Origin of the sequence: Fibrobacter sp. UWB7, assembly GCF_900142945.1 — a bacterium.
Taxonomy (GTDB): Bacteria; Fibrobacterota; Fibrobacteria; order Fibrobacterales; family Fibrobacteraceae; genus Fibrobacter.
In genome coordinates this window covers 55,420-113,090 of the sequence record NZ_FRCO01000006.1, presented here as the reverse complement: position 1 = coordinate 113,090, position 57,671 = coordinate 55,420, and the positions used below count along the sequence as shown (strand labels likewise).

Annotated in this window: 43 protein-coding genes (2 of these 43 only partly in view); 21 read left to right on the top strand and 22 right to left on the bottom strand. The window is 45.1% G+C overall.

Features of this window, described 5'->3' with window-relative positions; translation table 11 throughout:
* From BUC30_RS13925 to BUC30_RS13890, 9 genes are all read left to right on the top strand, one after another.
* A protein-coding gene (locus BUC30_RS13925; protein WP_073442793.1) for a PEGA domain-containing protein crosses the window boundary here: on the top strand, nt 1-329 show its 3' portion. The gene continues 217 nt to the left of window position 1, outside the view; the window shows 329 of its 546 coding nt (coding positions 218-546); the start codon falls outside the window, past its left edge; it ends in the stop codon at nt 327-329.
* Nucleotides 330-434: 105 nt separating this feature from the next.
* Nucleotides 435-1,043, top strand: coding sequence for a penicillin-binding protein activator LpoB (locus BUC30_RS13920; protein WP_073442791.1), 609 nt, complete (start codon nt 435-437; stop codon nt 1,041-1,043).
* 243 nt (nt 1,044-1,286) lie between these two features.
* The gene (locus tag BUC30_RS13915) at nt 1,287-2,684 is read left to right on the top strand and encodes a COG3014 family protein (protein ID WP_139260852.1); all 1,398 of its coding nucleotides are present in this window, start codon (nt 1,287-1,289) and stop codon (nt 2,682-2,684) included.
* Between the two features lie 102 nt (nt 2,685-2,786).
* Nucleotides 2,787-3,572 carry a hypothetical protein gene (locus tag BUC30_RS13910; RefSeq protein ID WP_073442787.1) on the top strand — a complete coding sequence of 262 codons (786 nt, stop codon included), beginning with the start codon at nt 2,787-2,789 and terminating at the stop codon, nt 3,570-3,572.
* 48 nt (nt 3,573-3,620) lie between these two features.
* Nucleotides 3,621-4,349, top strand: coding sequence for a response regulator transcription factor (locus tag BUC30_RS13905; RefSeq protein ID WP_014546027.1), 729 nt, complete (start codon nt 3,621-3,623; stop codon nt 4,347-4,349).
* Nucleotides 4,331-6,250, top strand: coding sequence for a sensor histidine kinase (locus BUC30_RS13900; RefSeq protein ID WP_073442785.1), 1,920 nt, complete (start codon nt 4,331-4,333; stop codon nt 6,248-6,250). The genes BUC30_RS13905 and BUC30_RS13900 overlap by 19 nt, the downstream gene beginning before the upstream one ends.
* 69 nt (nt 6,251-6,319) lie before the next feature.
* Nucleotides 6,320-7,657 (top strand): ATP-dependent 6-phosphofructokinase, encoded by a 1,338-nt coding sequence (locus BUC30_RS13895; protein ID WP_014546029.1) that lies wholly within the window; start codon nt 6,320-6,322, stop codon nt 7,655-7,657.
* A 21-nt stretch (nt 7,658-7,678) separates the two neighbouring features.
* Nucleotides 7,679-7,822, top strand: coding sequence for a hypothetical protein (locus tag BUC30_RS16165; RefSeq protein WP_015731986.1), 144 nt, complete (start codon nt 7,679-7,681; stop codon nt 7,820-7,822).
* A gap of 8 nt (nt 7,823-7,830) precedes the next feature.
* Nucleotides 7,831-8,670, top strand: coding sequence for a hypothetical protein (locus tag BUC30_RS13890; RefSeq protein WP_073442782.1), 840 nt, complete (start codon nt 7,831-7,833; stop codon nt 8,668-8,670).
* Nucleotides 8,671-8,754: 84 nt separating this feature from the next.
* Here the strand turns inward: BUC30_RS13890 and pta are convergent, their stop codons facing one another.
* Complete coding sequence (gene pta / locus BUC30_RS13885; protein ID WP_073442780.1) at nt 8,755-10,158, bottom strand: phosphate acetyltransferase; 1,404 nt, start codon at nt 10,156-10,158, stop codon at nt 8,755-8,757.
* Between the two features lie 308 nt (nt 10,159-10,466).
* On the opposite strand from pta, the gene BUC30_RS13880 reads away from it, so the two are divergent.
* Nucleotides 10,467-14,333, top strand: coding sequence for a fibro-slime domain-containing protein (locus tag BUC30_RS13880; RefSeq protein WP_244536663.1), 3,867 nt, complete (start codon nt 10,467-10,469; stop codon nt 14,331-14,333).
* 158 nt (nt 14,334-14,491) lie between these two features.
* Nucleotides 14,492-18,265: a fibro-slime domain-containing protein gene (locus BUC30_RS13875; RefSeq protein ID WP_073442776.1), complete on the top strand. Its 3,774-nt coding sequence runs from the start codon at nt 14,492-14,494 to the stop codon at nt 18,263-18,265.
* 139 nt (nt 18,266-18,404) lie between these two features.
* Here the strand turns inward: BUC30_RS13875 and BUC30_RS13870 are convergent, their stop codons facing one another.
* The 3 genes from BUC30_RS13870 to BUC30_RS13855 form a co-directional block, all read right to left on the bottom strand.
* On the bottom strand, nt 18,405-19,940 hold the full coding sequence (locus BUC30_RS13870) for an Rne/Rng family ribonuclease (RefSeq protein WP_073442774.1): 1,536 nt from the start codon (nt 19,938-19,940) through the stop codon (nt 18,405-18,407).
* A gap of 905 nt (nt 19,941-20,845) precedes the next feature.
* On the bottom strand, nt 20,846-21,664 hold the full coding sequence (locus BUC30_RS13860) for a M23 family metallopeptidase (RefSeq protein ID WP_073442770.1): 819 nt from the start codon (nt 21,662-21,664) through the stop codon (nt 20,846-20,848).
* Entirely contained in the window at nt 21,651-21,932 is a 282-nt protein-coding gene (locus BUC30_RS13855; protein WP_073442768.1) for a hypothetical protein, read from the bottom strand. Before BUC30_RS13855 ends, BUC30_RS13860 begins: the two co-directional genes overlap by 14 nt.
* Before the next feature lie 216 nt (nt 21,933-22,148).
* On the opposite strand from BUC30_RS13855, the gene dnaN reads away from it, so the two are divergent.
* The gene (gene dnaN, locus BUC30_RS13850) at nt 22,149-23,270 is read left to right on the top strand and encodes a DNA polymerase III subunit beta (RefSeq protein ID WP_014546038.1); all 1,122 of its coding nucleotides are present in this window, start codon (nt 22,149-22,151) and stop codon (nt 23,268-23,270) included.
* A gap of 146 nt (nt 23,271-23,416) precedes the next feature.
* Complete coding sequence (locus BUC30_RS13845; protein ID WP_244536659.1) at nt 23,417-24,154, top strand: tRNA 2-thiocytidine biosynthesis TtcA family protein; 738 nt, start codon at nt 23,417-23,419, stop codon at nt 24,152-24,154.
* Between the two features lie 119 nt (nt 24,155-24,273).
* Here BUC30_RS13845 and BUC30_RS13840 read toward each other — a convergent pair whose 3' ends face one another.
* The 11 genes from BUC30_RS13840 to BUC30_RS13790 form a co-directional block, all read right to left on the bottom strand.
* Nucleotides 24,274-24,882, bottom strand: a complete 609-nt coding sequence (locus tag BUC30_RS13840; RefSeq protein WP_244536658.1) for a fibrobacter succinogenes major paralogous domain-containing protein — start codon at nt 24,880-24,882, stop codon at nt 24,274-24,276.
* A 62-nt stretch (nt 24,883-24,944) separates the two neighbouring features.
* Nucleotides 24,945-26,018: a PDDEXK nuclease domain-containing protein gene (locus BUC30_RS13835; protein WP_015731992.1), complete on the bottom strand. Its 1,074-nt coding sequence runs from the start codon at nt 26,016-26,018 to the stop codon at nt 24,945-24,947.
* A 371-nt stretch (nt 26,019-26,389) separates the two neighbouring features.
* Entirely contained in the window at nt 26,390-27,811 is a 1,422-nt protein-coding gene (locus BUC30_RS13830; RefSeq protein ID WP_073442764.1) for a hypothetical protein, read from the bottom strand.
* Nucleotides 27,808-29,511: a VPA1262 family N-terminal domain-containing protein gene (locus BUC30_RS13825; protein ID WP_073442762.1), complete on the bottom strand. Its 1,704-nt coding sequence runs from the start codon at nt 29,509-29,511 to the stop codon at nt 27,808-27,810. The genes BUC30_RS13830 and BUC30_RS13825 overlap by 4 nt, the downstream gene beginning before the upstream one ends.
* 371 nt (nt 29,512-29,882) lie before the next feature.
* Complete coding sequence (locus tag BUC30_RS13820; protein ID WP_073442760.1) at nt 29,883-31,802, bottom strand: hypothetical protein; 1,920 nt, start codon at nt 31,800-31,802, stop codon at nt 29,883-29,885.
* A 67-nt stretch (nt 31,803-31,869) separates the two neighbouring features.
* Nucleotides 31,870-32,721 carry an FRG domain-containing protein gene (locus tag BUC30_RS13815; protein ID WP_073442758.1) on the bottom strand — a complete coding sequence of 284 codons (852 nt, stop codon included), beginning with the start codon at nt 32,719-32,721 and terminating at the stop codon, nt 31,870-31,872.
* Between the two features lie 60 nt (nt 32,722-32,781).
* Nucleotides 32,782-34,605: a hypothetical protein gene (locus tag BUC30_RS13810; protein WP_073442756.1), complete on the bottom strand. Its 1,824-nt coding sequence runs from the start codon at nt 34,603-34,605 to the stop codon at nt 32,782-32,784.
* Between the two features lie 3 nt (nt 34,606-34,608).
* Complete coding sequence (locus BUC30_RS13805; protein ID WP_073442754.1) at nt 34,609-35,772, bottom strand: restriction endonuclease subunit S; 1,164 nt, start codon at nt 35,770-35,772, stop codon at nt 34,609-34,611.
* Between the two features lie 86 nt (nt 35,773-35,858).
* Nucleotides 35,859-37,241, bottom strand: a complete 1,383-nt coding sequence (locus BUC30_RS13800; RefSeq protein ID WP_073442752.1) for an ATP-binding protein — start codon at nt 37,239-37,241, stop codon at nt 35,859-35,861.
* 90 nt (nt 37,242-37,331) lie between these two features.
* The gene (locus BUC30_RS13795) at nt 37,332-39,206 is read right to left on the bottom strand and encodes a class I SAM-dependent DNA methyltransferase (RefSeq protein WP_073442750.1); all 1,875 of its coding nucleotides are present in this window, start codon (nt 39,204-39,206) and stop codon (nt 37,332-37,334) included.
* A 31-nt stretch (nt 39,207-39,237) separates the two neighbouring features.
* The gene (locus BUC30_RS13790; protein WP_073442748.1) at nt 39,238-42,360 is read right to left on the bottom strand and encodes a type I restriction endonuclease subunit R; all 3,123 of its coding nucleotides are present in this window, start codon (nt 42,358-42,360) and stop codon (nt 39,238-39,240) included.
* A 281-nt stretch (nt 42,361-42,641) separates the two neighbouring features.
* Between BUC30_RS13790 and rhuM the strand changes: the two genes are divergently transcribed.
* The 3 genes from rhuM to BUC30_RS13775 are packed head-to-tail and all read left to right on the top strand — an operon-like array spanning nt 42,642 to nt 44,416.
* Nucleotides 42,642-43,712: a RhuM family protein gene (gene rhuM, locus BUC30_RS13785; protein WP_073442746.1), complete on the top strand. Its 1,071-nt coding sequence runs from the start codon at nt 42,642-42,644 to the stop codon at nt 43,710-43,712.
* Nucleotides 43,713-43,757: 45 nt separating this feature from the next.
* Entirely contained in the window at nt 43,758-43,991 is a 234-nt protein-coding gene (locus BUC30_RS13780; protein ID WP_073442744.1) for a DUF4160 domain-containing protein, read from the top strand.
* Nucleotides 43,992-43,999: 8 nt separating this feature from the next.
* The gene (locus BUC30_RS13775; RefSeq protein ID WP_014546051.1) at nt 44,000-44,416 is read left to right on the top strand and encodes a DUF2442 domain-containing protein; all 417 of its coding nucleotides are present in this window, start codon (nt 44,000-44,002) and stop codon (nt 44,414-44,416) included.
* A 30-nt stretch (nt 44,417-44,446) separates the two neighbouring features.
* On the opposite strand, the gene BUC30_RS13770 is transcribed toward BUC30_RS13775, so the two are convergent.
* Entirely contained in the window at nt 44,447-45,352 is a 906-nt protein-coding gene (locus tag BUC30_RS13770) for a LysR family transcriptional regulator (protein WP_014546052.1), read from the bottom strand.
* A 140-nt stretch (nt 45,353-45,492) separates the two neighbouring features.
* Between BUC30_RS13770 and metE the strand changes: the two genes are divergently transcribed.
* From metE to BUC30_RS13745, 5 genes are all read left to right on the top strand, one after another.
* Nucleotides 45,493-47,760, top strand: a complete 2,268-nt coding sequence (metE, locus tag BUC30_RS13765) for a 5-methyltetrahydropteroyltriglutamate--homocysteine S-methyltransferase (RefSeq protein WP_170861549.1) — start codon at nt 45,493-45,495, stop codon at nt 47,758-47,760.
* 436 nt (nt 47,761-48,196) lie between these two features.
* On the top strand, nt 48,197-49,390 hold the full coding sequence (locus tag BUC30_RS13760) for a cytosine permease (protein WP_073442742.1): 1,194 nt from the start codon (nt 48,197-48,199) through the stop codon (nt 49,388-49,390).
* 13 nt (nt 49,391-49,403) lie between these two features.
* A complete protein-coding gene (locus tag BUC30_RS13755) occupies nt 49,404-50,234 on the top strand; it encodes a pyridoxamine kinase (RefSeq protein ID WP_073442740.1) in 831 nt (276 codons plus the stop codon).
* A 1-nt stretch (nt 50,235) separates the two neighbouring features.
* Complete coding sequence (locus tag BUC30_RS13750; protein WP_073442737.1) at nt 50,236-50,895, top strand: TatD family nuclease-associated radical SAM protein; 660 nt, start codon at nt 50,236-50,238, stop codon at nt 50,893-50,895.
* Between the two features lie 349 nt (nt 50,896-51,244).
* Nucleotides 51,245-51,832 carry a hypothetical protein gene (locus BUC30_RS13745; protein ID WP_073442735.1) on the top strand — a complete coding sequence of 196 codons (588 nt, stop codon included), beginning with the start codon at nt 51,245-51,247 and terminating at the stop codon, nt 51,830-51,832.
* A gap of 93 nt (nt 51,833-51,925) precedes the next feature.
* Here BUC30_RS13745 and BUC30_RS13740 read toward each other — a convergent pair whose 3' ends face one another.
* The 6 genes from BUC30_RS13740 to BUC30_RS16380 form a co-directional block, all read right to left on the bottom strand.
* Nucleotides 51,926-52,585, bottom strand: a complete 660-nt coding sequence (locus tag BUC30_RS13740; protein ID WP_073442733.1) for a vWA domain-containing protein — start codon at nt 52,583-52,585, stop codon at nt 51,926-51,928.
* A gap of 161 nt (nt 52,586-52,746) precedes the next feature.
* Nucleotides 52,747-53,790, bottom strand: coding sequence for a macro domain-containing protein (locus tag BUC30_RS13735; RefSeq protein ID WP_073442731.1), 1,044 nt, complete (start codon nt 53,788-53,790; stop codon nt 52,747-52,749).
* Nucleotides 53,791-54,108: 318 nt separating this feature from the next.
* The gene (locus tag BUC30_RS13730) at nt 54,109-55,239 is read right to left on the bottom strand and encodes a hypothetical protein (protein WP_073442729.1); all 1,131 of its coding nucleotides are present in this window, start codon (nt 55,237-55,239) and stop codon (nt 54,109-54,111) included.
* Between the two features lie 156 nt (nt 55,240-55,395).
* Complete coding sequence (locus BUC30_RS13725) at nt 55,396-55,899, bottom strand: NADAR family protein (RefSeq protein ID WP_073442727.1); 504 nt, start codon at nt 55,897-55,899, stop codon at nt 55,396-55,398.
* Nucleotides 55,900-55,983: 84 nt separating this feature from the next.
* The gene (locus BUC30_RS13720) at nt 55,984-56,868 is read right to left on the bottom strand and encodes a BspA family leucine-rich repeat surface protein (protein ID WP_073442725.1); all 885 of its coding nucleotides are present in this window, start codon (nt 56,866-56,868) and stop codon (nt 55,984-55,986) included.
* Nucleotides 56,869-56,968: 100 nt separating this feature from the next.
* Nucleotides 56,969-57,671, bottom strand: the 3' end of a protein-coding gene (locus BUC30_RS16380) for a BspA family leucine-rich repeat surface protein (protein ID WP_073442723.1). 4,571 nt of this gene lie beyond the right edge of the window; only the last 703 of its 5,274 coding nucleotides appear in the window; its start codon lies off the right edge, out of view; the stop codon is at nt 56,969-56,971.

Genomic DNA, 57,671 nt, shown 5'->3' with positions numbered 1-57,671 from the left:
ACCAGGGCTTCGAACTCGTGAACAAGCGCGTGAACGTTTGGCCGGGCAAGGACAAGCGCAACGACTTCGACTTCAGCACCAAGATTCCGAAGGGCCACATCAAGGTTACGACAAATCCGCCGCGCTGCCTCATCTTCGTCGATGGCGAACAGGCTGACAAGACCGACGGTGCAGAACTCGTTGTCCACAACCTCGATGCTGGTGACCACGTTGTGCGCGCCCAGTGCAGCAACCGCAAGAGCGCAGAAGCTCTCGTGAAGGTTGTCGGCGAAGAAACTGCTGAAGTCCATCTCGACGCAACAACCGGTTCCAAGAAGAAAAAGCGCTAATAACGGTTTTTCATTAAAAATTTTAAAGAACTCCCTTTTTGGGGAGTTTTTTTTTGTGTTTTTTTATATGTTTATAACATAATGTTTCTAATCTAGGAGAAAAAAATGTCAAAAATTTGGTTTTTCGCCCTTTGCGTAAGTTTTGCCCTCTTTACCGGCTGCGCAAGCGATGGCGGCAAGAAAGTCACCCGTCTCGATGCCAATTCCGTAACAGACCTTTCAGGCAGCTGGAACGATACAGACTCCCGTCTCGTAGCTGAAGAAATGATTAATGACTGCCTTGGCCGTCCGTGGTACAGCCAGTACTCCTCTCAGAAAGGTTCCGTCCCGACCATCGTGATTGGCAAGGTCCGCAACAAGAGCCACGAACACATCCGCGTCGAAACCTTCATCAAGGATATCGAACGCGCCCTCATCAACTCCGGCAAGGCTGAATTCGTCGCTAACTCCAACGAACGCGAAGACCTCCGCAACGAACTCGCCGACCAGCAGGGCAATACCACCGAAGAAACCACCAAGGATGCCGGCATGGAAATCGGTGCAGACCTCATGCTTACCGGAACCATCAACTCCGTCCTCGACCAGGAAGGCGGCGAACAGGTGGTCTTCTACCAGATTGACATGGAGCTCACGGATATCCAGAGCCACCGCAAGCTTTGGCTTGGTGACAAGAAGATCAAGAAATACGTATCCAAGAGCAGCGTGAAGTTTTAGACTTAATCAGACAACGTCATTCTGAGTCTGCCAAGACGAAGAATCCAGTCATTTCTAGTTAAGACTTCACTGGATGGGGCTAAAGCCCCAACTCCTTGGCTCGGTTATGCCCATGCAAGCATGGACGCAACACTCGCCTTCTGAGTTGTCTTCACTTCGTTCAGGATGACGTATTCTAAGCTCTAAGTTCTAATAACTAAGAAAGCTCGCACCCGCGAGCATTTTTTATATACATTTACTTATATGAAACAAATTATATTACTCCTCGCGACAACTTTATTCTTTACGGCTTGTGCGAACAAGTCCATGACGCGTTACGAGGCTCTCGCCCCCGTATTTGAGCACAATGGATTCGAAGCCGCCATTAACGAAGTCAAGAAACAGCAAGAAGACCTCTACGGAGAAAAGACCGAATTTCTCTATTACTTTGACTTGGGAGTCCTTTACCACTACAACGGAAACTACAAGGAAAGTGCAGACAACTTTGCCAAGGCCGAAAAAATTTACGACGACCTCTACACGCGATCTGTAACAAACGAAGCCGCCGCCATTGTCACGAACGACAACATCCGCCCGTATAGGGCACGCCCCTTCGAAGTACTCGTGCTCCATGAAATGCAAATCATGAACTACCTCGCCCAAAAGGATCTCGATGGCGCCATGGTTGAAGTGAACCGCGCTCTAAAGGCGATGACAGAACTTTACCAGAAAGACAACGACAAGACGAACGACAACGGCTTTTTGCGCTACCTTACCGCAATTGTCTACGAAATGGCAGGTGAACGGGACGAAGCCGCCATCGCTTACTATAAGACGGTCAAGGCTTACGACGAAAACATCCTGAACCTCCCGAAAGAAGCCCGCGAATTCATCATTGAAAATTTAAGACGCTCTGACCGCGAAGACGACCTCAAAACGCTCAAGCTCGACAACGCCCTCGAAACACCTAAGGCTAAAGCCGCTTACGATCTCGGCCAAGAAATCATCGTCGTCGGTTACGCCGGTCACGGTCCCATCCTCACCGAACTCAGGATGTCTGGTACTTACGTGAACGGGGGGCTGCTGAACCTCACCTACAAAGACAGCAAGACCGGCAAGGTGACAAGCACCACCGTCGGAGCACCCCCAGTCGCAGGGGCAAGCAACGGAGAAACATTCCACATCGCTTTTGCACTCCCCGAAGCGCACTCCTTCAGGAGCCAAGTCCAACGCTTTAACGTTTCCGTCGATGGCAAGTCCGGCATCCGCCCCGAAAAAGTCATGGCGCTCGACAAGGAACTCGAAATGAACCTCAAGGATGACTTCGCCTCCACCATGACGCGTACCGCCATCCGAGTCGTGCTCCGCACTATCGCCTCGCAAGCCGCCAAAAAAGCTATGAAGTCGGACAACGCACTCCTCAATATTTTCACAAGCATCGGCACGGACATCGCGCAGGACCAGATGGAAAAAGCGGACCTCCGCATCGCCCTCTTCTTGCCGAACTCGTTCCAGATGACACGTATCCCCGTCGAACCAGGTTCCCATGAAGTCAGTGTCGCTGCTGAAGGCGATGCTGGCACGGTCAAGGTATTCAATTTTGGCAGTGTCCCCGTGAAAAAGGGCGAAAAGAAGTTCATCTTTGTTCCGGCAGTTAAATAAAACATCATAAATAGGCGAAAAAGCATCATTTTCTGAATTGTAAATACCTTTTTTCTAAATAATTATTTAGTTTCAAGGCAAAAACATTCCTAGGAGCAAAAAATGAATTTCAAATTGATCTTTGCAGCAGCAGCAATGCTCGCTACTCAGTCTTTCGCTATCGCCGGTATTGGCGCCCATTACACCCCGAACGTCGGAACAACCCTCAAGAAGGCCGACATGGCACCGCTTCACAACAGCGAAAACATCCAGTTCAGCCATGGCAGCTTCGAATACATCCAGGGCTTCGGTTTCAAGGCTTGGGTCGATATTCTCCCGTTCATCGATATCGAAGGTACATTCAACATCCAGTTCGCCTCTTATAATGCATCCCTCTGGGCTGGCGACAAGAGCATCGGCTATCAGGAAATCCCGCTCAAGATTGAACTTGGCGGCACTCCATTTGCAAAGGCAACTCCGAAGTACGTCGGCATGAACGCAGACCTCTCCGTCACGAAGCCGTTCTCCATCCCGCTCTTCCCCATCCGTCCGTATATCGGTGGCGGTCTCACGTTCCACTGGAACACGTTCATCCTGAACAACCAGTTTGTTGACGGCATCATCACCCGTATGGAAGAAGCTGGCATCCCGATGCCGACAGACCCGACCGATGAACAGGCTCGCAACGATTACATCAAGAGTCTCAGCAAGGAAGTTGTAAAATACGCCAAGGACGAAGGCCTCAACAAGAGCATCGGTATCCACTTGCTCGCCGGTGTCCGCTTCAAGCTCCCGATCATCCCGATTGCAGCTTATGCAAACGTCAAGTGCTATCTCGGTGGCGACTACGATACAGACATCGATGCCGGTCACTTTGCATTTGAACTCGGTGGCGGTTTTGCCCTTTAATTTTTGTAGATTAAAAAAAGTTGGTTAGAAGAGAGTAGGTATCCAAGAATGACTCAAAATACAAGCAGCACAAACATCCTCATCATCGAAGATGAAATTGCCATTGCCGAAGGCCTCGTAGACCTCTGCGAGCTCAACGGTTACCGTGTCAAACACGTTGTCGACGGCGAAAGCGGTCTTGCCGAAGCACTTTCCGGACAGTACGGACTCGTACTCCTGGACCTCATGCTTCCGGGCATGGACGGATTTACCGTTTGCGACAAAATCCGCGAAAAGGACAAGAGCCTCCCGATTATCATCCTTTCTGCAAAGAATTCCGATGACGATATCATCAACGGTCTCAAGTTCGGCGCCGACGACTACATCCCGAAGCCGTTCTCCGTGCCGATGCTCCTTGCACGTATCGAAGCGGTGTTGCGCCGTAGCCGCCAGACGATGGAAAACGAAGGCAAGCTTGTTGCCGGCAATCTCCGCGTGAACTTCCGTGAATACACGGGCGTGCGCGGTACAGAAGAATTGGCATTTACCCGCAAGGAAATTGAAATTCTTGAATACCTTTGGAACAACCGCGACCACGCCATTCCGCGTTCTGAACTCCTCCGCAAGGTCTGGGGTTACGAAAATGCAGAATCTGTGGATACACGTACCGTCGATATTCACATTACCAAGCTCCGTAAGAAGATTGAAGACGATCCGGCTCATCCGAAGCTGCTCGTCACATTCCGCGGTGAAGGTTACCAGATGCGTTCGGCACCAGAATGCGAGAAATCAGTATAAACAAAATCTCTACATACCTCTCTAGCAAGTACAAGGCTCTTCGGAGCCTTATCCTTGCCTCTAAAGATCGTCTCATTTTTGTGGCGATTTTTATCGTTATTGCGATTCCCGTAATAATGCTTTTAAGCCATTCTTACACACAGTTGCAAACGTCGTCGCTCTTTGGCTACAAGGAACACGCGTTCTCTGTGTTACAGAACTTGAACAAGAACATCACGGCGGACCTCGCTATCGAAGACAGGCGTTCTTACGCCGACTATCGATTCATCCGCTCAGTTCCTGTGTTCGGCGGCGAAGAAATCACGATGTCCGAACTTGCGGAATTTCCGCAGCGTAGCCACTACGTTGGCCTTGTCGGGCATTTCCAGCTGGACCCCGCCGGCAACTTGAGCACCCCCGTCCTCCCGGATGGCGTGCTTGAAAAAATTCCGATGATGGACAGGGACAAGCGCCTTGCCATCCGCAACAAGATTAGCCAGATCCTCAACACGTCGGGATTCGCGGCCATGTCTTCTCCTGTCGCCTTTGCGATGACATCGAGCAGCATGGAAAAGGCTGATACGACGCACAAGAACGATAGCAGGCTCATCGACCAGATTTACAAGCAGGACCTCGACATTGCAAGCACGCGCAAAAAGAAGAAAGCCAACAGGCCGCGTGTTGAACAAATTACCGAAACAGGCGACTTTGCCTTTGGCGTTGAATCGACAAAGCTCGATACGACCGGTCTTTTAGTCCGCTTGATCAATACCGAAACGACACACTCCATGGAAGCTGAAATCGACTTCTTCCAGGCGATTGTCGATTCGAACTACATCATTTTCCACCGTACCGTTAGACGCGGCACAGACGTCTTTATCCAGGGCTTCATTGTCGATGCTAGAATGTACCTCACGAACCTCGTGAAAAACGAAATCGAGAAGTACAAGGGCGTTACAAAAGGCAATCAGCAAGACCCGCTCGTACTTGCATTTTTCCACAAGAACAAGTCCTTTGTCGCCTTCGGCGAACGCAACAACATCACGACGGAACTCCTCTCCGAATCATTGCAGGCACCTCTCTCGGATATCACTTTTAAGATGTACACGACGCAGCGCGCCCCTGGCGGTGAATTCGTCACCTTCATCGGATTTTTGATGCTTGCTGTGCTGGGAATAGGCTTGATTTCGATTTACCATGTGACACAGAGCCGCGTGAAGCTCGCCGCGAAGCGCCAGGACTTTGTCTCCGCCATTACGCACGAACTCAAGACTCCGCTCACCGCTATCAAGATGTATGCCGAGCTGTTGCAGAATTCCTGGGTCGCGAGCGAAGAAAAGAAACAGAAGTATTACGGACAAATTGCAAGCGAAGCAGACCGCCTTTCGAGACTCATCCAGAACGTGTTGAACCTCTCGAAGCTCGATGGCAACCGTTGGAACGTGCAGCTCCGCATGGACAAGCCAAAGCAAGTCCTCGACGATTTCGTCTCGACTTACAGCAAGAACGTCGAAAAGCAGGGATTCGAACTTACCGTTTCTTCGGACACAGATGCCGACAACATCAGCCTCATGATCGACCGCGACGCCATCATGCAGATTCTGATGAACCTCGTCGACAACTCGCTCAAGTTCTCCAAGAACGCCGATTACAAGATGATCAATGTGGAACTGCGCATCAAGGGCACTGACATGTACCTCGCCGTGCGCGACTACGGTCCGGGCATTCCGCCTTCCGAAATGAAGAAAGTTTTCCAGGAATTCTACAGAGTCGAAAACGAAATGACAAGACAGACGAGTGGCACAGGCATCGGACTTTCGATGGTAAAGAAATTGTGCGCTTTATGTAATATGACGATTGAACTTGAAAACGCAAACCCCGGTTTGCGCACAAAAATACACTTCCCAAGTCTGTCCATTTAAGTTTTCATTATGTATTTTTAGGGCGTTCCGTCAGTATGGCGGAAACCCAAAAAATCAAAGAGGCGCGGTATGACTCAGGACGATATCATCAAGAATCCGTTGGATTATGATCTTTCCATTGAAACCGTTGGCAAGGGCACGCTTAAGTCCCCGATGAACGGCGTTCCTTTCGTTTCGGAAAACGACAAGGTCAGCCTTACCACTGACGTCAATCTCATCTCTGAATACTTGGCGAAGGGCATCCCGGTACCTTCACTCGAAGTGGCCGGCCCTCGACAGACAATTTTCCACGACCCCGCCTGGACGCGCGCAGGTATCGTGACTTGCGGTGGTCTCTGCCCTGGCCTTAACAACGTGATCAAGGGCCTTGTACAAGTGCTCTGGTTCGACTACGGCGTGAGGAACATCTTCGGTATCCCGTACGGCTACCGTGGCTTGAACCCGAATTACGGTTACTCCCCCATCGTGCTTGACCCGGATGTGGTCGATGCCATTCAGGAAGACGGCGGTACGATTCTCGGTAGCTCCCGCGGCATGCAGGACCCGGCAATCATGGTCGATACGCTCATGCGCTTGAACATCAACGTGCTGTTCTGCATTGGCGGTGACGGTACGCTCCGCGGCGCACATGCTATTGCCGAAGAAGTCAAGAAGCGTAAACAGCCCATCTCGATTATCGGCATCCCGAAGACAATCGATAACGACTTGAACTTGATCGACAGGACGTTCGGTTTTGAAACAGCCGTGCTCAGCGCTACAGACGTGATTACTAGCGCCCACATCGAAGCAAACGGAGCATTCAACGGTCTTGGACTCGTGAAGCTCATGGGTCGCGACTCCGGCTTTATCGCAGCGTACGCATCGCTTGCAACAACAGTTGTGAACATCTGCCTCGTCCCCGAAGTTCCCTTTACGCTGGACGGGCTCTTCAAGGCTCTCGAAAGCCGTTACGCAAGCGGCAAGACTCACGCCGTGATCGCCGTCGCCGAAGGCGCCGGACAGGAACTTTTCAAGAACCAGGAAGAACGCAGGGACGCAAGCGGCAACATCTTGAAAAACGATATCGGTGAATTCCTGACCCACAAGATCAAGGAACATTTCGATAGCGTCGGCAAGGAAATCAACATCAAGTACTTTGACCCGAGCTACACGGTGCGTAGCATTCCCGCCAAAGGTACTGACGCCATTTTCTGCTTCCAGCTTGCAGAAAACGCAGTACATGCAGGCATGGCAGGCAAGACGGACATGGTCGTTGGCAGCATGAACAACGTTTTCTCGCACGTGCCTATCGAATACGCCGTGAGCGAACGCAAGAAAATCAACCCCAACGGACCCCTTTGGCACGCCGTTCTCGGTATCACGCGCCAGCAGGACTATTTCTCCGGCAAGGGCAAACGCAGCAAGTAATCCTTTAATTAATTTATCACCATGCTCAAAAAAGAAGAAAAAGTCATCATCCGTACCGCACTGATGGAATACCGCAATCTCTTGTTCAAGACATTCCATGGCACCGACGAAGAAAAGACTCGCATTGCCACGGTGAACAAGTTGCTCCAGAACTGGAAAGTCTAAGCGTATTCATGAGAATTACGCATAACATTGTTTTTGCATTGCTACTTGCGATTAGTTTCGCAAGTGCAAACGAGCATTTGCACATAGCGGATTCCTGCTATGCGGCACGTGCTTTGCGTGCAAACGGCGACAAGGCCGATGCAAAGAATGCAAAAATAATGAAGGAATCCTACAAGAAAGCGATGGAGGATTCCACCGTTCTGGAGGCGGCGACTGAAGGCTACGTGAAGACGCTGTACTTCTGCTTTAGATTCGTGCAGTTCGACGAGAAGAAACGCCAGCTCCATTTGGATACGCTGATGGACGCAAGCAAGAGCGCCTACGAGAAGTTCCCGCAGAACAAGGAAATCGCACACGTCTACGCCTCGACGCTTTCGATGTGGGGCTCTGAACGCAACGTATTCACGTCCATCAAGGAAGGCATTGCAGGCAAAGTCCGCGATGTAGCGACCAAAGCCGAAGACTGGCAGATTCTCGGGCGAGCGCACTTTGTATTGCCTTACGTGCCGCTAATCCTCTCCTGGCCGGATGAAAAGCTTGCAGACAAGTACTTGAATATGGCTCTTGAACAAAATCGCAAGGACATTTACAACTACTACTTCCTTGCCGACTTGCGCTACGATCAGGGACGCTATGACGATGCTGTGGAATTTATCGTACAAGGTCTCGATGCAGGCGTGCGCCCCGGATACATTCTTGAAGACAAGCGCGCCCGCTGGCATTTAAAAGAGCTCTGGAAGAAAATCGATTACAAGCACAGGGACAAGCTTTCGCCAAAACACCTTGAAGACGGCGAGAACATCCGAAAAGCGATCGAAGCGCTGAGAGCGAAGAATAAGAAGAAATAACTTGTTATAAAAAAAACGGACTTTAAAAGTCCGTTTTTTTTAATGGTGACCCCGGCACAGAGGCCGGGATGACAATGTAGAGAGTTATTTCTGGGCCTGAACAGCGGTGAGAGCGATCGTGTAGACGATGTCTTCGACGAGGGCGCCGCGAGAAAGGTCGTTCACCGGCTTGGCGAGGCCCTGGAGCATCGGGCCGATAGCGATCGTGCCGTGAGCAGAGCGCTGCACAGCCTTGTAACCGATGTTACCGGCAGAGAGGTCCGGGAACACGAACACGGTAGCCTTGCCAGCGACCGGGCTGTTCGGGGCCTTGAGGGCACCAACACTCGGAACCGTAGCGGCATCGTACTGGAGCGGGCCATCGATGAGCATTTCCGGGCGGGCAGCCTTAGCAGCGGCAGTTGCTGCCACGACGAGGTCTGCATCCGGGCCCTTGCCCGAATTGATGGTGCTGTAAGAAAGCATGGCAACGCGGCTCGGGAGACCGAAAGCCTTTGCGGTGTCATCGCACTGGAGAGCGATATCGGCGAGTTCTTCGGCGAGCGGGTTCAGGTTAATAGCGCAGTCGCCGTAGATGTAAGTCTTGTCCTTCATGCACATGAAGAACACGGAGCTCACGGACTTCACGCCCGGAGCGGTACGGATAATCTGGAGAGCCGGGCGGAGCGTATCAGCCGTGGAGTGGATAGCGCCAGAAACGAGGCCATCGACTTCACCGAACTTGAGCATCATCGTAGCAAGCATTACGTTGTCAGAAAGAGCAACACGTGCAGATTCCGGAGTCATGCCCTTAGCCTTGCGGAGTTCCACGAGAGTCGGCACATACTTTTCAGCAAGTTCTGCGCTCGGTTCGATAATTTCGATGTTAGCCGGGAGCTTCACGCCAACAGACTTTGCAGTAGCTTCGATATCAGCCTTCTTGCCGATGAGGACCGGCACAGCGATGTTGCGTTCGACAGCGAGGCAAGCAGCCTGCACGGTACGCGGTTCAGAACCTTCCGGAAGCACAATGCGCTTCACACACTTGGAAGCCTTGGAAAGGAGGCTTGCGCGGAACATGGCCTGGCTTACGCGACGTTCAGCTGCCGGAGCGGCGAGGTCGCCAGCAACGCACTTTTCGCAGCGGAGCAAGCGCTTCGGGCAGAAGAGTTCGGCATCTTCGCCATCGGCAAAAATCTTTGCATCGAGGGCAGAGGCGAGGTCGTCGTTAAACTTGTGAGCAATGACATCGTTCATGCCGGTTGCACCTTCGACGACAACAGCGTCGACATCGTCAAAATCCTGCTTGAGGAAATCAGCGCAGATCTTTTCCATGAGCACGGCAGACTTGCCGGCCTTGATTTCAGCAACGCTATCGGCAGCATTGAAAACTTCGAGCGGCTTGTAGACTGTAGCGATGAGACCAGCCTTGGTAACAGCGTCGACAAGTTCCTGGACTTTGGCTTCCATGTTGGAGGCAGCCGTGGCAACTAGGTAAACACGATTCATTTTAATCTCCAATTTTGAATTTACGAGTGTAAAGGTAGGATTTTTTTGCCCTGCGGGCAGGGGCTTTTTCTAATAACTATTGACCAACAACTAATGACTAACTGCCAATACGTTTATTTTAGTTTACAATGCCAAAATCTTTCACAAATTAGCGCATTTTCCGATGTAATATTTTCATAAACTCTATTGACAACATAATTTTATTGTTATCTTTGGCGTTGAAAGTGTATGGGAAAACACTGTGGGATAGGGGAATAAATACTTAGGAGTCACGGATGAGGATCAGTGGACTTTTTTACAGGGTTTTGGTGTGTTTGGCGATTTTCAGTGCCTACGCATTTGCGCAGACGGTTGCTGTCGCACACATCATTTACGAGGGCAACGTCTTGTACTATGCCGACAACGAAAGCAATTTCGTGTACAAGGCTGTTGAAAAAAACGAAGATGGTACATTTACCATCGAATTCACTAACGAGCGCCTTGCTAACGGCAAGAAAGACGTTCGTCGACTACAGTTTGGAGTAGGCTGTAACGGCAACACATGCCATACGGACCTGAGTCCAGACAACAAGCCTCTACTGGGCGAACTTTTCCCGGGGTACAAGGAAAACGTCACAGACGCTGCAAGCATCGTAAAGCAGGAAATCTGGATTGTCATCAACGAAGACAAGACATTGACGATTTCCGACACTAAACCGGTGGTCGCGGTCAAGCCTAAAAAACATATCCGTTTTTTAACGCCGTGGACAAACACAAACGCCATCATGTACCTGAACGATACAGAGAACTACATGAGCGCGGCAGCCTCCCCATACTGCGGTTGGTTCGAAAGCAAGGTATCCAAGCCATCTAGCAGCGCAAACGTTTATTTTAAACAAACTATCGGCACTATGTTTGTCGGAGCAGACGGTACAACCGAAGACGAATCGACCGTTACGCCCATCAACTTGGATTCAGCCATTGCATTAAGCGATACCATCTGGATTGTCGCTTACCAATACGGCGCTCCTGAAGTTCATACAAAATATCCAGGCGTTCTCGGTGAATGCCTCCCGAAGATTCTCCCGGTGATGATGTTCGACTGGTACGACGGTTCCATGAATTCCGACGGTTCCAAGAACGGGCTCAACTACGGTGAAGGCGGCGCAGGCCGCACAGGCTTTGATGTCCGCGGTGTACCGATGTTCGGTAACGGAACAAGCCAGGACTTCGGTCAGGGCGGTTGCGAAGGTTCTCCGATGACAGGCATGGTCGAAAAACAGCTTGGCATCAATGGCGTTCCCGTGATGGCAAAGAACTTCCCGAGCGGCTGTAAGAACTCTTCTCATCTGAATAGCTGGTTCCTCCCTGAAGTTATTTACAATGACGGCGTAAACACCTATACGAACGTCACGTGCCGCGACCTGGAACTCACTCTTACCGATGACGGTTTCTGGCTTGGACAAAAGGACGACGAAAGCCCGGAACACGGACTCTTCTTGCTCGATGACTTCCGCTGGCTCGACAGCGCACATACGATTGAAAACCCCCATTACGATTCCATCAGCGGAGGCAATGACATTCCGGGTTACCACAACTACGGTTTCGCCATGAAGATCCAGGCTGAATTTGTCTATGTCAAGGGACAGTACTTTGAATTCAACGGCGACGATGACGTGTGGGTGTTTATCAACAACAAGCTCGTGGTCGATATTGGCGGACAGCACAAGAAAGTCAAGAGATCCGTAAATCTCGACGATCTTGGACTCACGCCGGGTGAAACTTATCCGTTCCATATTTTCTATGCCGAACGCAAGCGCACGCAATCGAACTTCATGATGAGAACGTCCATCGACTTGAAGGTGGAATCCAGCATGCTCCTCACGGACCATTCGTCGGACTCAACACTCATCAAGAAAGAAGTCTGGCAGAACATCCGCGAAAAGACTCTCGCCTGCGACTTCTCCGCAAACTCCGAAACCAAGCGCACGGAACGCGGACCTTCGAACTTTACGCTGTTCGGAAAGAGCCTCCCGATGACGGGTGTTGCCTTGAGCAAGCTCGATACTGCTTACTATAGCGGCATCACGATTACGAACGATTTCACGATGCTCACGATCAACACAAAGAATATTTCCCGCATGCAGACATTGCCGCCGGGAACCTATTACGTCCGTGTATCGCTCAAGAACAACCCGAAGGAATATAAGGATGTGTACTTCACCATCCCGCCGACGGAACTGCCGAACATCGCCTTTGCAAACATCATCGACTCGAGCTACTGCTTCATCGCCGATGTCATCAAGCAGGACACGCTCTGCGTCGACAAGTACTGGAAACCACTCGGAAACGAAGTCAGCCGCGATATCAATAGCGACACGCTCCCCATCAACTTGAACAAGGCAGAAAAGCTCTGGGCAGGCCGCATCTACCCCATCAATGTCTCTTACGTCGAAGAATGGGCATCAAGCTATAGCGGCATTGCGGCATTAGTCTCGACATCCGACCCGAAGCTCATCCCGTGCGATTCCCTCGGCAATCCGCTCCCGAACAATGAATTCACGCTCATGGACGGCAAAAACATGTTCTTCGTGAAGGCAACAGGCGCGATAGTCAACGGAACCTTGACCGTTTCTACCGCAGCGGCAAAGAACAAGAGCATCAACTGGACAAACATCAACATTGCCGAACCGCCTGTTCCGCAAATCGAAACCGCCTACATCTACGATAGGAACGGCGATGGTCGCGGCGACAGCATCTGGGTCAACTTCAACAAGCCGCTGGGCGGAAACAGCGTGCTCAACGCTATCTCGTTCACGTTCGGCCTTACGCACTACGAACAGGCACCTGTTAAATATACCGAAGGCGCCCGCGAACTTTCTTTCGTCGCTGACGGTGACGGATTTGGACCTTCCATTTCAACAGGTGGCGCAACGGAACCGTATTCCGGCAAGATTACCGCCCAGTACACCTACACTAACCCCGAAGACCATACAGTCTCGAATTTCGCAGTGGACGGACTTCTCGGCGACAAGATTGGACCTATCATCATGGCGGCAGAAATCGCCTATACCAATGACGGTAAGACCCAGCTCACGCTCACGTTCAGTGAAGGCCTCAGCTCCTTGGGCGCAAGTTCCAATCTGTTCGGCTACCGTAGCTACGGCAGCGGCTCGTTGTCCACAATCGTGAAAGAAGCCGAATATGTAGCAGCGATCCCGGCAAACCGCTGGAAGCTCATTTTCTCCAAGAAAGCCTCTAGCGACATCATCCCCATCGTCGGCGACTCCATCCGCATTAGGCCTCCCTCCGAAGGCGGACTCGCCGTTGATCTCATGGACAATCCGGCACACGACAAGAATCCGTGGGTACGCATTACCGGCGAACAGCGCATTACCGTGACAAGCCCGACGGTCGTCACCATGGACAAGAATTCGCCCAACTTCGAAAAGACTAGGGAAATCGTCAACAGCAAAAAGCCGACAGTACCCATCATCGTCAAGAGCGACAGACCCCTTACCGCAAACCAGGTTGGCGAAATCTACGGCACCCAGGGTCATTATCTCGGCGACATGAACATGTCTGAACTCGTCGAAAACGAAATTAGCGAAATTGTGAAGGTCGTAAAGGCTCAAACCATGTACGAAGACAAGACTGCCGCCCAAAACGGCACACCGTCTACCCCCGTATCGCTGGAAACAATCATTTCCATGCTGGACAGAGGCGATATTTCGTACAAGGAAGCCAAGAGCAGGTTCGGCTTAAGCGACGTCATCATCAACGCCCACAGCAACGGGCTTTTGAACAAGGACAACCTGCACAACTACATGCACGGTACCGATGAAGACGTCAAGACGATCGCCGAATCCATGGCAGACAAGACAGAACTCAGCTACAAGACTATCTATTATACCAGTCTCGGGCATTTCGTCAACAACGACGAAGGAAGAATCGCCTGCAACGACGATATCTTCAAGACGGATGGGGCCGTCAACTGCCTCGGAAACGAAGGACACCTGTTCCTTGCCTGGAACTCCCGCGACAAGAAAGAGCGCCTCGTAGGTACTGGCGTTTACATCGCCCGCCTCGAAATCCGCCTTATCGTGAACGGCAAACGCATCACCAAGCGTACGCAGGACTTCCTCTGGGGCGTCCGCCACGGCAGAATGACGATATTCGATATCGAATTTAGATAGTAAAACCCAAAAACCGGAACTTTTTTCCCTAGTCACCCGCTCCCAGAGCGGGTGTTGCTGTTTTCGCAATTTATTTTACAAATAGGCAAAAAAAAATTGATAAATATCACAATATTGAATGTATTTTCTATTAGGGTAACATCTTCCGGGAGTTGTGGATGCGGTGTAAAAATATTGTCTCAAGTTTAATTTTCGTACTCTTATGGGCAGCTATTCCGTCGATGGCGGCCGATTACAACATTACCGTCAAGGATGAAAGATCCAGTTCGCCCGCAAGGCGCATCTACGTCGTTTTGGAAAAAACGGTAGACGGAGTCACCACATCCAGCAACTGCACACAGCTAACAAGCAACGCCGACGGCACCTTCAGCGTCAAGGCAACATTGACCGCCGAAACAGAGCCGAAACTGACCTTTTACACAGGCAGGACTTCCTCCGGCAAATGCAACTCTGCCATTGGCAGCATTTCGCCTTTGGCTGGCGCAGAACCTGTCGAGAGCGACTTCACCCTCACTATAGGCAAAAACAAGGTCGTTACACAGGCTAACGGCACAAACACCACCGAGCCCTCGACAACCACTCCAGGCAATGACGGCCCAGGCACGCAAACACCCGGCAACGATGGTCCCGGCACACAGACTCCTAACAGACCGACTCAACAGACGAAGTATAAAGTAATCCGCTTCTTTGTCCCCTGGACAAACACGAACGCCATTCTCTATGTCGCAGGTGGCAAATCTGACACAATGTCCACTATCAAGAATTACTGTGGATGGTTCGAATCCAAAGTTACCCCGCCCGAAGGCTCGTTCCAGGTCTACTTCAAGCAGACTCTCGGATCTGAATACGTCACAGACTACCATTACACCTCCAAGACACAACCTATCGATCAAAGCACTTTGCTTTCGCTCGATGCAGCCGCTGCCGAAGCCGATACCATCTGGGTCAAGGCAGGCAAGGAAATCGGGACAGCAACAACTGTTTACACCAAGTACCCGGGCGTTTTAGGCGATTGCCCCACCAAGACTCTCCCTGTGATGATGTTTGACTGGCTCCACGGCTCAAAAGGCGATGGCGACGGAGCAGGCAAAAACGGCGACCCCGCCAACGGTGTGAGTGCAGACTTCGGTTCTAGCGGATGTGCACAGCATACCAAAGGAATGGTTCAAGAATACCTTGGCCCCAATGGCGTACCCGTACCAGCCGATCCTTTCCCAGAAAATTGCAAGATTACAACACATCTCGCTCAATGGTTCTTGCCAGAAGTCATCGCCACTAAGGACGGCATTCCGTACACCAACGCCACCTGCCGTTCTATCGAATTGCAACTCCAGAACGACGGTCTCTGGCTCGGCCAAAAAGACGACAATAGCACTGAAGGCGGGCTCTTCTTGATCGATGATTTCGAATACCTCGATGCCGAAAAGACCATCAAGAACCCCTACTTTGACAACCTTTCTGGCAAAGGCAAAAGACACAATTTTGGCTTCACCATGAAGATTCAGGCCACGTTCGAATACATTCCGGGCCAGTACTTTGAATTCAACGGTGACGATGACGTGTGGGTGTTCATCAACAACCGTCTCGTTGTGGATATCGGTGGTCAGCACACGAAGGTCTTTGGCTCAGTGGACCTCGACACGCTCGGACTTCAAGAAGGTGTCAACTATCCGTTCCACATCTTCTATGCCGAACGCCATACAACCCAGTCCAACTTCATGATGAGAACGTCCATCGACCTGAAGACCGAAACGAGCATTCTCGCTAAGGACCTTTCAGAAGCAGGACTGATCAACTACGAAATTTACCAGCGCGTGAGCAAGCAAGCTCTCTCTTGCGACTTCTCCGGCGCAACGACGACAGATACGGTCGCAGCTCCTTCGAACTTTACCTTGATCGGTAGCGGAGCTTATGCCGAAGGTGTTGCACTCGATAGCGTAGGTACCTGGTTTGGCGGCATCACCATCAAGCCCGGCTATTCAGGATTCACCATCAATACGACAACGATCCAGCAAATGCGTACACTCCCGCCGGGATCTTACGTATTGCGATTCTCTTTGCAGAGCGATGAAACCCAGTACGATGAAATTACGTTTACCATCGACAATTACGGCTCGCCCACCATCAACTACGCCCGCGTTGATGCACAAGGCAAATGGACGCTCATCGGAAACGATGTCGACGGAAACATCGATACACTCGGCAAGTGGGTAAACACGCGTTACGAAGTCAACGTCTCGTTCGTAGAAGAATGGGCAACGTTTGACGACATCGTTTACATTACCACGAACAATATTGCAGTCATCCCCTGCGACGAAAACGGCAACAAGATTACGGCAATCACGCTGAAGAACGGAAAAGCGACATTCTACGTCAAGTCCTCTGCTGCCGTTCAGGGCGTCAAGCTCATCGTCACTAGCGGTGACGAAACGCAGCAGGCTGTTTGGAAAAACATCTCGTTCATGGAACCGCCGGTCCCGCAAATCACGTTTGCCTGCATCTTCGACAGAAACGGCGACGGCCGCGGCGACAGCGTTTACGCCAAGCTTTCCAAGCCGTATGGCACGCTGAACGCAAGCATGGTCCGCATGGACTCTATCCACCTGGAATTCGGCGAAACGTTCCCGACAATCATCAACGGATTTGTCCCGAACGACTTCGACAGCTCTCTTGCCATTACGACTGACGGAGGCTTTGGAAACGTTCCATTTACCGGCGGCGCCGACAACGTCTACAGCGGAAAGATTACTCCGTTCTGGATGTACTCGGAAGGAATGAGCCAGTCCACCATCAGCCTCACAAGCGATGTGACCGACTCTATCGGACCTGTTATCACATCAGCTGATATCGCTTACAGCAATGACGGTTCAACAGTGCTTACCGTGTCATTCAGCGAAGGTCTTGACTGCGAAAACGAAACGGATGCCAATTACTTCATCTACTACTTCAAGCAGACAGCTACGGTTAGGACCGATATCGTTCCGGACATTCTCGCCAAGGAGAACAAGGCAAGATGGAAACTGATTTTCAGAAGCACGACAAACGACAAGGCAAATATCCCTGTCATGGGCGACTCCATCAAGCTGGTTCCTGGCGTCCACATGGACCTCTTGCACAGGAGCACACCGGACAACAACCCGTTCGTCCGCATCTCCGGTGAACAGAATGTCGTCGTGACTAGCCCTCCGGTCGTAACGATTGGCGAATCGGATTCTTCAAGAACCATCATCAACAATCCTTCTCCGACCATCCCGAAGCTTGTACAGACGGACGAGCCTGTAACCGCAAAGGATCTAGCAAAGACCTACGGTGCACAAGGACACTATCTTGGAGACTTGAGCCTTTCGAGCTTGGTTAAAGATGAAGTCACAGCCCTTGAATCTGCCATCAAGAATTTCAATGCGGCAAGCGTAGAAAAGGGCGGTCCGCATCTCGAAGAAATTCTCACGCAGGTCCAGACAGGTGCGCTAACCCTTGACCAGGCAAACAAGCAGTACCGTCTCGGTGACGAAATTGTCAACGCCTACCTCAGTGGCGCCATTACGGCAAACGACGTCACGGGCATCGCAAACGGCAATGCATCTGTCATCGAAAAAGTCACTAGGGAAATCGCAAAGCAGACCAAGCTTGAATACAAGACCCAGTACTTTACAAGTCTCGGCGTATTCGTGAACAACACTTCTGGCGTGCTCTCATGCGTAGACACATTGTACAACGGAAGCTGCCTTGACGAAGATAAGGACGGCAAGATATTCCTCGCCTGGAACATGAAATCGAAAAACGGTCGACTGGTCGGTACAGGCGTTTACATCGCAAGACTTTCGTATAAGATTACGGTTGGTAGAATTACCAAGGTCGACCGCACGCAAGACTTCCTCTGGGGTGTGCGTCACGGAAGGACAAAGGGATTCACCATCAACTTGAATGAATAAGGTTTCGTTCTCTCTAAAAGGCGCCTGCAACGCAGGCGTCTTTTTTTATGCGGAATTTTAAGGATAAAAAAAGTCCCAGCGGAGCTGGGACTTTTTGCGTTTAACACGCTAATGCCTGCGCGAGAATCGCGGGGACAACTTATGCGAAGTTGTACAGGTCCGTGATGTCTTCGCCCGACTTGTCGTACATCCAGAACTGGTTGATGTGGGCATATTCATCTTCCACGAGGGAAATCTTGATGTTATGCTTGTATTCCAGATAGTTGAACATACGGTTCAAGTCCTTGCAAAGCACATCGATGACCGGAGCGCTCACGACGAGGGTCACTTCGCGGAGGCGACCCTTGGTATGGGCGCGGGCGAGCCAGCGGTCGATCATGCCGAGCGTCGATTCGAGCGTTGCAATGCGGCCACTGCCGTTGCAAACCGGGCAGCATTCGGTCTTTTCGGTCATCAGGTTCACGCGGACGCGCTTACGGGTGACTTCCATGAGGCCGAACTGGCTGATCGGGGCCGGGCTAATCGGGGCCTTGTCGCGGCGGATTGCCTTGCGGAATTCCTGATAGACGGCTTCGCGGTCTTCATCGGTTTCCATATCGATGAAGTCGATGATGATGAGGCCGCCCACATCGCGGAGGCGCAGCTGCTTTGCGATTTCGTGGCAAGCATCGAGGTTTGTCTCGAGAATGATCTTGCCCTGGTCCTTGCCATGAACCTTCGGACCCGTGTTCACGTCGATAGAGACGAGAGCCTCGGTCTGTTCGATGACGAGGTTGCCACCGCGCGGAAGCGGGACCTGACGCTGCAAGGAGCGAGCGTAGTCGTTTTCAATCTTGAAGTATTCGAACAAGCTTTCGCTGGAGCTCCAGAGCTTGACCTTGTCGAGCTTATCCGGAGAGAGAACCTTCAGGTAATCGCGGAGAGCAAAGTACTCGTCGCGGTTGTCGATATACACGTAGTCCGTGTTGTCACCGAAGTATTCGCGAACCGTCTGTTCGATGGAATCGGATTCTTCGTAGATGCAGGTCTCGGGCGGCATGGTTTCGAAGTTGTACTTCGTCTGTTCCCACTTGCTTTCGAGTTCGCGCATCTGCTTGTTGATTTCGAATTCGGATTCGTTGAGGCCGTTGGTGCGGACGATGTAGCCCACGTCGCGGCCCTTGAGACGGCGCACGACCTTCTTGAACTCGCGGCGCTTGACCGGATCGCGTTCACGCTTGGAGACACCGACGAAATTTGTACCCGGCATGCAGACCAGGAAGCGGCCAGCAAAGCTCAAGTGTGTCGTCAAACGAGCACCCTTGGTGCTAATCGGTTCCTTGACCACCTGCACCATGATTTCTTGGCCTTCCTGGAGAATTTCGTCAATCGAAATTTCCTTGGAGGCATCGCCTTCGTCATCATCGTCACCATATTCACGGCGCAACAGTTCGTTGCGGTCCATGGCGTCTTCCTGATGCAAAAAGCCAGCCTTCTCAAGACCAATGTCAATGAATGCCGCCTTGAGTGCGGGGAGCACCTTCTGAACGACACCCTTATAAATATTGCCCAGAACTCGATTAGAGGAAACACCTTCAACAACCAATTCCGCAAGTTCGCCATCTTCCATGATAGCGATGCGCTTTTCGTACGGTGTTTTGCTAATCAAGATTCCGCGCTTACACTTATTTGCCATTAAAACTCCTAAAGGGTAAAGCAAAACTTGATAGAAATCCCCAAGACCAGTCCAAAAGTATGGACCGCATCCGAGCTCCCGATGTTTCTTGACGGAAAGTACCGCCCGCCTGCAAAGCAAAGCCTGGGGACCATAAATATAATAAGTAGGAAGTAGACAGTAGGCAGTAGGAAGGGGAAATGTAGGGGGATATTGAGGGGTTAGAGGTTAGTTGGTATAGTTTAGATCTATGTTTTTTCTATATCTCACAAGTCGTACAAGAAAATGAGGTACATTGTGTTTTCAAAAAACGTGAGTATAGTATTATTGGAATTTACCATAATTTTCTTTACATCCTGTGAAAAGAATTCTGATTTTTTCACCACTCAGACAATTCATCCTGAAGACATCGAATCATCTTCAAGCATAAATGATGAATATCCATATACTCTAAAAATCCATCCCACTATTCACTGTAAAGATTCAATATTTTCTTACAATAAAACAATCCCTATTTTTAAATGCGATGACGGAAGCATGCTCCCTAACAACGTAAACATTACCTTAGATGGAAATTTCATTGTTCACTATGCTTATGAAAATAGTATTTCTGAAGAAGATATCATTTTTCGGGCAGATACTAGTACAACATATCCTTACATTTTAGAAAGAGACACTACAATATACTGCAAACATATTTACAAAATTGAATTCGAGACAAAATGTTCTCTAGGTTTCTGTTACGAAACATTTTATAAGTATATAATCTTTAAATGCAACGACGGCAATATTTATTACAATTACGATGATATGGTTAAAACTACCGAAGGATTCATTTACGACCGATTTGATCCAAGCCATTAATACGGAACCTCGAATCACAACTATTAACTAATGACTAACGACCAACAACCAATAACTAACGGCTATTTTGTAATAAAGTAATCTTCCGGATTGACAGGCATACCGTTCACGCGGATTTCGTAATGGAGTCCAAGACTCGACTGGAGCCCGCTTTTGCCAATGAGAGCAATCGGGTCGCCACGACGAACTTTAGCGCCTTGTTTCACAAGGGTTTCACCGAGATGGGCATAGAACGTCTTCACATGTTCCATGTGTTCAATCTTCATCGAAAGACCAAATCCACGATGCTTGCGAACCTCGACAACGGTACCGGCACCTGGCGCATAGACAGTATCGCCGTCGGCAGCCAAAAAGTCAACACCTCTGTGCGGGAGCTCCTGATCCGTGAACGCATCGAAAACCATTTCAAAACGAGCCTTGATATCGTGATGGTTCTTGAGCGGGTGCAAAACCGGGACATGCGCCGCAAGCGCAGAATCAGCCTCCAGCTTGTTCAGCGTCTTACGGAACGTAGACCGCATCGCATGCAAATTCTTTTTCGGAGCTTCTTCATCAGATGTATTTTCGAGCGTAAAACCAAGACCACCCAATTTGAGTGTACTATCGCGAACAACACGTGTTTCTTCAATCTTCAAAATCGTCGTATCGACCACAGTGCGGATTTTCTTGATTTCATCCTTAATCACCGAATTCTGGTGATAGACTTCCATCAGGTTGCCGTTAGACAAGTTCTCCACAATCTGCACCGGAGAGAACATGATAAATCCAAGAATCGCGCAGACAGTTAGAACAAAGTAAATAATTACTTTTTTAACGGAAAAAGTGACCGTTTTCCCGCGTGATTCCTTGTTCGGATAAAGATGCACCTCAAGCTTTTTCACTAGGACCTTCGGCTTTGTTCAGTTTCTGTTCGAGCTCTGCAACCTGTTTCTGGATTTCAAAAATAGCGCCCACCGTTTCGACAGCGGACGGGTCATCCTTGATAGAGTCCAGACGGCCTTCCTGGATAGCCTCGTAAACCTTCTGCCCGAGCAACTGGAACTTAGTCTTAAGCTTAGACTGCACCATCGACAATTCCACACGGGAAAGTACGTTGGACGCACAGCCCTTAGCCGTATTTTTCAGCTTATTTAGAGTTTTTTCATTCATAGTATCTTCCGACTAGCCTTTAAAATAGTAGATTTTTCGATATAAAACAACGGAGATTTTTCTATGAGTCGCAGCGATCGCAGAAGAGCAAAGCAAAACGTCAAAAAATTCGTTCCAAAGAAGTCAAACGCGCTGGATAAACGAGTCATCGTACTCCTCGCAATCATCGCCGTGGTATTTTTCGTAGGAACAATGATCATCCAGAGAGGCTAATTAATGAAGTTTACTATCCAGAAGAATGTTTTGCAGGATGCACTGCAAGCGGCAATTAGCGCCGTCCCGAACAAGTCCACCATCCAAATTCTCAACAACTTTTCGCTCCGCCTCGAAGGCAACTTCCTCGAAGTAAGTGCCACGGACCTCGACCTCGGTATCAGGGTCAAGGTGGAAGTTCAGGGCGAACGTGATGGCGCAGTCGTCATCAACGCACGCAAGCTGTTCGATCAGGTGAAGAGCCTCGTGGACCCGAGCATCACAAACATCACATTCGACGCACAGGATTACTTGGTCAAGATCCAGTGGAGCGAACGCGGTAAAGCAAGCATCATCGGCTTTGACGCGAACGACTTCCCGCCGTTCCCGGAAATTGAAAATGGCGAAACCTTGAACATCGCCGCAAGCGAACTTGCATTCCTCGCCGAAAAGACATTGTTCGCCACTTCTACCGACTCCACGCGCTTGAGCTTGAACGGTGTGTTCCTCGAAGCAAAGGACGGCAAGATTTCCATGGTCGCAACAGACGGTCACCGCTTGGGCCGCGCAGCCATCGACCAGGAAGGCGCAGAACTTTCGAACGGCGTCATCATCCCGCACAAGGCATTGCAGCACATCCTGCACATGGCAAAGGGCGACTCCACGGTTGAAGTCCGCACCTCTGCAACGCACATCCTCTTCAACACGGGTTCTATCCAGGTCATCTCGAAGCTTTACGAAGGACCATATCCGAGCTACCGCTCTGTGATCCCGCAGCAGTTTGAACGTACCGCACAGGCCAACACCACGGAATTCCAGAACAAGATCCGCAGCGTGATTTCCATGGCCAACGCACGCACCCGCAAGATCCGCTTGCAGTTCGACGGTAACATCCTCGAACTCAGCGCCACAGACCCGGATGTCGGCGGCGATTCTCGCGAAGCACTCGCTATCACGCACAACGGCGAAGGCAGCTTCTGCATTGGCTTCAACGGCCAGTTCCTCGCAGAAATCCTCGGCATGTGCAAGAGCGAAGAAGTCATCATGAAGATGAACAATCCGCTTGGCGCTTGCATCATCGAGCCGGTTGGCGAAAACATGAACTTCTCGTTCCTGTTGATGCCGACGCACCTTACCGACAACTAACCACAGTTCGGAAAGATTTAAGGGCTCTCGCGAGAGAGCCTTTTTTAGTGGGAATGTATCTGCGATAGGTACTGTGTCTGCTGAGAGAACTGCGCCAAGTTTAATCGGGAACTGCCGCGAGAATTAATCAGGAACAGCCGCACACTTTGAATAAAGTAATTATGTCGAGTCAAATTCGCAAGAGAGTCAATAAGAAAATCACGAAAGCTATTCACGACTTCAACTTGATTGAAGACGGAGACCGCGTGCTCATCGCCACAAGCGGTGGCAAGGATTCAAGCGTGTTGTTGATGGAACTTGCCGCGCGACTCGGCAAATTCGGGCCCAAGTGCGAACTTGCCGCCATCCACATCCAAAGCGATTTTGCAGACAAGGCGCCTCGCGAATTTTTGCAGCGCATGGCGGAAGAATATCCGCAAGTACCGTTCTACTTTAAGGATGTCGCCGTAGAAGCACGCCTCAAGGAAGGTCGCAAGCTCAATTGCTACTGGTGCAGCACGCAGCGCCGCACGGAACTCATCAAGTTCGCAAGCGAAAACAACTTCAACAAGATCGCGCTCGGGCATCACATGGATGACATCGTTGAGACGCTTCTGATGAACATGCTATACAAGGGCGAGTTCAGCGGGATGCCGCCAATGGTGCCGTACGAAAAGTATCCGTGTAGCATTATCCGCCCGCTCTGCTACTGCGAAGAAAGCGAAATCATCGCCTATGCCGAAGACGCGGACATTCGCAAGTTCACCTGTACCTGCGAATTCTCAAAAGCAAGCCACCGCAAGACCATCCGCGAAGAAATCAAGAGCTTGACGAAAGGAAGTTCCACGCTTAAGGCAAATTTATTCGAAAGCATGCGAAATATCAGAATGGATTATTTGCTGTAAGACTGCTTTATTGCAAGGGGAACTGCGCGGGGAATGTGTATGCAATAGGAACTGCGCATGCAATAAGGAATGCGCGCGACCTCATATAGAATGTATCTGCAAATGGTACTGCGCGGACTTTATCGGACACAGCGCACGGAACGATAGTCCTCTTTCGCGAACGCATTTAAACTCGCCGCATCACTGCTGAACGACAAGAATAAATAGAATGCATTCGATTCTAGATTTTCAGAATCTTCGGTCGCGCTCCAGAAATACGCGTAACCACCGATGCCATCAAACTTGCCACCGGAAATTGTGCCGTCATCAGCTTTCAAGATTGCGTCACGATAACCCGCCGGGAGCGCGTTGAATCCGAATTCATCCGTGCCGTTTCCTTTTTTGAACCAGCCGTCGCGAGATTTTAAAGCCGCGCCAACGTGAGGCCGCGCAGCCACCAGCACCTCGAAATCAGCCTTCGTTGGGAGGCGCCATCCCTCAGGGCAAATCGTTTTCGCCTCCGCCCACGAATAAAGTCTCCCCAACCGCTTGCAGTTACGGGAATCATCCTCCGGACAAAAACTCCCCGCCGTTTCAAAATTCAAGTTCTCCGCCATCCACGTCTGCTCACCGATTTTCACGACATCATAAGATTGCCCATCACGCGAATCCGTGAACGACTCCGAACACGAAGCGAGGAGGAAGGTTAAGGCGGCAAGAGTGAAAGAGGAATGGATGGGGAAATGCATAGAGAGAATATAAATTTTCCATATTCGCAAATTTCTTTTCATCTCCTAAAAAAATGCTATTATCACTTTTTCCTCTGTTTCTTTTTCATTTCCGCCATAGTGCGGTCAACAACCTCTCGCAACTTATATGTAGCCACACCCAACGGTTTGTTGATGTCTTTAAGCGACCATTCCACAACAGTCTTATCTGTCGATTTGCAAATAATCAAACCCACAGAAGGATTATCGCCTTCACCCCGAAGCAACTCATCTGCGGCAGTCACATAAAAATTAAGTTTACCAGCAAATTCCGGAGTGTACTTCACGACCTTGAGATCTATAATGACATACCTGTGCTGTGGAATAAAATAAAAAATCAAGTCCGGGAAAAATGCTTGCCCGCCAGGCATCCGAAATTCCATCTGACGCCCAACATAGGAAAATCCTTTGCCCAGCTCCAATAAAAACTGAGTAACGTTGGCAATAAGAGCATCTTCTAAATCACCTTCATCATACTTTTCTTTCATTTTCAGAAATTCAAAATGATAAGGATCCTTCAGAATTTCCTTTGCAAGTTTCTCCTGAGAGGATGTCAAAGTTTTTTTGAAATTGGTAACAGCGGTTCCCTTCGTTTGAAAAAGATTAGCATCTATATATGCATTTAAAGTGGGGCGCGACCAACCATTATCCACTACACCCTTGACATAAAACAGGGCCTCGTCTATTGATCGGCATCGAGAAACAATGTCTATATGTTGTCCCCACGGAATTTTACCAAAAGCCTTGGGCATTTCTAATTGGCCAACGGCCCGTTGGCCTTTTTTATTTCGCTCAAAATAGAACAAATACCACTGTTTCATATACTTCACATTCGTGAAAGAAAAACCAGTCTCATTAGGGAAAGAATGACGCATATCAAGCGCAAATTGTTTTACAACTCCAGCGCCCCAACGTTCTTCGGCTCGCAACGCAACTAAATCACGACCAATTCCCCAATATAACTCTAACATTTCGGTATTCACGCGAATGGAAGCTTTCACCTGGCTCTGGCGAAAACGGTTTTTAACATCGGACAACCATTCAACATAACTGCTATCAGCCAACATACCATCGCGAAACACAAACATCGGTTTACTCATAGACTCTTTCTTTTTCATTTTAGACCTCCCCAATTTCTTCTTTCGAGAACCAGTTGCCCTTAATATCCAGCCATTCATATTCATGGGGAAGAGAGAGCAAATTCCTGATAAGGTCTTCGGATTTTGCCATAAAGCCTCCATATGGCCGCAAATAGCGACCGGTTAATGTTAGAGGCGTTCTTGCGAAATCAAAAAGTTGATAAAAGCAAAAACGCACCTCGCCTTTGTACAGCGAGATGCGTCGGCTTTTAATGTACCTAATATCGAAAAAACTGGCAAGGGGAGCAGAAAAATTTTACAAAGAGCGTTCACTTATTTCGCCCATTCGGCAAGTCCAAATTTACTGTGACATTCAGATTTCCTGTTTTTGTCTAAATTGCGGTTAAGCGCTACATTGTAGGCTGCCTTGAGTTTAGAGTTTCTAGAAAACAAAATTTTCGTTCTTTATTATTGACAGTGTCTTTAAAAATAATTTCATGGACATCGTCAGGATTGATCAGCAATCGCTTCATGATATCAAAAATATAATTGCCAAATTTAATTTCATATCGTTTATCGAAAAGAATCGGCAATTCCAATAGCACTTCTTCTTCTGTAAAAAGATATTTTTTTCGTTTATTTGCTAAAATCAAGCAAAACATAAGATAGAGGTCCTTTTGCAATACATGTTCACCCCATTTGTGTTGTTCCATAATAATATTTGATGCAAATTCTTTCAATCTCATCAAATATTGTTTTTTTGAAGAAATACCAACACATAAGCCAAGTATCAGCAATTGTTCCAATCCATTGAATTTATTAACACTATCATGAACACTAATGCTAGAATCTCTCCAATAATTCATTATGATCCATGAATCTCTAGCAATAGCATCTTCATTTGCATTCCTTAAATAGCCGTAACTAAAGAATTCTCTTGCGTTATCAGACAAATCTTTTATAAGTGGTAAATATTTAGGCAAGAAATCATTGTAAATGGTTGCACATAATCCAGCTAAATAATTAAAATTTTTCGATATTGAAATACCTAACAGAATTTTCAATCCATTCAATGCATCGCAATATGAATAAACAAAGTCTTTTATCATTTCACAATAAATTAAAACCTCGTCTTTTGTTTCTTTTCGAAAATCTTTTTTCTCTAAAAGGTCGATAAAAAAGCCCATTGCACGAACTGCAGGATATCGGCTATTACTATGTAAAGTTTGTTGTATTATGTCTTTCGCATCTTCTTTTAATGAAAAAAGGACTAATTCCATTTTAAAAGTCCATTCATTATTATTTAAATAATCTATTATTTTCCTCTTATCAATAGCCCAAAGACATTTAATAATTATAGAGCCTCTACAATCATCAAACACCGATCCATTATAAAAAGGCTGTAATTCTTGTACGATAGAAATATAATTTTTACTTTGAGCAGCCGCATTCACTTTTTCCATACACTTCTTATCAGAATAAGGAGCCCAATCAGGTATATTTATATTCAATTTAATATGGTCAAACAACAGTTCAATTTTTGCAACAAGATTATTATTGATGAAATCTGTTGGGGAAATTGGAACATTTTTATTTAAATAATCAAAAATGACTAGCGAAGTCAGCAAACCATTATTTTTTGTATTACGTACAGCATCATCATACAAAAGACGAGCCAGGTTGAGGCATTGAGACTTTCCCAAACCAGAATTTTGCGAAATGTATAAATCTAGTGTAGAACAAATTTGATTATAAGAATCATTAGCAAAGAAATCATTAGATTCCTCTGCATACTTTTGGATTTTAGAAAGCAATTCATTTTCACTAATCATAAAGCATCCTTCATTTTAGGAAATTCTACAACACAACAGGCATCATTGTCTAGTTCATGCCATAATTCCTCAAAATTATTCAATATTTCTCGTGAATCAGTCACTTTTTGAATAATATGATGTTTTTCACCAATCTGATTAACAGATATGCCTAAAGAATAAACTTCAGGTAACCGCGATGAATCATAAGGAACTAAAATTAAAAATCGATCGTGGAATTTCCATCCGTAATTATCATGCTGTGCTAAAAATTTTAGGTTTACATTTAAATTGTTTGATTTTTTGAATTCAGCTTTGACATTTTTGCATAAAACTTCAAAGCCATCGTTTTGCACAATCCTTTTAAATGTGTACCCATGATCTCGACAAAGCTTTTCATAACCACCTAATACTCCATTTTTACGAGATAGTAAATTAGCAGTAGCCACACAAGTTATGCAACGAAATATTTTTCCGCTAGGTTCATAATACAAAGTGTTCATTATATCTTGGGCGCTCAAATAAGGATCCCAAAGACATATTTCTTTTGCATCAGATTGTATAATTTTTTTTCTGATAAAATCTAGAGCTTTGTCAGATTCATTTCCTTTCAATACTTTAAAATCGCCACTTTTCTTCAGCACTTCGTCATTCCATGACCTTTTCAAAATGCGATTATTGTAATCAGATTCTAGAGAAAGCCCAACATTTATAGGAGTTGTATATACAAGACTTATTTCTTTTATAGAACCATCTTCTTGAGCAATTGTTCTTGGCGGTATAGCACCTGCCATTTGCATTGTCGTATGTATTGTTCTTATAAAATTTGTTTCACAATCATATAAAACAACTTTATTTTCAAAATCAAAAACGGTTGTACGAACGTTGTTATCATCGCCTATTTGGGAATCAAATGCAAAGTCTAAATTTTTAAAATGCTGCGAATCATAGCCCGTAATGGTGTTATTAAAAGATGTTTGGATTTGAATGCTAATATTCTTTTCAATTTTTGACTTTACATGAGGCTTAACAATAGTTCTAATTTCTGCCCCAGGTTTAATTAAAAGGGTGTTTAAATCCATAATTGTAATAGGAAATTGAAAAACGACATTTCCTATTCTATCTGACACTTTCGCCAAATCAATATCGATAACGCTTTTTACAGTTTTATTTATAAAGTCTATTTTAGCTCTTTCATTTTCTTCAATGACAAAATCTTTTTTTTCATCGAAAAATTCAATTATATAACTAGCCCCCCAAAAATTCTTTTTCAGCACATTGCTAAGCATCGGAGTTGTTGAACCATAATACAATGGAACAAATGATTTGGGCAAAAGAACCATTTGAGACGAAATTTCACAATTTTCATTTCCAAAAATTATCTTTTGTTGTTGCTGAATATTTTTAAATTGCACTTTTGCCTCTTCCACAGATAATCTTTTTTGAATAATTCCAAACTTATATCTTTTATCTATTTTTTGAAGCTTTGGAAAAAGATATTTTTCCTTGTTCTCATTGTTAGGAATTTCTTCAAAAACAAAGAGAGTGTAGTAATTTTGGACTTTTTTTAATTCTTCATCGTACAAAAAAATCTGTGTCATTTCACAGGTTTCATAAAAAGCAATGACATCCTCTTGCAACAATATATCAAAATCTGAATTTGCAATATTTGCTTTTGTTTTTCGTTCAATAATTCGTTCTTGTTTATAGTCATGCATCATAATGTAAATCCTATGAGAATATTTCTATATAAAATTTACTTTAAAAAAAACAAAATATTTCTTTTTTTATCTGCGGTGACTATTTTATCGTTTAACGGTTCATATAACATCCTATGGATTTTTATGCAATGGTGGGATATTTCACAAAACAACACGGAATTTATATATACTTTTTAAACACGTCACGCATTTTGACAACGCGGTTTATCGCCTCGTTCATCAAATCCATGTAATTTGAGGGATTATCAAAATCAAGTCCTGAAATCGTTGTTTTTATGCGACGTACACAGTTTCCTGGAATAGAATTTTTTCTGAATAATCGCAAGACATAAATATAAGTTAATTTAAAATAGTTTATTTGACAAATTTTATCAAACGGCACTACCTGATATTTGATCTTTTAAAGCAATATCATCATATATTTTACCAGTTATCTCAATTAAAACCTTGATTAGCAACATATAGTCTTTCCATTGATCATTTTTATCAAGAGGATAACCTGTATGTGCATATCTATTTCTTAATTTTCTCCCATTGTCAAATTCTTTGTCATTTAAAATAAAATTCAAATATTTTGCTTCTGGCCTAGAAAACAAAGTGCTCTGAAATTCTATTTCACCATTTTTTTCCATTTCATCCAATAAGGGGTTATAACCTGGTCGATGAAACGGACACACAACTTCTTTATCATTAAATTCTTTGAGTATCTGACATCTCAACGGAGAGCAAGAAAGTTTTCCTTTTTCATCAACAAAAATTGTTTGACGATTCAGAAGCCATCTTATTCCTTCTTGCTGAATTTGATCAAAATCGTTCAACATGACATCATTTTTTTTGAGTAATTCAAACAGCGATTTCTCTCCCAAATCCCGATCATGTAAATACGATAAATGGGATTGATCTGAAAACATTAAATAAATTTCACGATTAAGGTCTTCACTTTTGGCGTACGCATATTTTTTTTGAATCAAACTAGGAATCCCTTTAAAATCAACAAATTCTGCGGAATTTTCTAACAATTTGTAATTTATAGATCCATTTTTCGCCAACAATTTAAACTGTTTAAGAATTCCATCTATTTCGGGAGCAAAAGACCTACTCTTACTTACTAAATCTGAACGATAATCAGGAACCGAAATATGGAAGCCATCTATTCCAAACTCGTTTTTTATATATTCAGTATAAAACCAAGAAATTATTTTTTCTATGTATATTTCTTTGGTTTGCAACAACGAATAATACAAGTCCATTTCCATACATGTCTTCTTATACCTAAATTGGAAAGCAACTCCAATTGGGTACATTCTTTCAATGAAAAAGCAAGGTCTCTCAAAAACATTTAATTCCGAAATAATTGAGACACCGTTAATCCTCCAACAATCATCAAAAAACTCAAAGATGAATCTAAAGTTATTCAATATTGTGGGATAATCTAAATTGCAGGTTAACCAATCAATATTATGAGTTATTAATGTGCTCAACCCTCTCTCTTCACATTGAATATAATCTGGAATAGAAGCAAAGGAAACTGCAATAATAGGAGTTTCTCCAGAAGACGTGTGTCTCATTAATATCTTTTCACGTTTTTCCTTTGCAGCCAATCGAATCTCTGGACTTATAGGGCATTCTTTTGAAGATTTTGAAATCGAAAGAAAAAATAAAGTATTATGATTTGCGCCATCATAAACCACATATTTTTCAAAAATCCGTTCAAATTTATCAGAAGTAAACGCTCTTGGAAAAATGATTTTACAGTTTGGATTCTTTTCAAGAAATCGACGAACTATAAACTCAGCAGTTCTCTCATATCCCTCAAGAACCTCTGTTATCTCTTGAGAAAAATATGTAACTATTTTTTCGTGACAAAGAATTTCTTCCAAAGCATATTTTTTTTGCAATAGAAAATCTTTAAAAACACTGTTATCAATCTTTTTAAAAGTGTCAAACTTAGCAAATAAATCCCAAAAATTTTCTTGATATAAAGCACAAACTTGGTCTTCAATCGAAACAAAGCTTTCAGACGTTATCTTTGAAAAAAATTCTGCACTTTTTGCTTTTAATAAGCCTTTATAATCAACAAACCTTTTGATTGTTTCGTTAGTCCATTTTCCCAACAAAGCACATTTATCAATCAAACATGCAATATTAAATAGTTCTATAGCCTCATTAATATTTAAAGGATTTTGGGAAGAATTAAAATTAACCAACTTTTCATTTATTTTATCAAATTCCCACAAATATGATGAATCATCTTCACCAAAATAATGTACGCCATCATATTCATTAAACATATTTTTTTAGCCTTATTCTTCCAAAAGGTTCCTTGAACAAATCACTTCTACTAAGCAAGATAATTCTCTATGCTTTTTTTCTATTATTATAATCACGCCACATTTGATAGTTCGCTTCCTTAGCGAGTCCTTCAGAATCTGGATATATCTTTTGATATGTATATCCCTTCTCAATCAGTTTTTCAAAGATTTCTTGCTTTGCAGCATTAGGAATAAGAATTTTTGTCATATCCTTTTCAAGGACTTCATAAAAATCTAAAGGTTCCATCTTCAAGCCAAAACAAACAAATTTGCCTGACTGGGCTTTTATACGAGGATTATTGAGTACTGAAGGAGAAATTGCAAAAGGTAGATTATTATTAAGAATAAACTTTTTATTAAGTACATTAGAATCAAGAAGTTTTTCAGTACCTAATGATTTATAATTCAAATATGAAGGATTAATAACAAATATAGCTCCAGCTTGTTTTCCCACACAAGCCAAATTATCACCATATTCATTCATTATATAATTAGTTGAATATTTTCTCTGCCATTTAGAATGATTCTCAACAGCAAAAAAAAGAGCCACTAAAGGGTCTGTAGAAAAATCTAAAAGAGGAGTCAAAATATTATAATGCTGATTCCTATACATTCTTTCAATAAAAGAGTCTTTAGGATACTTACGTTTAGTAATATCATCCGCTATTTTATATTGATATATGTGATAATATCCTGATTGAGGATTCATAAGAGAGCGAGAGTTATAACCAAGTAAATTACATCTGAACTGGGTCCGATCTTCTCTATAAATATTTGGCACTAGTCTATATTCTGCTGTTGAATGTCCACGAAACCAATTTTCATTAGAAAAAAGTTTAACAACTCCTTCAACTACTTCTTCATATTGTTCTAAAGAATCGACTATAAGAAAATTCATAGTTTACGACATTCCTTATTTCACAATTTTGAAAAACATCCCTAAAAAACATATTTAAAATCATTCTAAAGAATACTTTTGCATTTCCTTATCAGATCCAAAAAGCAAATCTATATAATTATCCTTCGTTAAAATCTCCTTATTTTTCAAAAGAGATAAATGCACTCCTACATCATTTTTTGCATCAAAAAATAATCCAGGCAAACTATGAATATATTCGCCATTATCCGTTTTACACAAAATATAGTTGACCACATAGTCAAAATAATTATGCAAATGATTTACAGCAACTTCCATTCCAGGATACTTCAGACCCAAATGCGTTGCAATATTTCTCATTCGATAGAGACGTTTTAAATGCCATTCGATTCTTTCAGCATGTTTCTTAATGCTATTCAAAATACCTTGTGAATTACCATAAGTTTCTTTGACTGAATGCAAACGCGATCGCAACAAAATATTGCCGGCACATAGAGAAAATAATTTTTTGAATAGCTCTGATTCTATATCATTCTCAACAAAAAACATAACAAACCCATCAAATTCCCGTATATTCAATTCATCAAGATATTCATTTTTCAAACATTGTGTCACCTGATGGTGTAAAATTCTCAGAGTTTTTAATATATACGTTTTTTGAGACAAAGACCCAACAGCATTAAACACATCCTCTCTAGACCCATGTTCTGAGGGAACAGAACACAATGATTCTAATGCGATCCAGAAATTTCGAAGGATTGTTTTTACATTTCGAGATTCTATCGCTTCTGAATGCATTTCCATCGCTTGAATAAACGAGTCTAAAGCAGCAGGTCCCATCAATTTATTCTTCACAATATTGCTTATGTTATCACCTGCTTTAGTTGGATCACCTCCTTTTCTTGATTTTAGCAAATACGGAATATAAACAGATGTATACAAACCATCATCTCTTTTTAACAAAATGTAATCCACCGTTTTTGTGTAAGGAATATGACTATAATATTGCGGAAAAATTTGGAAAAACTTGTAATCCGCATCAAATGACTGAGCTGCACTAAAATAATCCAGAGCATCAATTTTATAACTTATAATTGAATAAGAATCTTTCGCATTTTTTGCAACTTGTTGATCATATTTTTTTATTAATTTTTTTACTTCATCCATTTTCGCAACATCTGTATTGCGAAAGTCTTCTACACAAATATTTGAGACCTTGTCTTTGGAAAAATTTTCCCAAAGATTTCCAGCATTTCCCGTAGCATTTGTTTTCAAAAGAATTAAAAATTCAAAATTTTTTTCCTTCCTTGATAATAGAGACAAAACATTTTCAATTTGATTTAACGAGTCTATGTCATTCTGCCTGAAAAAACTTTTTATAATGCTTTTTATACCTTGCTTCGAATACCCAAAAGAAACAAGACACACATAATAGTTTATCAATATTTCATTCAGTTTCTTTTTATCATTCGTATCTCGCACTAATCGAACAACTTCTTTTCTACACTCTTTTTCATATATATCAAGAGAGCATATATTCAAAAAAGACTCCACCCAATTACCAAACCACTTAGGCGATTCCTTAGAACTCTTAAAACCATTAACAAAAGAATCAAATTTCTTCCCGAGAATATTTTTTACTAAATAATCTCGACTTAAATCGGATAGAAATTCATCTATAATTGGGCATATGTATTTTTTATAATATTCATCCAAACAACGATAATTATTTAAAAGTTGAAATACGAATCGCATTTCTTCAACCAACGTAACCTTATTGTGCATTGGCAAAGCGAACGAATCCGGCGTTGATTCACCCAATAATTCTTCGCTCAACTGATAGAAATAGAACAACATTTCTAAAGAATCAACATTATTCCATTTCTTAGAAAGGTCGTTTATCATTCCTTATACCTCTATTCCGTTGTCCATAAGTTTGGGGAGAAGGCGATCACGGGATTCCACTAGTTTACGATTTTGATTGAGCAATGTTTGACGTTTGCTGAATAAATTTTGGAACGGTTCATACAATTTTTCTGGACCCACCAAGAGTTCAATTGTATCTATGTGTTTTTTTCCCAAATGAGCCACAGTCGCACCAACAACTGTTTTTTCAAAAAATTTGATTGGATCGTGAATAGCCCACAGAAGCCATCCCTTCATTTTAGGATTATGGGGCTTAAAACAACAAGATCGTTGAACCAAATATGATGTTTCACCACTCCATGAGTTGATGTGAAATTCACCATCCATACCAACTACAATATCCCCATTGTTGATTAGATATTCATCAGGAGCGTTTTCTGTAGTATAATCGTTTGTAACTCCATCAGGAATATTTCTTATGCGGACTATAGGTGTTCCATTTCCATTAGAATTAAATAAAGATCCGTCAAAAGCATAACCAAATTGAACTGATGCTAAATCAACTAATTTCTCTTTCTTCCAGCCTTCGGGGAGGCCATCTACGATTTTGGTGGTTTCGTGACCAGGGAATTTGAAGTCGATGAACCATTGTTTGTAGAGGCGTTGGGCGGCTTCTTCAAGAAGTTTGATTTGCTTCTGGTTGTTTTCAATCAGATCATCGTATGCAGAAAGGACATCGGCAATTCGCTTTTGAGTTTTCAGTGGTGGCTTGTCAATCACAACTTGTTTTAGCTTTTCCCCTGGCATATGTTTAATAGTTGCTCCAGTAAAATACTGATCTAAAGCACCTCGTTTTCCAGCATATAAAAACCAATAGAAAACATACCTATAATCCATATCGCTGTTTATACGAACTCTATGTAAGGCTTTTTGAATTTTCATATTTGGAACTTGTTCTTTCCAAATCGCACATCGTCCAGGTTCCCCACCTTCGCATATGACTAAATCACCATATTTTAGCCCATATCGTTCCTGTTCATTTTCTTCAAACTTCATTAAAGGAAGATCATTCAAATCGAAGCTTCCCCAACGAACATTTACATTCGCAAGATACGGATGAAAATCGCCTCGATTTTTTTGCTGGTCAAGCATTTTTCCAAGACAAGATTCAGACACATCTCCTAATTTCACTTTTTCCCAAGTCATCAGAAAATAACCTCCATGGATCCTTTGCGTTGCTCAGGATGATGTTTTCTCTCGTCTTTCATCTAAAACAACTTTTTCCCAAGCCATCACTTACCCCGCTTTGGTTTGCCGCGATTAGCATGTTCGTTCAGCCCGCTTAAATCTACTTTGTATGTTCCCAAATTAATTTTTTCGTTATTCAGGAACATCAGCATGTAGATGGGGCAATACAAGACTTTTTCTTTGACGCAAACATTGTCGTTGCAGAAAACGACTGCCTCTGGAATGGCGTAATTTGCCGTTTCCAAGGCGTTTTTTAGGGCATTGTGCCGTTTGTAATCCTTGCCCGACTTGATTTCTATGGGGAGCACACTTCCATTCCGCTCAATGACAAAATCCAGTTCGCCTTGTTTTTTGCTATTGAAATAATAAAGGTCGAATCCGTGTGCCTTCAATTCCATCGCAGCCACATTCTCATAAACGGAACCGAAATTGATGGCGTTTTCACCATTCAAGATTTTTAGTTGTATCCCGTTTGCGTATTGGCAGGTAAGGAGCCCGACGTCGTTCAAGAACAGTTTGAACAAGTTGCGCGAACGCGAAAGGAGCAAGGGAATTTTGGGCTCATCTACGTTGTAAACGGGGAGAGCCACTCCCGCTTCCTTTAACCAGATAAAGGAATTTTCGTGACGCGAAAATTTGATATTCTCGTTCAATTTTTTTAGAATGAATCTCTTGTTCTGGTTGTTCAGTTCCGGCGGAATCAGGTCAAAAATTTCGTTCAGGTAAAGTTTGTTTTCCGGGTCGTACTTGGCAATGTCCTTCTTGTACAACTCAATAATGCCTTGCTGAATTTCCAATATGTTCTGAATGTTGTTCGAATCCAAATACTCCGCAACTGCAGCGGGCATGCCGCCAACAACCATATACAGACGGAAAATCTCCATCATTTTTTCGTGGATTACAGAGTCAACTTCCACCTTGTTCTCGAAAGCGGCTCGTACCGAATCCAGGACCTCTGCCTGAACGCCCACCGCCCTTGCAAATTCCTCAAAATCCAGAGGGAACATTTCCTTGATGGTTAAAAAACCGACAGGAAGCGAACGGATGTCCTTGAGTTCAACACCAAGAAGCGAGCCGCTCAGAATATAACGGTAAGAGCCATCCTCGACCAGAAACTTGATTGCGGTAACTGCATCAGGGCATTCCTGGATCTCGTCCAAGAAAATCAGCGTTTCGCCCTTGACCAATTTTGTCTCGGCGTAGGCCGACAGGCGCAAAAGGATGTTCGATCTATCGGAGCCTTCGAATACGGACTTGACCGCCGGAGATTCAAGAAAGTTGATTTCTACAAAATGCTTGAAATGCGTCCTTCCGAACTCTCGAATGGAACTGGTCTTGCCGATTTGCCTTGCACCGGTGACAAGCAATGCGTTCTTGTGCTTGGCATAGAAATCAGCCAAATAGTTGTCGATTTTACGTTGAATCATCATTTTTCCGTTTATCCAACCTTAAAATAACTAATTCTGTCCGTTTTTCCAACTATTTTCCATCGTATTTTGTCCGTTTTTCCATTTTTCTCATATCCCCAACTCCTTCATGTTTTTGGAGATGGTTTTCATGAGCGTGTTGCTTTCGTCCTGAAGCTTCAGGAGTTCTTCATGAATTTCGTGCATGCGTTCGACAAAGTCTACGCCGTCATCTTCAACGGGGGCAACGCCTACATACGCACCGGGAGTAAGGCTAAAGTTCTTTTCGGCAATTTCAGCACGGGTTGCGATTTTGCAAAGGCCGAGAATGTCCTTGTATTTTCCGTCACCGAACTTTTCATAGAGCCAATCGGCTTCTTTCGCCACATTCAGAATTTCATCAAATTCTGCAAGACGCGTGTCCCATTCTTCCTGAGTCTTTTTCTTGCTCTTCTTATCGGCGGCATCAATAGATGCTTTTGCTTCGGCACGGAGAGTTTCGCGATATTCCTTGAGCAATTCTACTTGCTTTGCAATCTTGGATGTCTTGCGGAGAATCTTTTCAAGATTTGCATCGTCGGTTTCATCGGCGTAAGAAAGGAGCGTGGTGCGGTATTCCGCAAGCAAGCTTTGATACTTGTCAAGCTCTCCGCGATAAAGCCATACGATAGCGTTCAAGTTCTTAAGTTGCCACTCGCTCCATTCATTCAAGGTGCGGTCAACAACGGTGTAGTAGTTGCGGGCATCAATAAAAAGAACTTTGTCCTTGATATTCTTCTTTTTGCACTTGTCAAAGAACCACAGAGTGCATGGCAAACTCTTGGTGTAAAAGAAATTGTTGCCAACGCTTATCATGCAATCCACATGACCTGTCGCCACGAGTTTTTCGCGGATATCTTTGTCCTTGCTTTGGCTATCCGTCGCAGAGGCTGCCATCACAAAGCCTGCACGACCTTTTTCGTTCAGGTAGCTATAGAAATAAGAAATCCAAAGGTAGTTGCCATTGCCGATTTCTTTATCCTTGTTGACGGCGGGCAAACCAAACGGCAGTCGCCCTGCACTTTGACAACTTTCAGCCTTAACCTTATCCACATTAAAAGGCGGATTCGCCATCACATAATCGCACTGACCCGTCAAATTATGAGCATCGTGATAGAAGGAATTTGCTTCATCGCCAGACTTGACAACTCCAGTAAGGCCATGCACTGCCATGTTCATCAAACAAAGCTGGGCATTGTATTCCACCTTTTCTTGGCCGTAAAAAGTCATGGTCTCGTTGCTCGCCATTCCGGCAGCATTCACGAAATCTCCCGTCTGCACAAACATGCCGCCACTTCCGCAAGCGGGGTCCAAAAGCACACCATACGAAGGTTCCAGCACATTCACAATCATCTTTACCAATGATTTCGGGGTAAAGAAAACTCCGTCATCACTAGCGATATTCTTTGCAAACTTACTGAGGAAGTATTCGTAAATACGACCCATTACATCGCCGCCCACATCATCCAACGCATTGTTGTTGAAAGTGCGTAAAAGTTCAGCGAGAAGGTTATCCTTAAAATCGGTGTAGGTCTTGGGCAACACTCCCTTCAATTTTTCGCTTTGAGCCTCGACCAGTTCCATGGCGTTATTCACCACTTCGCCAAGGCTGTTGAGCGGCTGACCATGCACATTCTTGAGTTTGGCAGAAGCAATGTTCGCAGGCAAGTTCACCAAATAATCAAACTGGGCTTCCTTAGGGAGGAACAAGGCACTCTTCGAAACAAAGTCACTCGCCTCGATGGGGAGAACGCGACCGCCTCGACTTGGGCGATTTTTCAACAGTTCGGCTTCAACCTTTTTGAAGCGCCCATAGGCATAACGCAAAAACAACAGGCCCAAAACAGGCATACAATATTGATTCGAAGTCAACTTGGAGTCGGCACGGAGTAAATCCGCAGATTCCCACAAATCCGCCTCAAGTTTCTTTAAGCTCTTATTATCCATTTTGGTCCTTATAAAAATTTAAATGCAACCGTTACGCAACTTTGTAGTGGGTATAAACATACTCATAAATACGCTGGCGGTATTCCGAAATAGAGAGCTCATCAAAGCTTTCAGGGAGTTCGCTCCATAGCGTATCGCGAATCAAGTTATCGACAGCAGCCTTTGTTTCTTGTTTGTCCGTCCAATGGTCAAATTCAGCAATTTTTGCTTTAACCTTTTGGAGCAAATCTACAGCCACTTCCTTGATCTTTTTAATGTCCTGCTTACTCAAATCATCTTTGAAGAGCATGTCGTAAAGCGAAAGTTCTTCGTCGTTCTTGAAGCCCTCACGCACATAGCGTTGTTCTTCCTCATTCATGCTTGCCGCAAGGTTCATCAAGTCCATGAATGTTTTTTCAATCGTCGCTCGGTCCTGTTCGCTGTTGTAAGCCTCAATAATTTCACGGTAGCGGTCGTAATAATTGATGCGGAACGGATTCTGCGCAAGCATCACAGCCAAGCGATCCTTTATCAATTCTTCCAAATCGCGGAATAGCAAATTTTGGCGTTTTGCCTTCGCAAATTCACGACGCAACAAATCAAAATTGATTTTGCTAATGTCAAATTGTTTAGACTTTTTCTTGTCATTCTTAACGACATCAACATACTCGTTCATAATCTGGTTCAGTTGAACCATCAAATCCACATTTGTCACATGACGACGTTTAGTTTTCAAGTCGCGAGCAACAGCATCAATCGCTTTAAACTTCGCACGAATTTCACTTGTCACATCGTCGCGATTCGTGTATTTCATCAATCGCACAAGTTCTGCGGCATACGTGCTAAAAGTTTTCTTGTTTTCAAGCGTAGAGCAAACCGCATTTTCAACATCCTTGATTGCAGCAAGTTTGTCAAAATTCTTAGACTCGATTATGCTCTTTAAATTCGCGTTGCAACCATCCAAGAAAGTTTCTGTTTTAGCGACCACTTCTACAATGCGTTTTAAAAGCTCTTCTTTATCAATGGTAGGATCGTTACCGGAACCAGAAACCTTATTCGTGTAATCCGCAAGAGCCTTACGCAAAGCCTTCACAATGCCAGCATAATCAACAATCAAGCCATTGCTTTTGCCTTCGTTTACGCGGTTCGCACGGGCAATCGTCTGCATGAGAGTATGAGCCTTTAACAACTTGTCCAAATAAAGGCAACTAAGGCTCTTTACATCAAAACCGGTAAGCCACATCGCACAAACAAAAACTATACGGAACTTGCTATTGGAATCCTTGAATTCCTTGTCAAGTTCGCGTTTTTCCATTTTCTTCCGATGCGGAACAATATCCAAGCCCCATTTTGCAAATGTCTGCTGTTCGTTCTGTTCGTCACTCACGACAACAGCCATCTCGGTTTCACGCATCCACTGGATTTTGCGATTCAGTTCTTGAGACTCTTGCTGTGTAGCCTGCTTGCAAATAGATTCGAGGTTCTTGATTTCTTCTGCCCAATATTCCTGGGCGAAATTGAACATTCGAACACACGTGACCTTGTTTAGGCAAACAAACATTGCCTTTCCGCTAGTCCAAAGGTCGGAATAATGTTTGACAAAATCCTTTGCGACAGCACGCAAGCGGGGTTCAGCCGTAAGCAGGTGATATTCCTTGGCAAAATCCCTTTCCAGCTTTTCTTGGGCATCCGGGTCAAGGTCTGCTTTTTCGATGGCATCCAAAATCTTGTCCGAGATTTCAGGATTCTTTAGTTCCTTGATTTTATCGGCACGGTTCTCGTAATAAAGAGGGACCGTCGCACCATCATCTACAGCACGTTTGAAGTCATAAATCGAAATGTAGCCGCCGAACGTGCGCTCGGTAATATTGTCGTCTTTTAAAAGCGGAGTACCCGTAAAGCCCAAACGAGAGGCATCGGGCAACAAGTTGCACATGTTTTCCGCAAAAATTCCGTTCTGGCTACGGTGTGCTTCATCCGACAAAATCAAGATATCATGATCAGGATGAATCGGCTCCAAATCCTTCTTGTTGAACTTTTGAATCAGTGTAAAGATGAAACTCGGATTAGCCTTTAGTTTTTTAATAAGGTCATTTCCGCTTGTAGCGATAAACTTGGATGCTTTTACACCGCCAAGCATTTTGCAATTTTCAAAAGTTTCACTGATTTGCTTGTTCAGTTCATCGCGATCGGTTAACACGACAATTGTCGGGGAACCGTCCGTACGGCGGCGAATTTTCTGCGAAAGGAAAAGCATCGAATAGCTTTTACCGCTCCCCTGCGTATGCCAAAACACACCAAGTTTACCTTTACGGAGTTTGCGGTTCTTATAAGCTTCAAAAGCCTCGTTCACGCCAAGATACTGATGATTCCTTGCAAGGATTTTTACCGTATGGCCATCGCTGTGGTCATAAAGGATAAAGTTTTCAAGCAAATCAATAAAGGTTTCTTTTCGGCAAATACCCTTGAGCATCGTAGCAAGAGCCACTGAACCAGCGTCGTCTTCTTTAAGGCGTTTCCATTCATGGAAAAATTCAAACTTGCTTCCGAGTGTTCCCACTTTCGCCTCAAAACCATTCGAGAGCATCAAGAAAGCGTTGTAGTAGAACAGCTGCGGAATAGTCGACAGGTAATCGGTATAATTATCGTCGTAAGCATTTTGCACCGCCACATCGTTACGCTTGAGTTCGACAAACAAAAGCGGAATACCATTTACAAAACCAACAATATCCGTACGACGATGGTACAACTCGCCATGAATTTTCATCTCTTTCACGGCAAGGAAATCGTTATTCGACGGATTGTTGAAATCAACTATCAACGCACGCTTTTCATCGACTTGGCCGTTTGGCTTTTTTATCGTCACCGGAATGCCATCGCGGATGAATCCGTACTTTTCTTCGTTGATTTGCAAAAGCGAAGATGTGCTAAGCGTCGCCGTAAATTTTTGAACAGCCTCTTCAATCTGATTTTGGTTTATCCAAAGGTTCAATTTTTGAAGAGCAACCTTAAAGTAGCGGAGCAAAAGAACGTCGCGATACGACTTTCGCCCAAATGTACCATTATCCCCAAGAACCTCAAGATTATAGGCGAAAACAACACGCCAACCCAGCTCTTCCAGCAGGTTTCCGGCGCTTTCTTGAACAAGAATGTTTTCGCTGTATTCGTAGGACATAATAATGGGCTTTTTTTGTAAATATAGCCTATTTTATGCCAAATTAAAACAAACAAAAAGATTTAAAAGGCCAAAAGCCGAAACAATAAACCAAAGGGATGCACAACAGTGCGTGGGTTGTTTGCACTACAAAAAAAACATTAGTTTGATAAAATTTTCAACGGAATTTGCCTAAAAAAGTGGAAGTTTCTCAAAATGTCACATTCTGTCACCGCAATAATTTAAATTGAATTTTGATTGTTTTAGTCTGCCTTTTTTGCATGTAGGCAGTCGAGGTAAAGATGAAGAAAGAGATGACGCCTGATAATGTCAATAAAAATGAAATTATCGTATATCAGCCGGAAGGCGGGGAATTCCACATTGAAGTCAGAATCGAAAACGAGACGGTATGGTTATCACAGGCTCAAATGGCGGAACTATTTCACGCTACGAAACAAAATATCAGCCTGCATATCACAAAAATTTTCAAAGAAGGCGAATTAGACCCAAAAGTGGTTGTCAAGGAATACTTGACAACCACTCTACATGGAGCGATAAGCGGAAAAACGCAAGTACATGCAGTAAAATACTACAACCTAGATGTCATCATTTCCGTAGGATATCGCATAAAATCCATTCAAGGAACACGTTTCCGCCAATGGGCCAACCAAGTTCTAAAAGACCATATGCTCAAGGGATATAGCATCAATCAACGGATGTTCGCCAAAGGAATAGAACCGACAAATTTACTCCAAGCACAACAACTACAGCTTGAAAAACAAGGATCAGAGATTGCAAACATCAAGCATTCTGTTAACAGTCGACTTACAGCAGTCGAGCAACGCGTTGATTTTTTCGTCAATACCGTACACAACGCCCAAAATCAAAAGATAAACCAGCTTTCTAACGATGTTAAGAAAGTCATGGAAAATTTCATCGATCCAACAACTTTCAAGCATTTCTTGATTTTGGACGGGCAGAAGCTAGACGCCGATATTGCCTATACTAAAATTTACGGCATGGCGAAAAAGAATATCATCATTATTGACAATTATTTAGGTGTGAAGACTTTAGACCTGTTTCGTGGAATCGCAAAAGGCATATCAATCAGAATCATCAGCAATACAAAGGGTTGTGCGGCTCTCACGCCTGATATTGTCAATGACTTTTCAACCGCAAGGCCTGACATCAATCTTTCAATCCTGCAAACAAGCCGAAAATTCCACGATCGTTATATCTTTTTGGATTACGACACTCCAAATGAAAAACTTTTCCATTGCGGATCATCTAGCAAAGATGCTGGGAATAAAATTACCACCATCATGCAAATTGAATGTCCAGAGATTTACCATGCGCTAGTGGAATCTCCATAAATTTTCCAACTATTGACAGTTATTAAATAATAACCTATATTAAAAATGCCAAAGATATTCGAAGCGGAAGGATTCTCATTTTTCTTCTACATGAATGAACACGAACCAGTGCATGTCCATGTGAGAAAACAAGGGAAGATTGCAAAGTTTGAAATTCTAAATGGATACGCAGTACCTGTATTCGGAAAACTATCAAAAGCCGATATGGCTAAAGCGAGTGAACTAGCGACTGAAAATAGCGAACTCATCATCAAAAAATGGTTTGAAATTTTCGGATAGGAGCTTTTATGAACGATATAACGGAAAAAGACGTAAAAAGGGTTTGGGTCGAAAAGGATGCCATTTGCGTCGAGCTCAAGGACGGTCGCATAGGGAAAGAACTCATTCGCGATTACGAGCCGCTCAAAAAAGCCACCAGAGAACAGCTGAAAAATTGCAGGGTAGATCTCGATGGCGTATGGTTTGACGATCTAGACGAAGGGCTTGCGCTATCTGGATTTTTCTCGCCCAAGAAAACAAATCCCGTTGGTCGCATATTTTGGCTTTTCCCCGAACTGAACGCAGCCGCATTCGCGCGTCGTTTGGGAATTCCGCAACCACTTTTTGCGGCTTATGTCAATGGCTCTAAGAAGCCATCCGCAGCTAGGCGTAAAAAGATCAACGACGAATTCCATCGAATCGGTCGTGAGTTGATGCAAGTATAAGCGCCTATTTTAAGCGCGTTGTCCCTCCCCCTACTTGCAATGCTTCTTTAGCGCGGCAATATACGCTTCTGCATATCTCGATTTCGTGACACCTTTGCGCATAACATAACCGACGGTCATTTTGTCGTGGACATCAAGGCGTTTTGCGATGATGTTCTTGCCGTTGAGTTTGTGGCTAATGACGCCGGAGCAAATGGTGTAGCCGTCAAGGCCAATGAGCAAGTTGAAAAGTGTCGCACGGTCACGGACTTTGATGTTTCGCGGGCAATCGAAATCAATGGCGGTTAGCGGTTCTTCGGCAAAGTAGAACGAGTTGAAATCGCCCTGTTCGTAAGTCAAGTACGGGAATGGCTTGAGATCCGCAAGCGTGATTTTTTCTTTTTTTGCAAGCGGATTCTTCGATGACATGAACACGTGAAGCGGTGTTGCAAAAAGTGGTTCAAACACGAGATTGTTTTTTTGAATGAGCTTCGTGATAACCTTTTCGTTTTTATCGCTGAGGTAAAGTACGCCCATTTCGCTTTTCATTTTGGCGACATCGTCAATGATTTCGTTAGTTTGCGTTTCGCGAAGCGTAAAATCGTAGCTCGGGCCACCGAACTTGCGGATAACATCGACAAATGCATTCACGGCAAAAGAATAGTGCTGGCAACTGACGGAGAAAATCATGTTGCCGCCCTTGCCGCCTTTATAGCGGTCTTCCAAAAGTGTCGCCTGTTCCAGAACTTGCCTTGCGTACGAGAGAAATTCATCGCCTTCGTTTGTTATGGTCACACCTTTATTGGAGCGGTTGAAAATCGTCACGCCCATTTCTTCTTCGAGTTCGTGGATAGCAGCGGTAAGGCTTGGTTGCGAGATAAAGACTCGCTTGGATGCTTCGGTAATATTTCGCGTGTCCGCAATAGCAATGGCGTATTTAAGTTGTTGTAGAGTCATAAGTTTTCCTTATCGCTAGTTATAAATTACCATAGGAAAAATCTATGGTGAACGCATAAAAAATAGTATTTTACCGATGATAAAAAGTGAGGTATATTTGGAGCGTTCAAAAAACAAAGTAAAAAGGTAGGTAAAACACTATGAGCATTAAAACATCTGTAATTGGTTTCCCGCGTATCGGTAAGAATCGTGAACTCAAGTTCGCAAGCGAAAAGTTCTTCAAGGGCGAAATCTCAGAAGCTGAACTCCAGAAGGTCGCCGCAGAAATCCGCCAGTACGGTTGGCAGAAGCAGAAGGCCGCAGGTATCGACTTCATCCCGTCCAACGACTTCTCGTTCTACGATAACGTTCTCGACACTGCATTTTTGCTGAACGTCATTCCGGAACGCTACAGCAGCCTCGAATTGAGCACGCTCGAAAAGTATTTCGCAGCCGCCCACGGTTACCAGGGTGCAAAGGGCGACGTGAAGGCTCTCCCGATGAAGAAGTGGTTCAATACGAACTATCATTACATTGTTCCGGAAATCGATGACGCTACCGAACTCAAGCTCGTCGGCAAGAAGCCGGTTGAAGAATTCAACGAAGCCAAATCGGCCGGAATTGAATCCGTTCCGACGCTAATCGGCGCTTACACGTTCCTCCGTCTTGCACGTTACAATGGTCAAAAGAAGGCTAAGGACTTCGCTGCCGCAGCCGTTAACGCTTACGCAGAACTTGCCGAAAAGCTCGCCGCCGCAGGCGCCAAGTGGATTTCGTTCGCAGAACCGGCTCTCGTCTTCGACGTGACCGCAGAAGAACGCGAACTCTTCAAGACGATTTACGCAGAACTCTTGAGAAAGATCGGCGAAAAGAAGAACCTCAAGATTGCATTGCAGACTTACTTTGGCGACATCCGCGACGTTTACCAGGATGTAACCGCACTCGGCTTTGACGCTATCGGTTTGGATTTCGTTGAAGGTCTTAAGTCTCTCGAACTTTTGAAGACAGGTTTCCCGAAGGATACGCTCCTCTTGGCAGGCGTCGTGAACGGCAAGAACATCTGGCGCGCTGATTACGCACAGAAGAATGCCATCCTCGACGAAATCAAAAAGGTCGTCGCTGCAGAAAATGTTGTTGTTGGTACTTCTTGCTCTCTCTTGCACGTGCCGTACACGGTCGCTGCAGAACAGAAGCTTTCGGCTGACATTCTCAAGCACTTCGCATTCGCCGAAGAAAAGCTCGTGGAACTTGCAGAACTCGCAAGCGCTGACGCAGATGCACTCGCCAAGAACAAGGCTTTGTTCGCAACTGCTCGCGTGCAGGCAAACGCAAAGGTTCAGGCAGAACTTGCCGCCCTCGGTGCTGCTGATTTCGAACGCAAGCCGAGCCGTCTCGAACGCCGCGAAGTGCAAAAGGCAGAATTCAAGTTGCCGGCATTCCCGACAACGACAATCGGCTCCTTCCCGCAGACTGCCGAAGTTCGCGCCAACCGCGCCGCATTCCGCAAGGGTGAAATCTCCAAGGAACAGTATGTGGAATTCAACCGCAAGAAGATTGCCGAATGCATCAAGCTGCAAGAAGAAATCGGCCTCGATGTGATTGTGCACGGTGAATTTGAACGTAATGACATGGTGGAATATTTCGGTTCCAAGATTGACGGCTTTGTGTTCACGCAGAACGCCTGGGTGCAGAGCTACGGTACCCGTTGCGTGAAGCCGCCTGTCGTTTGGGGTGACGTGAGCCGCAGCGCTCCGATTACGGTTGAATGGTCCGTTTTCGCACAAAGTTGCACCAAGAAGCCGGTGAAGGGCATGCTTACGGGTCCTGTCACGATTCTCAACTGGTCCTTCCCGCGCGAAGACATTTCGCTCAAGACGCAGGCTCAAGAAATCGGCCTTGCCATCCGTGACGAAGTTTTGGACCTCGAAAAGAACGGCATCAGAATCATCCAGATTGACGAAGCCGCTCTTCGCGAAAAGTTGCCGCTCCGCAAGAGCGACTGGCACAAGGAATACCTCGACTGGGCAATCCCTGCATTCCGTTTGGTTCACGCCAAGGTCAAGCCCGAAACGCAGATCCACACGCACATGTGCTATAGCGAATTCAATGACATCGTCCGCGACATCGACAACATGGACGCCGACGTCATCACGTTCGAAGCCAGCCGTTCCGACCTCAAGCTGCTCGACGCCTTGAACGACGCCAAGTTCCAGACGCAGGTGGGTCCGGGTGTTTATGACATCCACTCTCCGCGTGTGCCGTCGGAACAGGAAATAGTTGACGCACTCCACAAGATCATCGCGAAGGTTCCGCAGCAAAACGTGTGGGTGAACCCGGATTGCGGCCTCAAGACTCGTGGCGAAACCGAAACGACGGCAAGCCTCAAGAACCTCGTTGCCGCCGCCAAGAAGCTGCGCGAAGAAAAGTAAAAACTTACACCTCTACTGTCGTTGCAAGGAACACCTCTCTTTACTGATAGACAGATTCCAAGTTCGCTCTAGTCTATCGATCAAACCCTTGCAATGACGGTAAACGAATCAATCCCCGTGTGCGTAATGCCGCGGGGATTTCCTATAGCCGGAAGATAGCGAATCATGCTTCGACATTGCATTCTATCAAACATTACAAAAACCACGTACTAAGTATAAACTATCGTTTCCTATTTTCTATAGCAAAAATCTATAACAAAGCATAAAAAAGTAGTATAGTCCTATACCTTGTGAATAACCTACTGCTTTGCTATCTTTGTGCCGCATTTGAAAGAAGCATCAAAAAACAAATGCAAGAAATAATGGATCCTATCGCCTTCGGCTTCAGGATGACGAAAGCGAAGCGACAAGCGAAAGAGACAACAGGAGGTGCAATATGGAAAAACGCACAGGACTTTTTGCAAATGGAATTATATGGTTTGGCGTCGCCATCTCCGTTTCCGAAATCGAAGCGGGTATAGAAATTGGCGCTGCCGCCGCAAGGGATTCGCTTTGGCTCCCGCTCGTACTCGGGCACATTTTGGGCGGCATTTTGCTCTTTTTCGTGGGCCTCATCGGAGCGCGCGTCCGCTTGAACGCCATGGAAACGACCAAATCCTCATTCGGCAAATACGGCTCCAAGTTCTTCGCCGCGCTGAACACATTCCAGTTGCTCGCCTGGGTCGCCGTCTTGAACGCTCAGGGCGCTTCGGCCTTGGCAGGGCTCAACTTGCCGATTTCATTCCCGCTCACGTGTGTGATTCTCGCCGCCCTCATCGCTGCTTGGGTTTACGTGGGCATCCGCCGTTCTGCAAACGTGACGACCGTCGTGATGGCCGCACTCACCGTTCTGCTTGCCATTCTTTCCGTGAAGTTGTTCGGACTCGATAGTTCGTCTGCAACAAACGCCGGAAACGCAGCAACCGCTACCGCTCTCAAGTTCTGGAACATTTTCGAGATTTCAATCGCGATGCCGATTTCTTGGTTGCCCGTGATTTCGGACTACACGAAGGACGCCGAAAAGCCCGTAAAGGCAACAGCAATTTCTGCTATCGCTTACACATTCGCAAGTCTCTGGATGTACATTATCGGTATTGAAATTTCGGGCATTGGCGCAAGCAATAACATCGCGCAGGCCATTCTCCTCGCAGGTCTCGGCCTCCCCGGAATCATCATCGTAGTACTCTCGACAGTAACAACAAACTTCCTTGCGGCAAACTCCGCTGGCGAATCTTCCAAGGCGATTTACAGTAAAATAAATCCAAAAATTGCAGGTGTCGTCGTGAGTTTCTTGAGCGCTGCACTCGCTATTTCGGGAATCATGGAACATTACATCAGCTTCCTTTACCTGATCGCTTCCGTGTTCGCCCCGATGGCTGCCGTTCTCTTGGTCTCGTTCTACTTTTCCAAGGAACGTACAGAATCGCTCGGCGTTTGGCTCTGGAACATTTTCGCCTGGCTCGCGGGCTTTATCGCTTACCAGGTGGCGGAACATTTCGATTCTGTTTTCCTCGGCCCCACACTCCTTGCGGTTATCGTTTCGGCAGCATTTGCATCCGTGCGCGTACTCTCGGAGAAGAAAGATTTTTAATTTTTAGTTCGCCATGTCTCAAAAGAAAATCGCGTTAATTAATGATGTTACAGGATTTGGTCGGTGCTCCATCGCAGTCATGGCACCGATTGTTTCCGCCATGAAAATTCAAGCGGTTACAATTCCAACCGCAGTCCTTTCGGCACACACGCAGTTCCCCGAATACTACTTCGACGACTACACGTCAAAAATGCGCGATTACATTCAAACCTACAAGGATTTGAATTTATCATTCGACGCCATTGCTTCTGGATTCCTCGGTTCCGAAGAACAGGTCGACATCGTCATAGATTTCTTCAAGACATTCAAGAAAAACGGTTCGTTTACCTTGGTGGACCCCGTGATGGGCGACTACGGCAAGCTCTACGAGACCTACACGCCGAATTTGTGCGAAAAGATGAAAGCGCTTGTCCATTACGCCGACATCTTGACGCCGAACTTGACTGAACTTTGCACGTTGACCGACGTTGAATACCGCACCGAAGGATTCACCGACGCCGAACTTGGCGAAATGTGCCGCAAGCTCACGGAACAAGGCCCCGAACACATCGTCGTGACCGGCATTCCATACAATAGCAAGCAAATCATGAACTACGTCTACAGCAAAGGCGAAGAACCGCGAATCGTGATGGTGGACCGCATCGGCGGCGACCGCAGCGGAACTGGAGACGTCATCAGTTCAATTATTGCGGGCATGTACATGAACGGTCACGATTTTTACGAATCGGTCAAAAAGGCCGCAGAATTTGTAACTAAATGCATCCGCTACTGCGAAGACAATAACGTTCCCACGCATTGGGGACTGTGCTTCGAAATGTACCTTCGTGACTTGATGGAGGATTAAAATGGTTGTTTATACGGTAACAGGAAATGTTGGACAAGCAGGCTACCTCGACATCGCCAACAGCGGCGACATCACAGGCAAGAATATTTATGTGAACATGACAAACCGCTGCCCGTGCAGTTGCGTTTTTTGCTTACGCCAGACAAAGAAAATGATGGAAGGCAACTCTCTCTGGCTCAGAGGCGGTGAACCGAGCGTCAACGGTGTCATGAGCATTTTCGACAAGTACGACCTTTCCGTCATCAATGAGCTCGTCTTTTGCGGCTATGGTGAGCCGCTCGAACGTCTCCATGACGTGTGCAAAGTCATTGACTTGTTGCACGGCAAATACCCGAAATTAAAAGTTCGCCTCAACACGAACGGACTTGCAAACCTCATCCACGGCAGAGACGTAACACCCGATCTCGAAGGCCGTTTCAACACAGTCTCCATCTCGATGAACGCCCCGGATGCCGAAGAGTTCCTGGAGCTCACGCGTTCAAGATTTGGCATCCAGTCCTTTGATGCCGTGAAAGAATTCGCGGTGCTCGCGAAAGAGCATATCCCGAATGTGGTGATGACCGTCGTCGAAAAAGTGATGCCCGAAGAAAAAATTGAGCGTTGCCGCAAGATTTGCGAAGAGCTCGGCGTCACGCTGAGAGTTCGCCCATTCGAAAACTAACTATATATAATATACAAATTTTAGCTGTCATATTTTGACCCTTGATAAAAGGGTCATTTTTATTTTATCATAGCCGAATAAAGGCTTAAATTTTTACCCTTGACAAAAAACTGAAAATTTACTATATTGCGCATCCGCTTTTTTGAGATATGATTAAATAAAATTTTTTAATTGAAATTGTCGCCCCATTAAATAAAAAAAATTAAATAAGATTTTTTTGTTTTTTGTCGCGTCCTTTTTTCGCCCTATAGTTTTTGTGCCCCCTCTTTTTTGCGCTCTATTTTTATCGCCTTTTTTGTCATGCCTTTAAAATTTTTTATTTCCCAACATCAACCACATAGGACAAACTATGAACAACATCAATCTCAACCAATTCCTCCAAACCACCATTCTCGAAAACACCACTATCGAGCCGAACGAATTCAAAATAACATTCGCGGAACTCATCTGCGGCGAAGATTCAAAAACATACAAACAACAATTCATCAACTATTTAAAATCACCCAAAAAATCAAACATCAAAAACAAACAAACTAAAGAAATTTTTATTAAAACAAGTGAAGAAAATAAAAAATTAGCCCAAAAATTCGATCTACTCATCCAACATCTCACAATACTCCAAACAGCCATCCACAATTTCGACCATTCATTCAACATCAACAACATGGGCGAAAAAACACAAACATCAACCAAAAAAGCCCAAATTCTACTCTACTGGATTCTCGAACAATTCATCACCTGGAAACAAAAACCACATTTCAACAACGTCGAAGAAGTCAAGTTCTCACTCATCTATTTTATCAACCGCGTCAAACCAGAAATCGACAACTACATCCGCGAAATGGCTCTCCACGCCTGCGATCCAGAGCGTTTCACAAACATCAACGACATTCAAAAATTCAAAAAAGTTTCCAGCAGAACTTTCGCTCTTGCATAAACTTCAATTTATGCATTTTTTAAACGCTCTGCATTTTCAAAATACCAGCATTTTTCATTATCGCTGGCATTTTTTACACGCTATTCTAGCAGGCTATTTTAAATTTTGCCTGCCGCGACGCATATAGTCCGCTTCAACATTTGATTTCCACGAGCGTTCATTGACACGGTTACGGCGGATATCGCTCATCAAGCAGCATTGCGCACTGTACATGACCTCAATGCCTTCCCCGTCATTGACATAATTTGCGGCACGGTCTTCACTGATACCGAAACTTTTTGCAGTTTCAACAGCATCAATGTTCGCGCCAAGAAAAATGAATTCCCATCCATATTTTTCTTTCTGGCGTTCAATCATCTGCTTCACGCGATCAGCCGAATATTTGCGGCTTGCGTTTTCGTAGCCATCGGTCGTGATGACAAAGATGGTCTTTTCGGGACGGTCTTCTTCGCGGGCGTACTTATGTACATTGCCAATGTGATGGATGGCCCCACCGATAGCATCAAGGAGTGCGGTGCAACCGCGGGCGTAATATTCCCTGTCGGTGAGCGGAGCGACACTTGCGAGGGGAACGCGATCATGGAGCACTTCCATTTCGGAATCAAAGAGGACGGTCGAAACAAACGCCTCACCCGCTTCTTTCTTCTGCTTTTCGATGGTGCTATTGAAGCCCCCGATGGTATCTTTTTCGAGCCCGCTCATGGAGCCGCTACGGTCGAGGATGAATACGATTTCAGTGAGTCCTTTTTTCATAATTGCCTCCCTGCCGCTATCAGTGCGGCTTTGGTGCGACCGCAGGCTTCATTGCCTTAGCGGTTTTGACAGAGACAATTATAGCTGCCGTATAAGCAAAAAAGGTCGCCCGGCAGGCGACATTTTCAAAGGCGATTTTCGCAGTGAAAAGCGCCCACAAATTACGCGCCGAGAGTCGGCTGCCCGAACTTAAACAGCATGCTGTTAATTTCCCAAATATCGTACTTTTGGTGAGCGATAAAATAGGAGACAATCAAGTCGCCCTTGCTTGAAGGCGAAAGAGCAAGCTCAGCTCGCGAAAGCAAATCCTTTGTTTCGTCCAAATTTAGACGCAAAGCGATGGCAAGCGCAAGCGCCGTCTTCTTGGTCGGTTTGTAGTTCACATTGCTGCGGATTTTCGAAAAATGCTTGCGGTCGAGATTCGCTCTCTTGTAAACCTCGACATCGTCCTGGTTCTTTTCGCGAATGAGCGCAAAGAGCCTGCCGCAAAAAGTATCGCCAGCAGTCGCAAGCATTTCTTCAAGGCTTTTTTCCTCCTGCTCGTAAATAGTATGAGAGGCCTCCGCGCGATTAAAAACTACAAAACTATTTTCATAAAAATCGCATTTTTCAAAATCAGCCGAAACCCCATTTTCATTCCAACGAGCAGATTCACGAACACCACTGTACTTTTCCTGAACGTAATTATCATCAATATACGCTCGGATGTCATCGCAAAGCTCTACGGAAACATCAAACGCCTTGCGGTCAAACACGACCAACTGCACATCCATTTCGTGAGATTGCAAAAACTCGCCAATCGCCTGCAACGCAATTTTCAACGCGCTGTCTTTAGGGAATCGGAACACGCCGCTCGATATCAGCGGAAACGCAATAGACTCGCACCCCAGTTCCAGAGCCTTTTCAAGAGCTCTGCGGTAACAGCTCGCAAGAGCGGACGTTTCGCCTGATTCGCCGCCATTCCACTTTGGCCCCACAACATGAATGATGTAATTCGCATCCAATGCAAAAGCAGGCGTCACCGCCACTTCCGCAACTTCAAGCGGACCGACCTTTTCACGCGCCGCCAAAAGCGCTTCATGCCCCGCCGCCTCGTAAATATGATATTCGGCGCCACCCCCGCAAACAGGATTCTTGTTGGCGGAATAGACAATAGCGTCAGCACGGACTCTCGAAATATCGTTACGGACAATTCTTAAAGGCATGGTGAAAAATTAATTAAAGAATAAATTGAAATATTCCTCATTTCTTCCGGAACAACACGCGCTTCGCACATTGCAGATAGGATCGAGTCCGCTCCGGTTCAACAAAGAACGATGCCACGCAAGCCACCATCGTTGCGTTCAAGAAACGCGAGCGATGACTTTTTCGTGCGGGTTCATACGTTTCCTTATTTCTCTACTCTATTATTGCCAATCAATGCCAAAATGTAAAAAGTGCGAATAATTACACTTCTAAAAATAACCAAAACCACCGAACCTTATAAAGTACGGTGGCAAAAAAATTTATGATTCCAATAAAGTTCACTGCAAAAGAGCGTCCGAAATTTCCTTAAACACTCTTTCTTTGCGCTCCGCCAATTTGCGTTTGAACTTGTCGCGAGCGTGTCCCAAGATATTATTCTTGTTCACGATTTCGCGGCAACGAGAGTCCATCACATAGAAGACGCTTCCAAGAATCGTGAGGAACTGCTCTGCTTCAAATTTGGTCGGCATGAGTCCGGCCAATTCAAGATTTTTGACCGGTAAATCAGGGAGCCCGCAGTTTGCGCTCCAAGACATCCACGGCCAACCGGAGAGGCGGTAGAATTCCGTCGCACTATCGACATCCAAAACCTCTTCGACCGTGACAGCTGCGACCAGCAAGTACGCGAACATCCCTGTAAACATGAAGTTGCGAATCGGGTTATCGCCAGCAGGGAGTTTCTTGTTCATGAACCTGTCGTGGAATCGGTACTCCAAATTGATAATGGCATAGATGTCATCCACATTACCATTTTCACCAAAATAACGATGCAAGTCGCGTTCAAATTCCCCACTGCGAAGATACAGCAACGGATAGTTTATGGGACAACTTAAATTTTCCCGATCGTAGGTTTTCCACATAGAGTCCCGCCTGTAACGCATATTCCAAATCTCGCCTTCAAAACGGATACGGACCCTAGTAAACACCGGTTCACTTAAATGGTCGCCGCAGTAGATAGCCGGTATCGCGGAGTTCCTCAACCTGTCGTAGATTTTGGCAAACTTTTGACTGAAAAATTGGTGAATTTTGCTAAAGCCTACAAAATTGCTTGTGTAGATGATATCGATTCCCGTCGCCTTGACAAGCGCCGCCGTATCCATGCGCAAAAGTGATGGAGCAAACATAGGGTAATCGCATACAACGTGCCATTTCGCAAGCAGTTCCTCGCCCTCATCGAACAGCGATTTCTGCTCATAGATCATGAACGTCGCCATCGAAGCAAACAATAGACGATGTTCCTTATCCCATTCGTCCCACACCGTCGAGTTCCACCCGACAATCACGCCCTTGGGGGTGTCGTATTCAATCCCCAGCGAGAACCCGGCACAAACCGTAAAGAAACGGTTCAAGTCTATTTCGAAATTATTGTCGGCGTATTCGCCAAGCTTTTGCTCGGTAATTTGGACCATAAAAAAATCTCCTTATCTCAACCTCCATATTATCGGAGCGAGATAAGGAAATGTAAAGAGCCCAAAAGTCGAGAAACTAAAAAATGGCGAAATTTCGCAAAAATCGCCACTTTTCAAATTATTTGTTTGGAAAATATCGGAAAATGGACAGTTGGACTACGGAGAATTCTTTTCTTGGACCAACCGGTCGCGAACCTCGGTGATGACCTTCCCAAGGAGATTGCGCCCCCTCCAGTTTGCAGGGTCATCGATGTTCGGATTGGTCACGGACAACCCGATGCCCCATATTCTATCACGGGGCGAAGCTTCGACAAACGCGTGTCCGTCGAACATCGGATCTAAAAGGCGGTTCTTGCAATCTTCCACCTGGCTGTACTTGGCGTAGTTGATATCAAGCATCACCTGATAACGGACGCTATCCCACTTCTCTTTGTCAAACGGAGTCACCTTGCGGCCCAACTTCTTGGCTTCTACCGGCGTTTGGGCAACTAGGATCTTTTCCTCCATCACCTTGTCGCCGAACAACACAGCCTTTTCCCACATGAACGCCTGTTCATTGCAAAAGAAGGTGTGTCCCTTGTATTCGAACGGAGCATTCCAGAAGTTAGAAAGCCATTCATGGTAAAAGAATACGTGTTTGTCTGTAACTTTGATAGGCATATTTTTTCCTTTGCTAATTGTTGCTTCCATATTATCGGAGCAAGGCAAGGAAATGTAAAGCGAGATGATTCTTAGGGAAAATTGCTAGAGCACGAGATCGTTTATATCTATATAACCCAGTGTATCGGGGTCGTCCCATTCAGAACCATTACCGTCTGAGCACCATGTAGCAAATGTTTTGGCATGTTCTTTGGTAAAGTTTTTTGCATTGTAGAACATTCCGGTTCTATCCACTTTGTCCGCGAACTTCGACTCCCATTGCCTAAGGTCTCCGGCGAAATCGGATTCTGCAAACATTCCCACCATATTAGTTACATTAGATATGTTCCATCCTCTGATATTTCCATTGAATTTTCTGAGAGTTTCATCCGAGCTAAACAAATAGCTCATGTCTTGCACCTTGGACACATCAATGAAATTTAAGTTGCAGTTCAAGCCATCTTTCTCAATTGCATCTTTGATGAGCTTTTCCAAATGGTTACGATCTTCAGCTACAACCTTTTCCTTATCATACCATGCAGGTGGAGTAAGGGAAGAACAAAAAAACATATTTCTCTTATCGGTGAGACTGACTGGATTCCAATTACTGATATCACCGTTAAATTTTGCAAGATTGAACATTTCTACCGTATTAGTTACATTAGAAACATCCCACTGGCTGATGTCGCCATTGAATTGAGCCCCATGAAACATCATCGACATTTCCGTTACATTAGACACATTCCATTGACTGATGTCTCCATTAAAACGAGATCCCATAAACATTCCCGACATATTCGTAACATTGGATACATCCCATTTACTGATATCGCCATTGAATTCTTGGATATGGTAAAACAATTCGCTCATATCCGTTATTTGCGACACGTCAATAAAATTCAAGTCGCAGTTCGGGCCGTCTCTATCAATCATTGCCTTGATGAGTCGTTCAAGTTCTTCGCGGTCCTTGACGGTGAATTTTTCAGACATATTTTTTCCTTTTGTGTATAAATGAAATATTCATTACATATATATATTATTTCAAAAAAAAGGTAAATGCCCTACAGTTTGCAAGGGCATTAACATACTCCTAAAAACCTTTATCTTTATACCACTTTGGCGGATTATCTTCAAGGGGAGAATCATTGAACATTCCTGACATATTGGTCACGTTGGACACATCCCACTGGCTAATGTCTCCATTGAATTCGGATCCTGCAAACATTCCTGACATATTAGTAACATTGGACACATCCCACTGGCTGATGTCGCCGTTGAATTGATCCAATTCATATTCATAACTACTAGAAGTAGTGAATAAGTCACTCATGTCCGTCACTTGCGATACATCGATAAAATTCAGGTCGCAATAATCGCCCTCGTCAGCAATAGCATCTTCAATGAGTTCTATCAGGTGCCTACGGTCGCGGGCAACAATTTTGAACCTCTTATACCATTCTGGCGGATTATCTTCAAGGGGAGAATCAGCGAACATTCTCCGCATATCAGTCACGTTGGACACATCCCACTGGCTGATGTCGCCATTGAATTCGGATCCTGCAAACATTCCTGACATATTAGTAACATTGGACACATCCCACTGGCTTATGTCGCCGTTGAATTGATCCAATTCATATTCATAACTACTAGAAGTAGTGAATAAGTCACTCATGTCCGTCACTTGCGATACATCGATAAAATTCAAGTCGCAACAATAGCCCTCCTCATCATAACAAATAGCTTCTTCAATGAGTTCTATCAGGTGCCTACGGTCGCGGGCAACAATTTTGAAC

Excerpts from the sequence above, each read along its gene's own strand:
- rhuM (WP_073442746.1), top strand. The coding sequence starts at position 42,642 with ATGAAGAAAGAGATGACGCCTGATAATGTCAATAAAAATGAAATTATC.
- BUC30_RS13900 (WP_073442785.1), top strand. The coding sequence starts at position 4,331 with ATGCGAGAAATCAGTATAAACAAAATCTCTACATACCTCTCTAGCAAG.
- metE (WP_170861549.1), top strand. The coding sequence starts at position 45,493 with ATGAGCATTAAAACATCTGTAATTGGTTTCCCGCGTATCGGTAAGAAT.
- BUC30_RS13825 (WP_073442762.1), bottom strand. The coding sequence starts at position 29,511 with ATGATGCATGACTATAAACAAGAACGAATTATTGAACGAAAAACAAAA.
- BUC30_RS13910 (WP_073442787.1), top strand. The coding sequence starts at position 2,787 with ATGAATTTCAAATTGATCTTTGCAGCAGCAGCAATGCTCGCTACTCAG.
- BUC30_RS13755 (WP_073442740.1), top strand. The coding sequence starts at position 49,404 with ATGTCTCAAAAGAAAATCGCGTTAATTAATGATGTTACAGGATTTGGT.
- BUC30_RS13855 (WP_073442768.1), bottom strand. The coding sequence starts at position 21,932 with ATGAATGAAAAAACTCTAAATAAGCTGAAAAATACGGCTAAGGGCTGT.
- BUC30_RS13780 (WP_073442744.1), top strand. The coding sequence starts at position 43,758 with ATGCCAAAGATATTCGAAGCGGAAGGATTCTCATTTTTCTTCTACATG.
- BUC30_RS13720 (WP_073442725.1), bottom strand. The coding sequence starts at position 56,868 with ATGTCTGAAAAATTCACCGTCAAGGACCGCGAAGAACTTGAACGACTC.
- BUC30_RS13775 (WP_014546051.1), top strand. The coding sequence starts at position 44,000 with ATGAACGATATAACGGAAAAAGACGTAAAAAGGGTTTGGGTCGAAAAG.
- BUC30_RS13815 (WP_073442758.1), bottom strand. The coding sequence starts at position 32,721 with ATGAATTTTCTTATAGTCGATTCTTTAGAACAATATGAAGAAGTAGTT.
- BUC30_RS13730 (WP_073442729.1), bottom strand. The coding sequence starts at position 55,239 with ATGGTCCAAATTACCGAGCAAAAGCTTGGCGAATACGCCGACAATAAT.
- BUC30_RS13760 (WP_073442742.1), top strand. The coding sequence starts at position 48,197 with ATGGAAAAACGCACAGGACTTTTTGCAAATGGAATTATATGGTTTGGC.
- BUC30_RS13820 (WP_073442760.1), bottom strand. The coding sequence starts at position 31,802 with ATGTTTAATGAATATGATGGCGTACATTATTTTGGTGAAGATGATTCA.
- BUC30_RS13810 (WP_073442756.1), bottom strand. The coding sequence starts at position 34,605 with ATGATAAACGACCTTTCTAAGAAATGGAATAATGTTGATTCTTTAGAA.
- BUC30_RS13795 (WP_073442750.1), bottom strand. The coding sequence starts at position 39,206 with ATGGATAATAAGAGCTTAAAGAAACTTGAGGCGGATTTGTGGGAATCT.
- BUC30_RS13890 (WP_073442782.1), top strand. The coding sequence starts at position 7,831 with ATGAGAATTACGCATAACATTGTTTTTGCATTGCTACTTGCGATTAGT.
- BUC30_RS13830 (WP_073442764.1), bottom strand. The coding sequence starts at position 27,811 with ATGATTAGTGAAAATGAATTGCTTTCTAAAATCCAAAAGTATGCAGAG.
- dnaN (WP_014546038.1), top strand. The coding sequence starts at position 22,149 with ATGAAGTTTACTATCCAGAAGAATGTTTTGCAGGATGCACTGCAAGCG.
- BUC30_RS13745 (WP_073442735.1), top strand. The coding sequence starts at position 51,245 with ATGAACAACATCAATCTCAACCAATTCCTCCAAACCACCATTCTCGAA.
- BUC30_RS16165 (WP_015731986.1), top strand. The coding sequence starts at position 7,679 with ATGCTCAAAAAAGAAGAAAAAGTCATCATCCGTACCGCACTGATGGAA.
- BUC30_RS13750 (WP_073442737.1), top strand. The coding sequence starts at position 50,236 with ATGGTTGTTTATACGGTAACAGGAAATGTTGGACAAGCAGGCTACCTC.
- BUC30_RS13920 (WP_073442791.1), top strand. The coding sequence starts at position 435 with ATGTCAAAAATTTGGTTTTTCGCCCTTTGCGTAAGTTTTGCCCTCTTT.
- BUC30_RS13875 (WP_073442776.1), top strand. The coding sequence starts at position 14,492 with ATGCGGTGTAAAAATATTGTCTCAAGTTTAATTTTCGTACTCTTATGG.
- BUC30_RS13790 (WP_073442748.1), bottom strand. The coding sequence starts at position 42,360 with ATGTCCTACGAATACAGCGAAAACATTCTTGTTCAAGAAAGCGCCGGA.
- BUC30_RS13800 (WP_073442752.1), bottom strand. The coding sequence starts at position 37,241 with ATGATTCAACGTAAAATCGACAACTATTTGGCTGATTTCTATGCCAAG.
- BUC30_RS13725 (WP_073442727.1), bottom strand. The coding sequence starts at position 55,899 with ATGCCTATCAAAGTTACAGACAAACACGTATTCTTTTACCATGAATGG.
- pta (WP_073442780.1), bottom strand. The coding sequence starts at position 10,158 with ATGAATCGTGTTTACCTAGTTGCCACGGCTGCCTCCAACATGGAAGCC.
- BUC30_RS13840 (WP_244536658.1), bottom strand. The coding sequence starts at position 24,882 with ATGCATTTCCCCATCCATTCCTCTTTCACTCTTGCCGCCTTAACCTTC.
- BUC30_RS13895 (WP_014546029.1), top strand. The coding sequence starts at position 6,320 with ATGACTCAGGACGATATCATCAAGAATCCGTTGGATTATGATCTTTCC.
- BUC30_RS13905 (WP_014546027.1), top strand. The coding sequence starts at position 3,621 with ATGACTCAAAATACAAGCAGCACAAACATCCTCATCATCGAAGATGAA.
- BUC30_RS13805 (WP_073442754.1), bottom strand. The coding sequence starts at position 35,772 with ATGACTTGGGAAAAAGTGAAATTAGGAGATGTGTCTGAATCTTGTCTT.
- BUC30_RS13735 (WP_073442731.1), bottom strand. The coding sequence starts at position 53,790 with ATGCCTTTAAGAATTGTCCGTAACGATATTTCGAGAGTCCGTGCTGAC.
- BUC30_RS13835 (WP_015731992.1), bottom strand. The coding sequence starts at position 26,018 with ATGAAAAAGAAAGAGTCTATGAGTAAACCGATGTTTGTGTTTCGCGAT.
- BUC30_RS13740 (WP_073442733.1), bottom strand. The coding sequence starts at position 52,585 with ATGAAAAAAGGACTCACTGAAATCGTATTCATCCTCGACCGTAGCGGC.
- BUC30_RS13870 (WP_073442774.1), bottom strand. The coding sequence starts at position 19,940 with ATGGCAAATAAGTGTAAGCGCGGAATCTTGATTAGCAAAACACCGTAC.
- BUC30_RS13770 (WP_014546052.1), bottom strand. The coding sequence starts at position 45,352 with ATGACTCTACAACAACTTAAATACGCCATTGCTATTGCGGACACGCGA.
- BUC30_RS13915 (WP_139260852.1), top strand. The coding sequence starts at position 1,287 with ATGAAACAAATTATATTACTCCTCGCGACAACTTTATTCTTTACGGCT.